The 57,671-nt window shown below is 35.6% G+C and carries 58 protein-coding genes and 2 pseudogenes (1 of these 60 running past the window's edge); 45 read left to right on the forward strand and 15 right to left on the reverse strand.

Annotated features, from left to right (window positions below):
* The 5 genes from ACSG5Z_RS09825 to srtB form a co-directional block, all read left to right on the forward strand.
* The coding region (locus ACSG5Z_RS09825; protein WP_435711370.1) for an NEAT domain-containing protein at window positions 1–1,405 on the forward strand (1,405 nt) is incomplete at its 5' end.
* A 75-nt stretch (window positions 1,406–1,480) separates the two neighbouring features.
* The gene (isdE, locus tag ACSG5Z_RS09830) at window positions 1,481–2,356 is read left to right on the forward strand and encodes a heme ABC transporter substrate-binding protein IsdE (RefSeq protein WP_170968380.1); all 876 of its coding nucleotides are present in this window, start codon (window positions 1,481–1,483) and stop codon (window positions 2,354–2,356) included.
* A 27-nt stretch (window positions 2,357–2,383) separates the two neighbouring features.
* Entirely contained in the window at window positions 2,384–3,367 is a 984-nt protein-coding gene (locus tag ACSG5Z_RS09835) for a FecCD family ABC transporter permease (RefSeq protein ID WP_435711373.1), read from the forward strand.
* Complete coding sequence (locus ACSG5Z_RS09840; RefSeq protein ID WP_087985360.1) at window positions 3,357–4,127, forward strand: ABC transporter ATP-binding protein; 771 nt, start codon at window positions 3,357–3,359, stop codon at window positions 4,125–4,127. The genes ACSG5Z_RS09835 and ACSG5Z_RS09840 overlap by 11 nt, the downstream gene beginning before the upstream one ends.
* A gap of 31 nt (window positions 4,128–4,158) precedes the next feature.
* Complete coding sequence (srtB, locus tag ACSG5Z_RS09845) at window positions 4,159–4,920, forward strand: class B sortase (RefSeq protein WP_087985359.1); 762 nt, start codon at window positions 4,159–4,161, stop codon at window positions 4,918–4,920.
* 68 nt (window positions 4,921–4,988) lie between these two features.
* Here the strand turns inward: srtB and isdG are convergent, their stop codons facing one another.
* The gene (gene isdG / locus ACSG5Z_RS09850) at window positions 4,989–5,312 is read right to left on the reverse strand and encodes a heme oxygenase (RefSeq protein ID WP_000587825.1); all 324 of its coding nucleotides are present in this window, start codon (window positions 5,310–5,312) and stop codon (window positions 4,989–4,991) included.
* Window positions 5,313–5,607: 295 nt separating this feature from the next.
* On the opposite strand from isdG, the gene ACSG5Z_RS09855 reads away from it, so the two are divergent.
* The gene (locus ACSG5Z_RS09855) at window positions 5,608–6,807 is read left to right on the forward strand and encodes a class I SAM-dependent rRNA methyltransferase (RefSeq protein ID WP_087985357.1); all 1,200 of its coding nucleotides are present in this window, start codon (window positions 5,608–5,610) and stop codon (window positions 6,805–6,807) included.
* 39 nt (window positions 6,808–6,846) lie between these two features.
* Here the strand turns inward: ACSG5Z_RS09855 and ACSG5Z_RS09860 are convergent, their stop codons facing one another.
* Together ACSG5Z_RS09860 and ACSG5Z_RS09865 are read right to left on the reverse strand one after the other, a co-directional pair.
* Window positions 6,847–7,041 (reverse strand): YwbE family protein, encoded by a 195-nt coding sequence (locus tag ACSG5Z_RS09860; RefSeq protein ID WP_001014310.1) that lies wholly within the window; start codon window positions 7,039–7,041, stop codon window positions 6,847–6,849.
* Complete coding sequence (locus ACSG5Z_RS09865; RefSeq protein WP_048544295.1) at window positions 7,042–7,215, reverse strand: hypothetical protein; 174 nt, start codon at window positions 7,213–7,215, stop codon at window positions 7,042–7,044.
* A gap of 169 nt (window positions 7,216–7,384) precedes the next feature.
* On the opposite strand from ACSG5Z_RS09865, the gene ACSG5Z_RS09870 reads away from it, so the two are divergent.
* The 6 genes from ACSG5Z_RS09870 (at window position 7,385) to ACSG5Z_RS09895 (ending at window position 12,583) form a co-directional block, all read left to right on the forward strand.
* Window positions 7,385–8,077, forward strand: coding sequence for a response regulator transcription factor (locus tag ACSG5Z_RS09870; RefSeq protein ID WP_087985356.1), 693 nt, complete (start codon window positions 7,385–7,387; stop codon window positions 8,075–8,077).
* 1 nt (window position 8,078) lies between these two features.
* Window positions 8,079–9,014: a HAMP domain-containing histidine kinase gene (locus ACSG5Z_RS09875; protein ID WP_088123476.1), complete on the forward strand. Its 936-nt coding sequence runs from the start codon at window positions 8,079–8,081 to the stop codon at window positions 9,012–9,014.
* Between the two features lie 125 nt (window positions 9,015–9,139).
* Window positions 9,140–10,063, forward strand: a complete 924-nt coding sequence (locus ACSG5Z_RS09880; protein ID WP_016086047.1) for an ABC transporter ATP-binding protein — start codon at window positions 9,140–9,142, stop codon at window positions 10,061–10,063.
* Between the two features lie 188 nt (window positions 10,064–10,251).
* Window positions 10,252–10,956 (forward strand): ABC transporter permease, encoded by a 705-nt coding sequence (locus tag ACSG5Z_RS09885; protein ID WP_087985352.1) that lies wholly within the window; start codon window positions 10,252–10,254, stop codon window positions 10,954–10,956.
* Between the two features lie 34 nt (window positions 10,957–10,990).
* Window positions 10,991–11,863, forward strand: a complete 873-nt coding sequence (locus tag ACSG5Z_RS09890) for a DUF4097 family beta strand repeat-containing protein (protein ID WP_435711378.1) — start codon at window positions 10,991–10,993, stop codon at window positions 11,861–11,863.
* A 24-nt stretch (window positions 11,864–11,887) separates the two neighbouring features.
* Window positions 11,888–12,583 (forward strand): ABC transporter permease, encoded by a 696-nt coding sequence (locus ACSG5Z_RS09895; protein WP_435711379.1) that lies wholly within the window; start codon window positions 11,888–11,890, stop codon window positions 12,581–12,583.
* A 62-nt stretch (window positions 12,584–12,645) separates the two neighbouring features.
* On the opposite strand, the gene ACSG5Z_RS09900 is transcribed toward ACSG5Z_RS09895, so the two are convergent.
* Entirely contained in the window at window positions 12,646–12,978 is a 333-nt protein-coding gene (locus ACSG5Z_RS09900; protein WP_435711381.1) for a YfjL-like protein, read from the reverse strand.
* Between the two features lie 138 nt (window positions 12,979–13,116).
* A complete protein-coding gene (locus tag ACSG5Z_RS09905) occupies window positions 13,117–13,620 on the reverse strand; it encodes a DinB family protein (protein ID WP_435711382.1) in 504 nt (167 codons plus the stop codon).
* 551 nt (window positions 13,621–14,171) lie between these two features.
* On the opposite strand from ACSG5Z_RS09905, the gene ACSG5Z_RS09910 reads away from it, so the two are divergent.
* The 8 genes from ACSG5Z_RS09910 (at window position 14,172) to uvrC (ending at window position 22,628) form a co-directional block, all read left to right on the forward strand.
* Window positions 14,172–14,948, forward strand: coding sequence for a BclA C-terminal domain-containing protein (locus ACSG5Z_RS09910; protein WP_435711384.1), 777 nt, complete (start codon window positions 14,172–14,174; stop codon window positions 14,946–14,948).
* Window positions 14,949–15,137: 189 nt separating this feature from the next.
* The gene (locus tag ACSG5Z_RS09915; RefSeq protein WP_137014403.1) at window positions 15,138–16,823 is read left to right on the forward strand and encodes a long-chain-fatty-acid--CoA ligase; all 1,686 of its coding nucleotides are present in this window, start codon (window positions 15,138–15,140) and stop codon (window positions 16,821–16,823) included.
* 106 nt (window positions 16,824–16,929) lie between these two features.
* On the forward strand, window positions 16,930–17,517 hold the full coding sequence (fadR, locus tag ACSG5Z_RS09920; protein WP_000742213.1) for a fatty acid metabolism transcriptional regulator FadR: 588 nt from the start codon (window positions 16,930–16,932) through the stop codon (window positions 17,515–17,517).
* Between the two features lie 11 nt (window positions 17,518–17,528).
* A complete protein-coding gene (locus tag ACSG5Z_RS09925) occupies window positions 17,529–18,305 on the forward strand; it encodes an enoyl-CoA hydratase (protein ID WP_000911294.1) in 777 nt (258 codons plus the stop codon).
* 78 nt (window positions 18,306–18,383) lie between these two features.
* Window positions 18,384–19,157, forward strand: coding sequence for an electron transfer flavoprotein subunit beta (etfB, locus tag ACSG5Z_RS09930; protein ID WP_001029035.1), 774 nt, complete (start codon window positions 18,384–18,386; stop codon window positions 19,155–19,157).
* Between the two features lie 36 nt (window positions 19,158–19,193).
* The gene (gene etfA / locus ACSG5Z_RS09935; protein WP_000101967.1) at window positions 19,194–20,171 is read left to right on the forward strand and encodes an electron transfer flavoprotein subunit alpha; all 978 of its coding nucleotides are present in this window, start codon (window positions 19,194–19,196) and stop codon (window positions 20,169–20,171) included.
* 210 nt (window positions 20,172–20,381) lie between these two features.
* Complete coding sequence (gene trxA, locus ACSG5Z_RS09940) at window positions 20,382–20,696, forward strand: thioredoxin (RefSeq protein ID WP_001018945.1); 315 nt, start codon at window positions 20,382–20,384, stop codon at window positions 20,694–20,696.
* A gap of 147 nt (window positions 20,697–20,843) precedes the next feature.
* Window positions 20,844–22,628: an excinuclease ABC subunit C gene (gene uvrC, locus ACSG5Z_RS09945; protein WP_435711388.1), complete on the forward strand. Its 1,785-nt coding sequence runs from the start codon at window positions 20,844–20,846 to the stop codon at window positions 22,626–22,628.
* A 114-nt stretch (window positions 22,629–22,742) separates the two neighbouring features.
* On the opposite strand, the gene ACSG5Z_RS09950 is transcribed toward uvrC, so the two are convergent.
* Window positions 22,743–23,192 (reverse strand): YslB family protein, encoded by a 450-nt coding sequence (locus ACSG5Z_RS09950; protein ID WP_000042225.1) that lies wholly within the window; start codon window positions 23,190–23,192, stop codon window positions 22,743–22,745.
* A 300-nt stretch (window positions 23,193–23,492) separates the two neighbouring features.
* On the opposite strand from ACSG5Z_RS09950, the gene sdhC reads away from it, so the two are divergent.
* The 4 genes from sdhC to ACSG5Z_RS09970 all read left to right on the forward strand — a co-directional run bounded on the left by sdhC (window position 23,493) and on the right by ACSG5Z_RS09970 (window position 27,220).
* Window positions 23,493–24,119 carry a succinate dehydrogenase cytochrome B558 gene (sdhC, locus tag ACSG5Z_RS09955; RefSeq protein WP_000678354.1) on the forward strand — a complete coding sequence of 209 codons (627 nt, stop codon included), beginning with the start codon at window positions 23,493–23,495 and terminating at the stop codon, window positions 24,117–24,119.
* A gap of 13 nt (window positions 24,120–24,132) precedes the next feature.
* Entirely contained in the window at window positions 24,133–25,926 is a 1,794-nt protein-coding gene (gene sdhA, locus ACSG5Z_RS09960) for a succinate dehydrogenase flavoprotein subunit (RefSeq protein ID WP_000676749.1), read from the forward strand.
* Window positions 25,919–26,680, forward strand: a complete 762-nt coding sequence (gene sdhB / locus ACSG5Z_RS09965) for a succinate dehydrogenase iron-sulfur subunit (RefSeq protein WP_001291830.1) — start codon at window positions 25,919–25,921, stop codon at window positions 26,678–26,680. Before sdhA ends, sdhB begins: the two co-directional genes overlap by 8 nt.
* A 93-nt stretch (window positions 26,681–26,773) precedes the next feature.
* Window positions 26,774–27,220: an acyl-CoA thioesterase gene (locus ACSG5Z_RS09970; protein WP_087985344.1), complete on the forward strand. Its 447-nt coding sequence runs from the start codon at window positions 26,774–26,776 to the stop codon at window positions 27,218–27,220.
* A gap of 36 nt (window positions 27,221–27,256) precedes the next feature.
* On the opposite strand, the gene ACSG5Z_RS09975 is transcribed toward ACSG5Z_RS09970, so the two are convergent.
* The gene (locus tag ACSG5Z_RS09975; protein ID WP_435711390.1) at window positions 27,257–28,036 is read right to left on the reverse strand and encodes a M15 family metallopeptidase; all 780 of its coding nucleotides are present in this window, start codon (window positions 28,034–28,036) and stop codon (window positions 27,257–27,259) included.
* A 265-nt stretch (window positions 28,037–28,301) separates the two neighbouring features.
* On the opposite strand from ACSG5Z_RS09975, the gene motA reads away from it, so the two are divergent.
* Window positions 28,302–29,096, forward strand: a complete 795-nt coding sequence (gene motA, locus ACSG5Z_RS09980; protein ID WP_060488187.1) for a flagellar motor stator protein MotA — start codon at window positions 28,302–28,304, stop codon at window positions 29,094–29,096.
* A pseudogene (motB, locus tag ACSG5Z_RS09985) lies at window positions 29,086–29,873 on the forward strand (flagellar motor protein MotB). Before motA ends, motB begins: the two are co-directional and overlap by 11 nt.
* Before the next feature lie 24 nt (window positions 29,874–29,897).
* On the opposite strand, the gene ACSG5Z_RS09990 reads toward motB, so the two are convergent.
* Window positions 29,898–30,725, reverse strand: coding sequence for a 5'-nucleotidase, lipoprotein e(P4) family (locus ACSG5Z_RS09990; RefSeq protein WP_000782761.1), 828 nt, complete (start codon window positions 30,723–30,725; stop codon window positions 29,898–29,900).
* A 343-nt stretch (window positions 30,726–31,068) separates the two neighbouring features.
* Here ACSG5Z_RS09990 and ACSG5Z_RS09995 point away from each other — a divergent pair, with 343 nt between their 5' ends.
* From ACSG5Z_RS09995 to ACSG5Z_RS10005, 3 genes are all read left to right on the forward strand, one after another.
* Window positions 31,069–31,953, forward strand: a complete 885-nt coding sequence (locus tag ACSG5Z_RS09995; RefSeq protein WP_137014411.1) for an ABC transporter ATP-binding protein — start codon at window positions 31,069–31,071, stop codon at window positions 31,951–31,953.
* Window positions 31,954–31,955: 2 nt separating this feature from the next.
* Window positions 31,956–33,179: an ABC transporter permease gene (locus tag ACSG5Z_RS10000; protein WP_001224961.1), complete on the forward strand. Its 1,224-nt coding sequence runs from the start codon at window positions 31,956–31,958 to the stop codon at window positions 33,177–33,179.
* Between the two features lie 118 nt (window positions 33,180–33,297).
* Window positions 33,298–33,729, forward strand: a complete 432-nt coding sequence (locus tag ACSG5Z_RS10005; protein ID WP_000512998.1) for an Rrf2 family transcriptional regulator — start codon at window positions 33,298–33,300, stop codon at window positions 33,727–33,729.
* Between the two features lie 60 nt (window positions 33,730–33,789).
* Here the strand turns inward: ACSG5Z_RS10005 and ACSG5Z_RS10010 are convergent, their stop codons facing one another.
* Window positions 33,790–34,455, reverse strand: a complete 666-nt coding sequence (locus tag ACSG5Z_RS10010) for an MIP/aquaporin family protein (protein WP_000913204.1) — start codon at window positions 34,453–34,455, stop codon at window positions 33,790–33,792.
* Window positions 34,456–34,597: 142 nt separating this feature from the next.
* Window positions 34,598–35,563, reverse strand: a complete 966-nt coding sequence (locus ACSG5Z_RS10015) for a DMT family transporter (RefSeq protein WP_048541288.1) — start codon at window positions 35,561–35,563, stop codon at window positions 34,598–34,600.
* Between the two features lie 100 nt (window positions 35,564–35,663).
* Here ACSG5Z_RS10015 and ACSG5Z_RS10020 point away from each other — a divergent pair, with 100 nt between their 5' ends.
* The 4 genes from ACSG5Z_RS10020 (at window position 35,664) to ACSG5Z_RS10035 (ending at window position 40,283) form a co-directional block, all read left to right on the forward strand.
* Entirely contained in the window at window positions 35,664–36,236 is a 573-nt protein-coding gene (locus tag ACSG5Z_RS10020) for a helix-turn-helix domain-containing protein (protein WP_000658052.1), read from the forward strand.
* 303 nt (window positions 36,237–36,539) lie between these two features.
* Window positions 36,540–37,706 (forward strand): tyrosine-type recombinase/integrase, encoded by a 1,167-nt coding sequence (locus ACSG5Z_RS10025; RefSeq protein WP_435711395.1) that lies wholly within the window; start codon window positions 36,540–36,542, stop codon window positions 37,704–37,706.
* A 56-nt stretch (window positions 37,707–37,762) separates the two neighbouring features.
* Window positions 37,763–39,895 (forward strand): tyrosine-type recombinase/integrase, encoded by a 2,133-nt coding sequence (locus ACSG5Z_RS10030; protein WP_435711397.1) that lies wholly within the window; start codon window positions 37,763–37,765, stop codon window positions 39,893–39,895.
* Complete coding sequence (locus tag ACSG5Z_RS10035) at window positions 39,888–40,283, forward strand: DUF6262 family protein (RefSeq protein WP_435711399.1); 396 nt, start codon at window positions 39,888–39,890, stop codon at window positions 40,281–40,283. The genes ACSG5Z_RS10030 and ACSG5Z_RS10035 overlap by 8 nt, the downstream gene beginning before the upstream one ends.
* A gap of 381 nt (window positions 40,284–40,664) precedes the next feature.
* Here the strand turns inward: ACSG5Z_RS10035 and ACSG5Z_RS10040 are convergent, their stop codons facing one another.
* Window positions 40,665–41,180, reverse strand: coding sequence for a TetR/AcrR family transcriptional regulator (locus ACSG5Z_RS10040; protein ID WP_435711401.1), 516 nt, complete (start codon window positions 41,178–41,180; stop codon window positions 40,665–40,667).
* A 395-nt stretch (window positions 41,181–41,575) separates the two neighbouring features.
* On the opposite strand from ACSG5Z_RS10040, the gene ACSG5Z_RS10045 reads away from it, so the two are divergent.
* Window positions 41,576–43,786 (forward strand): MMPL family transporter, encoded by a 2,211-nt coding sequence (locus tag ACSG5Z_RS10045; protein WP_435711403.1) that lies wholly within the window; start codon window positions 41,576–41,578, stop codon window positions 43,784–43,786.
* A 145-nt stretch (window positions 43,787–43,931) separates the two neighbouring features.
* Here ACSG5Z_RS10045 and ACSG5Z_RS10050 read toward each other — a convergent pair.
* A pseudogene (locus ACSG5Z_RS10050) lies at window positions 43,932–44,195 on the reverse strand (Tn3 family transposase); the annotation flags it as partial.
* Between the two features lie 428 nt (window positions 44,196–44,623).
* On the opposite strand from ACSG5Z_RS10050, the gene ACSG5Z_RS10055 reads away from it, so the two are divergent.
* The 3 genes from ACSG5Z_RS10055 (at window position 44,624) to ACSG5Z_RS10065 (ending at window position 47,389) form a co-directional block, all read left to right on the forward strand.
* A complete protein-coding gene (locus tag ACSG5Z_RS10055; RefSeq protein WP_435711405.1) occupies window positions 44,624–45,319 on the forward strand; it encodes an alpha/beta hydrolase in 696 nt (231 codons plus the stop codon).
* A 70-nt stretch (window positions 45,320–45,389) separates the two neighbouring features.
* Window positions 45,390–45,671 carry an alpha/beta hydrolase family protein gene (locus tag ACSG5Z_RS10060; RefSeq protein WP_240522423.1) on the forward strand — a complete coding sequence of 94 codons (282 nt, stop codon included), beginning with the start codon at window positions 45,390–45,392 and terminating at the stop codon, window positions 45,669–45,671.
* Between the two features lie 287 nt (window positions 45,672–45,958).
* Window positions 45,959–47,389 carry an IS4 family transposase gene (locus ACSG5Z_RS10065; protein ID WP_435711407.1) on the forward strand — a complete coding sequence of 477 codons (1,431 nt, stop codon included), beginning with the start codon at window positions 45,959–45,961 and terminating at the stop codon, window positions 47,387–47,389.
* A 342-nt stretch (window positions 47,390–47,731) separates the two neighbouring features.
* Here the strand turns inward: ACSG5Z_RS10065 and ACSG5Z_RS10070 are convergent, their stop codons facing one another.
* Together ACSG5Z_RS10070 and ACSG5Z_RS10075 are read right to left on the reverse strand one after the other, a co-directional pair.
* Complete coding sequence (locus tag ACSG5Z_RS10070; RefSeq protein ID WP_435711409.1) at window positions 47,732–48,724, reverse strand: DMT family transporter; 993 nt, start codon at window positions 48,722–48,724, stop codon at window positions 47,732–47,734.
* The gene (locus ACSG5Z_RS10075; RefSeq protein WP_084065815.1) at window positions 48,711–49,370 is read right to left on the reverse strand and encodes a GntR family transcriptional regulator; all 660 of its coding nucleotides are present in this window, start codon (window positions 49,368–49,370) and stop codon (window positions 48,711–48,713) included. Before ACSG5Z_RS10075 ends, ACSG5Z_RS10070 begins: the two co-directional genes overlap by 14 nt.
* Window positions 49,371–49,598: 228 nt before the next feature.
* Here ACSG5Z_RS10075 and ACSG5Z_RS10080 point away from each other — a divergent pair, with 228 nt between their 5' ends.
* Genes ACSG5Z_RS10080 through ACSG5Z_RS10095 form a run of 4 tightly spaced genes read left to right on the forward strand, consistent with a single transcriptional unit; the run spans window position 49,599 to window position 52,277 of the window.
* On the forward strand, window positions 49,599–49,979 hold the full coding sequence (locus ACSG5Z_RS10080) for a GntR family transcriptional regulator (protein ID WP_435711411.1): 381 nt from the start codon (window positions 49,599–49,601) through the stop codon (window positions 49,977–49,979).
* Window positions 49,976–50,674, forward strand: a complete 699-nt coding sequence (locus ACSG5Z_RS10085) for an ABC transporter ATP-binding protein (protein WP_435711413.1) — start codon at window positions 49,976–49,978, stop codon at window positions 50,672–50,674. The genes ACSG5Z_RS10080 and ACSG5Z_RS10085 overlap by 4 nt, the downstream gene beginning before the upstream one ends.
* Window positions 50,671–51,501: an ABC transporter permease gene (locus tag ACSG5Z_RS10090; protein ID WP_435711414.1), complete on the forward strand. Its 831-nt coding sequence runs from the start codon at window positions 50,671–50,673 to the stop codon at window positions 51,499–51,501. The genes ACSG5Z_RS10085 and ACSG5Z_RS10090 overlap by 4 nt, the downstream gene beginning before the upstream one ends.
* Before the next feature lie 41 nt (window positions 51,502–51,542).
* Window positions 51,543–52,277: a Bax inhibitor-1/YccA family protein gene (locus tag ACSG5Z_RS10095; protein WP_435711415.1), complete on the forward strand. Its 735-nt coding sequence runs from the start codon at window positions 51,543–51,545 to the stop codon at window positions 52,275–52,277.
* Between the two features lie 1,402 nt (window positions 52,278–53,679).
* On the opposite strand, the gene ACSG5Z_RS10100 is transcribed toward ACSG5Z_RS10095, so the two are convergent.
* Entirely contained in the window at window positions 53,680–53,865 is a 186-nt protein-coding gene (locus ACSG5Z_RS10100) for a PspC domain-containing protein (protein WP_000044337.1), read from the reverse strand.
* A gap of 335 nt (window positions 53,866–54,200) precedes the next feature.
* Here ACSG5Z_RS10100 and ACSG5Z_RS10105 point away from each other — a divergent pair, with 335 nt between their 5' ends.
* The 4 genes from ACSG5Z_RS10105 to ACSG5Z_RS10120 form a co-directional block, all read left to right on the forward strand.
* Complete coding sequence (locus ACSG5Z_RS10105) at window positions 54,201–55,442, forward strand: amidohydrolase family protein (protein WP_060488192.1); 1,242 nt, start codon at window positions 54,201–54,203, stop codon at window positions 55,440–55,442.
* Between the two features lie 98 nt (window positions 55,443–55,540).
* Entirely contained in the window at window positions 55,541–56,836 is a 1,296-nt protein-coding gene (locus ACSG5Z_RS10110; protein ID WP_435711416.1) for a purine/pyrimidine permease, read from the forward strand.
* 165 nt (window positions 56,837–57,001) lie between these two features.
* Window positions 57,002–57,226: a spore germination transcription factor GerE gene (gene gerE / locus ACSG5Z_RS10115; RefSeq protein WP_000659484.1), complete on the forward strand. Its 225-nt coding sequence runs from the start codon at window positions 57,002–57,004 to the stop codon at window positions 57,224–57,226.
* Between the two features lie 186 nt (window positions 57,227–57,412).
* Window positions 57,413–57,671 carry the 5' portion of a hypothetical protein gene (locus ACSG5Z_RS10120; RefSeq protein WP_087985339.1) on the forward strand. The gene runs 29 nt beyond the window's last position, so 259 of the gene's 288 nt are visible here — the first part of the coding sequence; the start codon lies at window positions 57,413–57,415; its stop codon lies beyond the right edge, outside the window.

Genomic DNA, 57,671 nt, shown 5'->3' on the forward strand with positions numbered 1-57,671 from the left:
CCGAAACGATAACCAAGGCGGAAACGATAACCAAGGCGGAAACGATAACCAAGGCGGAAACGATAACCAAGGCGGAAACGATAACCAAGGCGGAAACGATAACCAAGGCGGAAACGATAACCAAGGCGGAAACGATAACCAAGGCGGAAACAATAACCAAGGCGGAAACGGTAACCAAGGCGGAAACAACAACCAAGGTAACAACACAACCATTGATCCAAAAGCCCTTAAAGATGGTGAATACAGCATTGGCTTTAAAGTTCTAAAAGATCAAACAGAAGAAATTTCAATGATGAACACATATACAAAGAGTCCAGCTGTACTAAAAGTGAAAGATGGTAAGAAGTATATATCGTTTACATTAACGAATAGTGCATGGATTACAAAGTTTGAGTTTGAGAAGAATAGTTCTTTTGTTAATGCAAAAGTATTAAGTGAGAATAAAGAGCAAAATACAAAAGTAGTAGAGTTAGAAGTAGATGATTTATCTAAAAAATTAAACGCAAAAGTAAAAGTAGATATTGATGCGATGAATTATCACCATTTCTACGATGTTCAATTTGTATTTGATCAAGATAGTATTAAAGTTTTAGGTAACCAAGGCGAAAACGACAACCAAGGCGGAAACGACAACCAAGGCGGAAACGATAACCAAGGCGGAAACGATAACCAAGGCGGAAACGATAACCAAGGTGGAAACGATAACCAAGGTGGAAACAACAACCAAGGCGGAAATAATAAGCCAAAAGTAATAGTTGATCCAAGAAATTTAGTGGATGGTCAATATGATATTCCATTTAAAGTGTTAAAAGATAAAACAAATGAGCTTTCAAAGATGCATGACTATACTGTACACCCAGCAAAATTAATCGTTAAAGATGGTAAAAAGTACATTGAGATGACGTTGAAAAATAGTGCATGGATTACAAAATTCCAAACGGAAAATAACAGTCTTTTTGCTGATGCGAAAGTAGTAAGCGAAGATAAAAATGCAAATAGGAGAGTAGTGCAATTTGAAGTAAGTGATTTATTTGCAAAATTAAATGCAAAAGTAAAAGTTGATATCAATGACATGAACTACCATCATTTCTACGATGTCCAAATTCAATTTGATACAAATAATATTGGTGCGTTAGGCACGATTAAAGAGGATCCAAAAAAAGATCCGAAAAATAATCCGAACAATCCAGTGATTACACCGAAAGTAGATAATGTAAAAAAAGTAGATAATCCTGATTTTAACCGAAATGCAGATGATAAGAAGAAAAAAGAAGATCAAAAAAATGATTCGAAAAAAGAGAAAAACTCAAAAACGGCAGATACAGCACAACTAGGTTTATACATGGTGCTATTGCTTGGGTCACTTGCTTTACTAGTTCGTAAATATAGAGCAGGAAGATTGTAATTTTTGGAGTCTTGATGCATGTTCGCATGCATCAAGACTTGTTTCATATTGTTTGGAAAGGAGTGGTGATTGAGAGTGAAGAAAATTGCTAGTGTACTAATGGCTATCATTCTATTAGTGAGTATAGCTGGATGCTCGGCGCCCAAAAAAGAAGCAGCAAAACAGGTAAAGAGTGAGAGTAAAGAGAGAATTGTTGCAACGACAGTTGCTGTTACTGAAATTATGGATGCGTTAGAAGTAGATTTAGTTGGTATTCCAACAAGTACGAAAGATTTACCAAAGAGATATAAAGGTTTACCTGAAGTCGGTAATCCGATGAGTCCGGATATGGAAAAGGTAAAGTCATTAAAGCCGTCAGAAGTATTATCCGTGACAACACTTGAATATGAATTAAAGCCAGTTTTTGATGGTGTGGGCACGAAAGCAAATTTTTTAGATTTAACAAGCTTGAAAAATATGCAAAATTCCATTAGCGATTTAGGTAAGCAATATGGACGTGAAAAGCAGGCTGAAGCAGTTGTAACGAAGTTAGATAACAAGGTTGCAGAGATTAAAAAAGCAGTAAAGGGAAAGAAAGAACCGACAGTGCTTATTTTATTAGGTGTACCAGGGAGTTATTTAGTAGCAACAGAGCATTCTTATATTGGAGATCTAGTGAAACAACTAGGTGGCAAAAATATTGTGCAAGGTGAACAAGTAGAGTATTTAGCTTCTAATACAGAGTATTTAAAAAAAGCTGATCCAGATATTATTTTACGAGCAGCTCATGGTATGCCTGATGAAGTTGTGAAAATGTTTGATAAAGAATTTAAAACAAATGATATTTGGAAACATTTCGTTGCCGTTAAAAATAACCGTGTTTACGATTTAGAAGAGCGCTTATTTGGGACGACAGGTAATTTAGCAGCAATGGAAGCGTTAGATGAATTGAAAAAAATGATGTATCCGTGATGCATTTTAATATAAAGGAAGAGTGGAATGAATAAAAAAACTTGGAGTTTCCTCATTGTTACTGCATTGCTTATTGTTATGACATCATTGTCAGCGATGAAAGGGAGTTTAGAAATAGGTATTGTTGAGCTTGTGCAAGGGATATTTACAGGGGGAAATGAAGATGTTGAAGTGATTAAAGATTTACGTTTCCCACGTATTATTATTGCACTATTTACTGGAGCAGCTCTGGCCGTTTCAGGTGTGCTTTTTCAAGCTGTTATGAAAAATCCACTTGCTGATGCTGGGGTAATCGGGATATCTTCTGGAGCAAGTTTTATGACACTTGTTATTATTACGCTATTCCCGCAATTCTTTTTCTGGACACCAGTATTCGCCTTTTTAGGTGGTGCGTTTGCATGTTATCTCGTTTATGCATTTTCATGGAAGTCAGGGTTAAGTCCGCTTCGCATTATTTTAGTTGGTATAGCTATTAATGCAATGTTCACTGGATTAAATGAATCGTTCATTACGATTTGCGGATACTTCATTAAGACTATTAAGCAAACGACGACTTCTAACATAACGATGAAGACGTGGGACGATGTAGAAATAATGGTTACATATGGAACGATTGGTCTTATTCTTGCTCTGTTTGTAGGAGCTTGGTGTAACTTATTATCGCTACAAGATAAGACTGCGAAAAACTTAGGTTTGCACGTGACGAGAGTTCGTCTTATTATTTCTGCTATTGCAGTACTTTTAGCAGCAGTATCAACAGCAATTGCAGGTGTTATTGCTTTCGTAGGATTACTCGTTCCGCACATTTCAAGACAACTAGTCGGTTCGGATCATAAAGTATTAATTCCATTTTCTGCTCTTGCAGGAGCGTTATTAATTTTGACGGCGGATACGATTGGAAGGTTAATTGTGCCACCTAACGAAATTCCAGCAGCGACGATTATGGCAGTGATTGGTGGCCCATTCTTAATATTCTTGCTTAGAAAGAGTGATAAAGTTCATGGAAATTAAAAATGTAACCTTTTCGTATGATAATGTAACGGATCGATTAAAGTCGGTTAGTAGTGAAATAGAAATTGGTAAAATTACAACAATTATTGGTCCAAACGGTTGCGGGAAATCGACATTACTTGGTGTGATGTCAAGAAATCACGACCCTCGTAGCGGAGAGATAATACTCGATGGGAAGGCGATTAGTCAATATAAACCGAAAGAGTTTGCTAGAAAGTTAGCCGTTGTCCATCAACAAAATGAAGCACCGGCAGACATGACGGTAGAGAAATTAACAAGTTATGGTCGTATGCCTCATAAAAATATTTTTTCCTCGCAAACTGATGAAGATAGAGAAGCAATCGAAAGGGCTTTAGCATGTACGAATTTGCTAAGTAAACGTGATAAAGAGATTCACGCCTTATCTGGTGGAGAAAGACAACGTGTTTGGATTGCCATGACGTTAGCTCAGAAAACACCAATGCTCTTTTTAGATGAACCGACAACATATTTAGATATTTATTATCAACTTGAAATATTAGAGCTAGTAAAAGAGTTAAATGAAGTACATGGATTGACGATCGTTATGGTATTACATGATATCAATCAGGCGATTCGCTATAGTGATCATATTATTGTTATGAAAGACGGCGAAATTGTTACGAAAGGTAAGCCGAATGATGTTGTGACAGAAAGTATGATAAAGACGATATACGGTGTAGATGTCGTTGTAAAGCAAGATGAAGATACAGGGTTGTATATGGTCCCAATAGGTATTTAAATATGCGAACAATCCGTTTTGAGGTGATGATTTGAGTAGTAAAAAAGAACGGAAGAAGAATTCTTTTTTTCAACGAATACTTACAGTTGTTTTTTTAGGTACCTTTTTCTATTCAGTATATGAATTAGGTGATATTTTCATGGATTACTATGAAAATCGTAAAGTAATGGCCGAAGCACAAAATATTTATGAAAAGAGTCCGATGGAAGAGCAATCACAAGACGGGGAAGTACGTAAACAGTTCAAAGCTCTGCAGCAAATTAACCAAGAAATAGTTGGATGGATTACGATGGATGATACACAAATTAATTATCCAATCGTTCAGGCGAAAGACAATGATTACTATTTATTTCGTAATTATAAAGGTGAAGATATGAGAGCAGGCAGCATTTTTATGGACTATCGTAATGATGTGAAATCTCAAAATCGAAATACTATTTTATATGGTCACCGTATGAAAGATGGTTCTATGTTTGGAAGTTTAAAGAAAATGTTAGATGAAGAGTTCTTCATGTCGCATCGTAAATTATATTACGATACATTATTTGAAGGATATGATCTTGAAGTGTTCTCGGTGTATACAACAACAACTGATTTTTATTACATTGAAACGGATTTTAGCAATGATACGGAATACACATCGTTTTTGGAGAAAATTCAAGAAAAATCGCTGTACAAAACGGATACAAAATTGACAGCGAGTGATCAAATCGTAACATTTTCGACGTGTGACTATGCACTTGATCCGGAAGCAGGAAGGTTAGTCGTGCATGCGAAACTAGTAAAGAGATAGTAAAAAAAGTATAGAATATGAGAAGTGGTAACGCTTCTCATATTCTATACTTTAAAAAAGAAATATGTTTACTGTGCTGCAGCCATTGGCATACGTACAACTTCAACATTGTAGTAAGTGATTTTATTATCAAGAATATATTCTGGCATCCCACCTTGATGTGAATGAGCATCTTTAAATGCTGAGCTCTTCGTCCAACCTTGGAAATCTTCTTTTGCATTCCAGCGTGTGCTAATTGTTACTTCATCATAATCAACTGTATTTTGCGTTAAAAGAACTTCTAATCCTAAAAAGCCTGGCATCGTTTCGACTTGACCTACTTTATTAAAACGCTCAATTAATTTATGTCCATTTCCCTTTGTAATTTTAGCTGTATTTGTAACAATAATCATGTTTTATTCCTCCTATAAATGTAGCCTTTATTTTCGAGAACTCATATACATTAAATGATAATGAAAATCATTATCAATGTCAATGGTAAATGTGAAATAAATAAGTTTTTTGATTATTTCGGACAGTAAGATTTCCATTTCAAAATGTAGTAAATATGTGGCGGTTAAGTGAGAGAATGAGCGAGTTGTACTAGCAAAGCAATAATATGGTATAGTGAAACGAGGCTGTTTTTTCAGGCTCGTTTTTTAAATGCTTCCTATAGAGAAAGCATGCAAATGGAAAGGAAGTTATTATATGCGATCAGAAGTAACTGTAAAAATAAAACCGAAATTTATAAAAGAAATTAAAAGTGGATATCCGCTTATTTTAAAAGATGCGATTCAAAATTTAAATGATGTTCAGGAAGAAGGAACAATCATTAAAGTAGTAGATGAGAAGAACCATTTTGTCGGAAAAGGTTATTATGGAAAACAAAATAAAGGATACGGCTGGATTTTAACGAGAAAAGAGAGTGAACAAATTAATCAATCTTTCTTTGAAAGTAAAATAAAATCTGCCTTACATAAACGAAAGCAATTTTACAAATCAAGTGATACGACAGCATTCCGTGCCCTAAATGGTGAAGGTGATGGTCTTGGAGGCTTAATTATTGATTATTATGACGGCTATTATGTAGTAAGTTGGTATAGTGAAGGGATTTATACTTTCAGAGATGAGATTATAGCAGCTCTTCAAAAAGTAGCAAACTTTAAAGGTATTTATGAGAAAAAGCGTTTTGATACGAAAGGGAAATACATTGAAGGCGATGATTTCGTAGCAGGAGTACGCGGTGAGTTCCCGCTTATCGTAAAAGAGAACGGTGTGAACTTTGCTGTTTATTTAAATGACGGAGCGATGGTTGGTGTATTTTTAGATCAGCGTAACGTTCGAAAACAAATTCGTGATAAATATGCAAAGGGGAGAACAGTATTAAATATGTTCTCTTATACAGGTGCTTTCTCTGTATTTGCAGCGCTTGGCGGAGCGAGTAAAACGACGAGTGTCGACCTTGCAAATCGTAGTTTAAGTAAAACGATTGAGCAGTTTAGTGTAAATGAAGTTGATTATGAAGCGCAAGATATTATTGTAGAAGATGTATTTCTTTACTTCAAATATGCAGCTAAGAAAAAGATGAAATTTGATATGGTCGTACTTGATCCTCCAAGTTTTGCACGCTCAAAAAAATATACATTTAGTGCAGCGAAAGATTATAAAAACTTACTAAAAGAAACAATTGCGATTACAGAAAATAACGGGATTATCGTTGCTTCTACAAACTGTAGCGCATTTGATATGAAAAAGTTTAAAGGATTTATCGATACGGCATTTAAAGAAATGAATGGCAAATATAAAATATTAGAAGAACATTCTTTACCAGAAGATTTTCGTACCATTGATCAATTCAAAGAAGGAGACTATTTAAAAGTAGTTTTCATTGAGAAAATTAAAGGGTAATAAAGAAAAAGGAGCTCGAGTTTACTTGAGCTCCTTTTCTTATTGAACGATATTTTGTACTCTACCGACTTGCCCGTCCTGCAATCGTACTTTAATGCCATGTGGATGAGAAGGGGAGTTTGTTAAAATATCTTTTACAATTCCACGTGTTAATTTACCGGTGCGTTGATCTTGTTTTAATACAATATCAACTTCAAGACCGGGTGCGATATTAGAACGTTTTTGTCCGTTCATTTATACACCTGTACGTCTACGTTGGTTGTTTGTTTTCTTCGTTTGTTGGTTTTGTAATTTTTTCGTTGCTTGGCTTTGATTTGTATTATTTGCACCATTTCCATTTCCTTGCTTTTTCTTTGCAAGTTGTTCACGCATTAAATCAGCTAAGCTTACTTTTTTGTTTTCTGACATGATAAGTCTCCTTTATATAAAGTTAATTATGAACAATAGTAGTGAATTTTATCATATCATTGTTAAGGAAGGAAGGGAAGTTGGTTTGAAAATTCATATAATTCTTTCCAGTATTCATTCGTTACGATACAATTGAAATGTTAATGTTTGTAAAAAAGGGGATAGACATATGTCACATCATATTTTATTAGTTGAAGATGATATTTCAATTCAAGAGATGGTGGAAAAGTATTTAATAAAGGAAGGGTTTCAAGTTACAATCGCGTCTGACGGAGAAGAAGGGGTGCAAGCATTTTTTAAATCATCCTTTGATTTAGTTATCCTCGACATTATGATGCCAAAGCTAGATGGCTTAGAGGTTGTGCGAATCATTCGGGAAAAAAGTGCCGTTCCGATTTTAATGATGTCGGCAAAAGATACAGATGTTGATAAAGCTGTTGGATTAGGACTTGGAGCAGATGATTACATTTGTAAGCCGTTTTCTATGATTGAATTGGCTGCACGTGTAAAAGCGGGTATTCGGAGGTCTACGAAATATTCGGCTACAGAAACAACAGAAAAGATGATTCAAATTGGTGATTTGACAATTGACCCAATTAATTTTACGGTTGAAAAAAACGGAAAGTCGCTCAAACTTACTTTAAAAGAATTTGAGATTTTAAAGCTATTCGTAAAGAATCAAAATCGTGTATTTACGAAAGCGCAAATATATACGTTAGTTTGGAACGAAGAGTATTACGGTGATGATAATGTTATAAATGTTCATATGAGAAGATTGCGCGAGAAAATTGAAAGTGATCCATCTAATCCAGAGTATATTAAAACGTTATGGGGCATCGGCTATAAGTTGGAAGTGATGTAATATGGTCAATTTGTTAATAGGTATTATTTTTACATTGTTATGTGTCATTTACATACAGTATAAAATGAGAAAAAACAGTAGCAAAAATTTACGATACACATATGAAAAGCTAGAAAGCATTGTAAATGAACAAACAGGCGAGAAGTTACTCGTTATGACAGATGATCTACAATTACAAAAATTATTAGTGGCAATTAATCAATTACTAGCTGCAAAACAGAAAACGAATGCAGATCATGCAAAAGTAGAAATTTCGATGAGAAAAATGCTTTCAAATATTTCACATGATTTAAAGACGCCACTAACAGTTATTCTTGGATATACAGAAATGTTAAATAAGGATAAAACGATGAATAAAGAAGAACAGCAAATATTACTTGAAAAGGTGCATGTGAAAACACTAGAAGTAATGGAATTGATTCATAAGTTTTTTGATTTAGCAAAACTAGAATCTGGTGATAAGGCAATCGAGATGACAAAAGTAAATATGAATGAAGTTTGCCGTGAGAAAATTTTATCTTTTTATGATTTAGTGACGTCAAAAGGTTTTCACGTTCATATTGATATACCGGAAAGAAATATATATGCACTTGGAAATGAGGAAGTATTAGGTAGAGTATTGAATAATTTAATATCAAATGCGATTACATATGGAGACGATGGAAAGACGCTCGGTATGACGTTAAGAGATGATGAAACGAGTGTGTATATAGATATATGGGATACAGGAAAAGGAATTGATGAATCTCATATTGATAAAGTGTTTGAGCGTATGTACACACTTGAAGATTCGAGAAATAGATTGTACCAAGGAAGTGGTCTAGGGTTAACGATTACGAAACGGCTTGTGGAAGCGATGGACGGAAAAATACATCTTTCTAGTAAGCCGTATGAAAAAACGATTTTTACAGTTGTATTAAAAAAGATGCTGTTTTAGCTTGTAGAGAATTAGATTCTACAAGCTTTTTTTCAACGTAAGGAATTTGTAAGGAACGGGTAAGAAAAAAGAGATTTCCATTGTCTATTATAGAAATATAAAGTAGTGCGAAAGGAGAAAATGACATGACATATATATTAAAAACGAATCAGTTAACGAAAGTGTTTAAAGGGAAAGAAGTTATTTCTAGCGTTAACATGCATGTGAAAAAAGGAGAGATTTATGGTTTCTTAGGACCGAATGGTGCAGGTAAAACAACGATTATGAAGATGATCACAAATCTAATAAAGCCGACGAGCGGTGATATTGAAATTTTTGGTGAGAAGTTAACGGATACATCTTATGAATTGTTAAAGCGCATGGGGACAATTATTGAATATCCAATCTTTTATGATAAATTAACGGCGAAAGAAAACTTAGAATTACATTGTGAATATATGGGGTATTACGATAAAAACGCAATTGATCATGCTTTACATTTAGTAAAACTGCACGGTATAGATGATAAAAAAGTAAAAGATTTTTCATTAGGGATGAAGCAACGACTTGGTATTGCAAGGGCGATCATGACAAAGCCAGAATTACTCATTTTAGATGAGCCAATTAACGGTTTAGATCCAATTGGTATTAAAGAATTAAGAGACTTATTTAAAATGCTTTGCAAAGAATACGGTATTACGTTATTAGTCTCTAGTCATATTTTAGGCGAGATGGAACTAATGGCAGATACAATTGGTGTAATTCAAAATGGAAAACTAATAAAAGAAGTTTCGATGAAGAGTATTAACGGAAAACAAACAGAGTACATTGAAATTACTGTTCCTGATGTGAAGCGTGCAGCTTATATTTTAGAAGATAAACTTGGTATAAAAAATTACAAAATAATGAGTGGAAATATGATTCGCGTGTATGAATTGAAGGCGACGCAGCAAGCCATTTCAAAAGCACTTATTATGAACGATGTAGAAATTGAAAGTATTAATAAGAAACATAGTTCCTTAGAAGAATATTTCTTAAATGTAATGGATGGAGAGGGTATTCATGCTTAACGGATTGTTAGTGAATCTAGTAAGCGGATTGATCGTACTGTTCATAAGTGGGATTTTATATTATAGGAAACCAGAGCGGAAATGGTTGTTGATTCTACTAATGATAGGAGTGTTAAGCGTAGTTACGGCTGGAATTAGAATGTTACCAGTGTAGAGACAGTTATATAAAGAATGGAGGCGTGGTTTATATGTTTAAATTAATGAAGCTCGAATGGAAGAAACATCAATTATCTAGTTACTTTAAAAGTGTAGCAATTTGTATTATAGCAATTTTCGCTGTAGTAAGCCTTATGGCATGGGGAATGAAAGCTGAGGAAGACATGCTCTTCTCTGACTTTACACAGAACATGGCTTTAGTAAATATTTTTATTAGAATAACATTCATTATTTTTAGTTCAGTCATTTTATCACGTTTAGTAATTGATGAGTATAAGAACAAAACGATCCAACTATCATTTATGTATCCACTGCAAAGGAAAATGTTAATGAGAGCGAAATTAACAATTGTTTTTTGTTTTTGTTTTGTGAGCACGATTATCGCTACTTTTATTATTAGTTTGCTCGTATATTTTGTGAGTCCAATGATGGGACTGATTGAAACGCCAGCTACGATAGGTGAAATAATAGCTATCGTTCCAGCTACTATTATAAGTGCATTTATGATATCTGGTATAAGTTTAATTCCCTTATTTTTTGGGATGAGAAAGAAATCAACACCGACAACGATTACTTCGGCAGTAATAATTGGTATGTTGATTAGTGGTAACGTTGGGGCTGAAAGCAATCAAGTAAGTATGTTTGATTTTATAGCTATCCCAATAGTGCTCTGTTTATTAGGGATTTTTATTAGTTATCTATCGTTTCGTAAAATCGACAAGATCGATGTGGCGTGAAGCAAGCCTAAAACAAAAACGAACTGGGGTATGAATGGTGAAAAAAATAATAGTAATTGCAATATTATTTTTGACAATTGCTAGTGTGGTTTTTGGCTTTAAGGTATTTCAGGGGAAAGATTTTAAGAAAGAAAAGTCTTTTGAGATAAATCATATAAAAGAAATAGAAGTGGAAAATGAAAACTGGGATATTGAGTTGAAAAGTACAGATGCTAACAAAATAGTAATTTCCGCTCAAGGTCAACGAGTAGATAAAGAGATAGATCCCGTCGAAATAGAACAAGCAGGGAATAAAGTTATAGTTAAGCAAAAACAAAAGGCGACTAGATTCTTTAATGGTTTTACGTTTAGGAAGAAAAATAGTATATCGATAGCTATTCCGAAGAAAGAAATAGATAAAATTGTATTAAATAATAAATCGGGTGATGTAAAAATAAGCGATATAGTAGTAAAAAGTATCGTGACAAAAGGCAAGTCTGGAGATGAAATGGTTGTAGAACTATCGGCAGATAAGGGTGAATTCACATCCGAAAGTGGAGATTTAATGTTAAAAGATAGTTCGTTACAAGAAGTAAATATAACTTCTACTACTGGCGATAATTATGTGAAAAATATAAAAAACGAAAATATGAACATCACTTCAATATCTGGGGAAGTATTACTGAAAGATATGAAAGAAGGAAAATCATTATTTGTAGAAACAAAATCAGGAGATATTGGCGTACGGTATAAAGGTGTTCCGACATCTTTAAAACTTACGGCTAAAAGTAATTCGTCTGACGTAATGGTGAATGTAAAAGGACTTAAGAAAGATAAAAATACAGAAAAGGTAAAAGTAGGAACCATTGGTGATGCAAAAAACAAAGTGGAAATTTTAAGTGAAACAGGGGTAATTTATATCGATTAAAATGTAAATGAAAGGAGGACTATTATGCTACGTCTTATGAAGCTAGAACTGAAGAAATTTAAGATTGGATGGTATGTGAGGGGAGCAATTATTGCAAATATCGCTATACTGGCATTACTGATCTTTACGAGCATCGTTTCTCAAATAGAAGGAGATCCAGAAATGAGAGATCCACAGATGGTGTTGTTAATGGCTAGTACATTAGTAAGAGCAACATTTATTATTTTTGGTAGTGTGTTAATCGCAAGGTTAATAATTAGTGAATATAAAAATAAAACAATACTACTTATGTTTTCTTATCCTATTGATCGGAGGAAAATGATGAGTAGTAAGTTGGCCATTACAGCAACATTAACATTTCTAACAGTTATTTTATCTAACATTTTAGTAGTAGGAATTTTCTTTGGGATAGATAGTTATTTTTCAATTCTTCCTAATCCATTTACAGTAGATCAATTGATGCAAGAAGGAATAAAACTGGTTCCTTTAGCTATTGCAACTGCGGGAATGAGTTTAATCCCATTATATTTTGGAATGCGTAAACGTTCAGTGCCAACTACAATTGTTTCATCTCTTATCGTTGTATCAATTGCAATGAATAGCAACCCAACGTTTACTACAGCAACTTTTCTTCCCCTTCAACTAGCACTTGCAGCAATTGGAGTTGTGATTGCATATTACGGAATTAAAAATATAGAGAAGGAAGATATAACTGTATGACAAGAATAAGAAAAAAGAGTTGGCGTTACACCAACTCTTTTTTGTATATGTATGCTTCGTTACTACTCTGTAAATTTGGAGTGTTTGCTTAAATACGCTTGCACTCCTGGAGAAATATTAAAGTTATTAGGACTTTTATATTCGATAGTAAAATCTCCGTCTCTACTTGTCTCAAAGGAGATGGCATAGCTATTCATTTTAGCATCGTAAGAAGTATTTTTGACTTCCGCATCTAGATCAAAGTATTTTGTAATATATTCTTTTGATTCCGTAACTGCTGTTTGTTTTCCCCAAGGGGTACCATAACTTGTGCAATAAAGAGACACACTGATAACTCCGATAATAGAAGTTAGTAAAATAGTTCCCATAACTATTTTTTTATTTTTTGTATTCAATTTGGTTGCCCCTCCTCATAATATGTATTCATTTTAACGTATTTTTTCCATAAAACAACCATTTAGCAAAAAATAGTTTCACATGAAACAAGTTACAGAAAAAGACAAGATGTGTAAACACCTTGTCTTTTTTTGTGGTTACATTTTAGGAGCTTCCATTCCAGCCGCGGCCCATTCTTCTTTTGCAGGACCATATACGCCAGGGACGGTTAAACCAGCTTGGCGCATTAAAACAGTCATTTGTCCGCGATGGTGATTTTGATGATTAATGAGTGTCATTAAAAATATAGAATTCGGCATAGGACGACCAAAGAAGTCATTAATAGTAGCTAAGTCTTTATCAGTCCATTCGCCTTGAAGAGCTTCAACAAAAGCTACATTCACTTTACGGTATTGATCAGCAATTGTTGTTGCAGAAGTTGGTACAGGATAATCCTTCGATTCTCCTTCAAACTTAAGCCCTGTGCCAGATAGCATAACTGGAATTGCAGTCACGATATGCCAAGCAACTCTGCTTAATGTCCAGTGTCCAGGTGCAATTTCTTGTGATAAAGACTCATCTGTTAATGTATCGAGCATCTTTTGAGTAGACTCAGCCTCGTATGTCCATGATTGCAAGAAGCCTTCAATAGTTTGGTACATATTTATCCCTCCTAGTTAGTTCATAGGTTACATTCGTGAAAAAAAGATAGTTTCCTTTTGACCTTATAAGAATGAATAAAAAAGGAGACTTCCAAGAAGCTCCTTTTTAACTTTCTTCCAACTTTTTCTCACCAACCATAAGAAATAAGGTGCTCCAAGTACAGCAACCTTCAAATTTGCGTAACGATAAAGAGTTGAATAATTGTTGAGCCGAGAGCTGAAATACCGATTTCTATTAAAGCAAGGGCTGTTGAGCTAAATCCTAATTTCCATGAAAAAAAGGGAAATTTCAACTGCAAGTAGTCCACTGATGAATACACTAATTGGATTGAAGTTTATATGTATATGCAGAATGAAAAAAAGAATTTCATTTGAGCAAGAAGGCAAAAGTACAAGCAAAAAGAGAGCGAATCGCATGTAATAATTACTAGAATGTATGGAATAAATCTGTGTTTATCCCCACTAGGTAAAGTATTTCTTTGTTATTTAGATAGGTGTTTTCTAACTCGGTGATTGTACTTAAAAGATCGAATGTAAAGGAAGTGATCAACATGTCTTCATGGAGCAATAATATAAATGGATATTGTGGGTGTAATAATCAAAATGGTGTACATGTTGATTCATGCTGTTTTAGTTGTGATGGGACAGTTCCTAAGCTTGGCCCAACAGGTCCAACGGGAGTAACAGGTCCAACAGGTGAGACAGGTCCAACGGGAGCGACGGGAATAACAGGAACAACGGGTCCAACGGGAGCGACGGGAATAACAGGGGCAACAGGTCCAACGGGAGCGACGGGAATAACAGGAACAACGGGTCCGACGGGAGCAACAGGAATAACAGGGGCAACAGGTCCAACAGGAGTAACAGGTCCAACGGGAGTAACAGGTCCAACAGGAGCGACGGGAATAACAGGTACAAGTATCACGGCGACGTATGCATTTGCAAATAATACGTCAGGAACAGCTATATCGGTACTTCTTGGTGGAACGAATGTCCCGCTTCCAAATAATCAAAACATCGGTCCAGGTATTACTGTTTCTGGAGGGAATACAGTATTTACGGTTGCAAATGCTGGGAATTATTATATTTCATACACGATTAATATAACGGCTTCATTATTAGTCAGTTCACGGATTACAATTAATGGAGCACCACTTGCTGGGACAATTAATTCTCCTGCGGTAGCAACTACATCATTTAGTGCAACAATCATTACAACTCTTGCAGCAGGAGATGCTATTAGTTTGCAACTATTTGGTTTGTTAGCTGTTGCAACATTATCAACAACTACACCAGGAGCTGTGTTAACGATAATAAGATTAAGCTAAATAATAACTCTCTTATTTTTTTATAGATTAGGAGAGTTTGTACATATAATAAGAAGTTAATGGAGTGAAGCATAGTTATGTAAAAGTCAGAATATTATGATTGTAACGTTATGGCGACTATAATATAATGAAACCAACCATCATGAATGAACATTCATTTATTTTTATGTATTTGAAGGGGGAATGAAGGTGGAAAAACCATGGTTGAAAAGTTATCCAGAAGAAATTCCAAGTATGATTTCTTATGATATTCAGCCGCTTCATAGATATGTGGAACAGGTGGCTTCTCGTTATCCAGAAAAGAAAGCGCTTCACTTTTTAGGGAAGGATATTACATTTTCAGACTTCCACGATAAGGTGAAGAGGTTTGCAAATTATCTTCAAAAGCTCGGTGTGGAAAAGGGTGATCGAGTTGCTATTATGTTGCCGAACTGTCCGCAATCTGTAATTGGTTATTATGGTACATTACTTGCGGGAGGTATCGTAGTACAAACAAATCCACTATATACAGAAAGAGAATTAGAATACCAGCTTCATGACTCGGGAGCAAAAGTAATTCTTTGTCTCGATTTAGTGTTTCCAAGAGTAACGAATATTCAATCTGCTACAAAAATTGAACATATTATCGTAACTCGGATTGCGGACTTTTTACCCTTCCCTAAAAATTTACTTTATCCATTTGTACAAAAAAAGCAGGCAAATCTTGTTGTAAATGTGTCGGAAAGCGAAACGATTCATCTATGGAAATCAGTAGAAAGAGAAAGTAATGTTAATGTTGAAGTGCCTTGTGATCCTGAAAATGATCTAGCCCTTTTACAGTACACAGGAGGAACAACTGGATTTCCGAAAGGCGTTATGTTGACGCATAAAAATCTTGTTTCGAACACTTTAATGGGAGCTCATTGGCTATATAATTGTAAAGAAGGGGAAGAAGTAATTCTTGGTGTCCTTCCGTTCTTTCATGTGTATGGGATGACAGCTGTAATGAATTTAAGTATTATGCAAGGATATAAAATGGTGCTGATTCCGAAGTTTGATATGAAAATGGTTTTTGAAGCGATAAAAAAACATAAAGTCACACTATTTCCAGGGGCACCGACCATTTATATTGCTCTATTAAATAGTCCCCTCTTAAAAGAATATGATATTTCTTCTATTCAAGCTTGTATTAGTGGATCTGCCCCGCTTCCTGTAGAAGTACAGGAAGAGTTTGAGAGAGTTACAGGTGGGAAATTGGTAGAAGGTTATGGATTAACGGAGTCGTCGCCAGTTACACATGGGAATTTTTTGTGGGAAAAACGCGTGCCAGGAAGTATTGGTGTGCCGTGGCCAGATACAGAGGCAAACATTATGTCACTTGAAACTGGAGAGGCTTTACCTCCGGGTGAAATTGGTGAAATTGTTGTAAAGGGTCCTCAAATTATGAAAGGGTATTGGAATAAGCCAGAAGAAACAGCAGCTGTATTACAAGACGGATGGCTTCATACAGGTGATGTTGGTTACATGGATGAAGATGGATTTTTCTATGTGAAAGATCGTAAGAAAGATATGATTGTTGCGAGTGGATTTAATGTGTATCCTCGTGAAGTAGAAGAAGTATTATATGAGCATGAAAAAGTGCAAGAAGTAGTGACGATTGGAGTTCCCGATCCGTACCGGGGAGAGACAGTTAAAGCATTTGTTGTGTTAAAAGAAGGTGCGGAGTGTTCTGAGGAAGAATTAAACCAGTTTGCGCGTAAATATTTAGCGGCTTATAAAGTACCGAAAGTATATGAGTTTAGAGATGAACTGCCGAAAACGACAGTCGGAAAAATTTTACGCCGTGTCCTAATAGATGAAGAGAAAAGAAAAAATGAGGATGAGCAAACGGGCTAAGGCCCTTTCTTTTTGAAAAAATAGGATTGACACTTTTCTAAATAGTCAGTATTATAAGAATATGAATGACTATTCATTCAGTCATCTTCTTGAAGGGGACAGTAAAGTGAAGAAAAATAGACCGAAATACAATCAAATTATTGATGCGGCAGTCATTGTGATTGCGGAGAATGGGTACCACCAAGCGCAAGTTTCTAAAATAGCAAAGCAAGCTGGGGTAGCTGATGGCACGATTTATTTATATTTTAAAAATAAAGAAGATATATTAATATCCTTATTCCAAGAGAAGATGGGAGATTTTGTCGAAACAATTCGTCAAAAAACAGCAGGAATTGAAAGCGCTGTATCGAAGTTATTCATGTTGGTAGAAACGCACTTCTTGCTGTTATCACAAAATGATCCTCTTGCTATCGTTACGCAATTAGAGCTAAGACAGTCCAATCAAGACTTACGCCTAAAAATAAATGAAGTATTAAAAGGCTACTTACAAGTTATGGATGAGATTTTAGAGACAGGTATAAAGCAAGGTGAATTCCAAGCGGATTTAAATGTTCGCGTGGCAAGACAAATGATCTTTGGAACAGTAGATGAAGTTGTGACCAATTGGGTAATGAGCGATCATAAGTATGATCTGGTCGCACTTTCAAAAACGGTACATGGGCTACTTATTGCAGCTTGTGGTTATCGTCAATAATGGGAGGGATCATGTTGAAATTCCTATCTGTAAGAGTTGAAGATCATATCGCTGTGGCGACGTTAAATCATGCGCCGGCAAACGCGATGTCTTCACAAGTTATGCATGACGTTACTGAATTAATTGATCAAGTGGAGAAGGATGATAACATTCGTGTTGTTGTTATTCACGGTGAAGGGCGCTTCTTCTCGGCGGGAGCAGATATTAAAGAATTTACATCTGTTACTGAAGCGAAGCAAGCGACAGAATTAGCGCAGCTTGGACAAGTTACGTTTGAGCGTGTTGAAAAATGTTCAAAACCAGTTATCGCGGCAATTCATGGAGCGGCACTTGGCGGCGGCCTTGAGTTTGCTATGTCTTGCCACATGCGCTTTGCAACTGAAAGTGCAAAACTTGGTTTACCTGAATTAACACTTGGATTAATTCCTGGATTTGCAGGTACACAGCGATTACCACGTTATGTTGGGAAAGCGAAAGCTTGTGAAATGATGTTAACAAGTACACCGATTACTGGTGCAGAAGCATTAAAATGGGGACTTGTTAACGGAGTTTTTGCTGAAGAAACATTTTTAGATGATACGCTTAAAGTTGCAAAACAGATTGCTGGAAAAAGCCCAGCGACGACTCGTGCTGTACTAGAGTTATTGCAAACGACGAAATCGTCTCATTATTATGAAGGTGTACAACGCGAAGCTCAAATCTTTGGTGAAGTATTTACGGGTGAAGATGGAAGAGAAGGTGTAGCAGCGTTTTTAGAAAAACGTAAGCCTTCATTTAGTGGCAGGTAGTTCAATTATTTTTTTAATATAAATTAACAGAAAATTAAAATTGATAGAATCTTTCTGAAAAACAAGGGGGTAAATGGAATGAACATCTACGTACTCATGAAACGAACATTTGATACAGAAGAAAAAATCGTAATTAAAAACGGTGCAATTTACGATGGCGAAGCGGAATTCATCATCAACCCTTACGACGAATATGCGATTGAAGAAGCAATTCAAGTAAGAGACGCACAAGGTGGCGAAGTTACTGTTGTAACAGTCGGTGGCGAAGATAGTGAGAAAGAACTTCGTACGGCATTAGCGATGGGCTGCGATAAAGCTGTATTAATTAATATTGAAGATGATGTGGAAAATGGTGACCAGTTCACGACAGCAAAAGTACTTGCTGAATATTTAAAAGATAAAGATGTAGATTTAATTTTAGGCGGGAACGTTGCAATTGATGGTGCATCTGGACAAGTTGGTCCACGCGTAGCAGAAGCGTTAAATATTCCGTACGTAACGACAATTACAAAACTTGAAATTGACGGTACAAACGTGAAGATTGAGCGTGATGTTGAAGGTGATACGGAAGTGATTGAAACTTCATTACCAGTTTTAGTAACAGCACAACAAGGTTTAAATGAACCTCGTTATCCATCGCTTCCAGGTATTATGAAAGCGAAGAAAAAGCCACTAGAAGAAGTAGAATTAGATGATTTAGATTTAGAAGAAGATGATGTGGAAGCAAAGACAAAAACAATTGAAATCTATTTGCCTCCTAAGAAAGATGCAGGAAAAGTGTTACAAGGCGAGCTGCAAGATCAAGTAAAAGAACTTGTATCGTTGCTCCATACAGAAGCGAAAGTAATCTAATAAAATACGAAATTATATATGCAGGAGGGAAAATCTATGGCTCGTAAAGTATTAGTAATGGGTGAGGTTCGTGATGGATCGCTACGTAACGTTTCGTTTGAAGCGGTAGCAGCAGCAAAAACAATTGCAGAAGGCGGTGAAGTAGTAGGTCTTCTAGTTGGAGACAGCGTTGCCTCTTTTGCAAATGAATTGATTCATTACGGTGCAGATCGCGTTGTGACAGTTGAAAATGATAAATTAAAATCATATACATCTGATGGTTATGCACAAGCATTTTCAGCTGTATATGCTGAAGAAAAGCCAGAAGGTATTGTATTTGGACATACAGCACTGGGTAAAGATTTATCACCAAAATTAGCAGCGAAGCTTGAAGCTGGTCTAGTTTCTGACGTAACTGCTTTAGATGTTGAAGGTGGAAATGTTATCTTTACTCGTCCAATTTACTCTGGTAAAGCGTTTGAGAAGAAGATTGTAACAGACGGTATCTTATTTGCGACAGTGCGTCCAAATAACATTGCGACGCTTGAAAAAGATGAGTCTCGCAGTGGTGACGTGTCTTCTATTACAGTAGATGTGAAAGATTTACGTACAATTATTCAAGATGTCGTCCGTAAGACGGCAGAAGGTGTTGACCTTTCTGAAGCGAAAGTTATTATCGCTGGTGGACGCGGTGTGAAGAGTGAAGAAGGATTCAAGCCATTAAAAGAGTTAGCTGACGTATTAGGCGGCGCTGTTGGAGCATCTCGTGGTGCTTGTGACGCTGAGTATTGCGATTACTCATTACAAATTGGTCAAACTGGTAAAGTTGTTACGCCAGACTTATACATTGCATGCGGTATTTCTGGTGCGATTCAGCATTTAGCTGGTATGTCTAACTCAAAAATAATCGTTGCGATTAATAAAGACCCAGAAGCAAGTATCTTCAAAGTAGCTGACTATGGTATTGTTGGCGATCTATTTGAAGTCTTACCTCTTTTAACAGAAGAGTTTAAAAAGTTAAAAGTACATTCATGATTTGAGTACCCTTGAGTTCCAAGTGAAGTACCCCTATATATAGAAAAGGTGAGAGATCCCCTGTCTCTCATCTTTTTAGTATTTAATCTGTATTTTTATATAGTATAAAGGAACACTTTTTTGTTACAATACATAACGATACATATTATTCGCCACGTATATAAGTTAATGATATACTCTTGGTAGAATATACTTGAAGGAGGAAATAAAATGGCAATTGTAAATGCAAATGACCAAAGCTTCGCAGCTGAAACTAGCGAAGGTGTTGTATTATTAGATTTCTGGGCACCTTGGTGTGGACCTTGTAAAATGATCGCTCCTGTATTAGAGGAAATTGATGCAGAATTAGGCGGAAAAGTAAAAGTAGTAAAAGTAGACGTGGATGAAAACCAAGAAACTGCTCGTCAATTCGAAGTAATGAGCATTCCAGCTCTTTTCGTATTAAAAGACGGTAAAGTAGTTGATCAAGCGTTAGGTTACAAACCGAAAGAAGCGTTAGTAGAATTAGTTTCTAAACACTTCTAAAATAAAGGGCTACCATTTGGTAGCCTTTTTTATTTTCTTTTTTTACACCTTTCCGTTACAATAAAAGAACGTATGTTGGGTGTTTTGGCATAGTATGTTTTCATGTGAAAATAAAGATGCTAAGCATGTAGAAATGGAGGGTAACGAGTGCACGAACATTTAAAAGAAAAATTGGCTATTTTACCAGATCAACCTGGTTGTTATTTAATGAAAGATAAGCAAGGAACGGTTATATATGTCGGAAAGGCAAAAGTGCTTAAAAATCGTGTGCGCTCGTACTTTACTGGTTCGCATGATGGAAAAACACTGCGGCTTGTAGGAGAAATTGTAGATTTTGAATATATTGTAACCTCCTCAAATCTAGAGGCTCTCATTTTAGAGTTAAACTTAATAAAAAAACATGATCCAAAATATAATATTCAATTAAAAGATGATAAAACATATCCTTTTATTAAAATTACAGCTGAGAAACAGCCGCGATTACTTATTACGCGAAATGTAAAAAAGGATAAGGGAAAGTATTTTGGTCCTTATCCGAATGCACAATCAGCTCATGAAACGAAAAAACTGCTAGATCGTATGTATCCGCTTCGTAAGTGCTCAAATATGCCAGATAAAGTTTGTTTATATTATCATATGGGTCAATGTTTAGCACCTTGTGTGAAAGAAGTGACGGAAGAACAAAACAAAGAAATTGTAGATGAAATTATTAAGTTTCTAAATGGTGGGCATAAAGAAGTTCGTTCAGAATTAGAAACAAAGATGTATGAAGCTTCAGAGAAACTAGAATTTGAACGCGCAAAAGAGTTGCGGGATCAAATTGCGCATATTGATGCGATTATGGAAAAACAAAAGATGATTATGAGTGACTTAGTGGATCGTGATGTGTTTGGGTATGCAGTTGATAAAGGATGGATGTGTGTTCAAGTTTTCTTCGTTCGAAAAGGAAAGCTAATTGAACGTGATGTTTCTATGTTTCCAATCTACGATGAACCAGAAGAGGGATTTTTAACGTTTATCGGTCAATTTTATGAGAACAGCAGTCATTTTAAGCCGAAGGAAATTGTCGTTCCAGGAAGTATAGACTCAGAGTTAGTAGAGCGCTTTTTAGAAGTTGAAGCGACACAGCCGAAACGTGGTAAGAAAAAAGATCTTGTAGAATTAGCAAATAAAAATGCGAAGATTGCTCTTGAAGAGAAATTCTACTTAATTGAACGTGATGAAGAGCGAACGATTAAGGCGGTAGATCATTTAGGGAAGCGGCTCGGGATTGAAACACCTTATCGTATTGAGGCGTTTGATAACTCAAATATTCAAGGGACAAATCCTGTTTCTGCAATGATTGCTTTTATCGATGGGAAACCAGCTAAAAAAGAATATAGGAAATATAAAATTAAAACGGTTCAAGGACCAGATGATTATGAGTCTATGAGAGAAGTTGTGAGACGCCGTTATACAAGGGCACTGAAAGAGAGTTTGCCTTTACCAGATTTAATCATTATTGATGGCGGAAAAGGGCATCTGGCAGCTGTAAGTGATGTTCTAGAAAACGAACTCGGTTTATATATTCCGATGGCAGGGCTTGTAAAAGATGACAAACATAAAACCTCCCATTTAATTATTGGAGATCCACCTGAACCTGTGATGCTTGAGCGAAATAGCCAAGAATTTTATTTATTGCAGCGCATTCAAGATGAAGTGCATCGATTTGCAATTACATTCCATCGTCAATTACACGGGAAATCTGTCATTCAATCAGCACTGGATGATATTCCTGGAATTGGAGATAAACGAAAAAAGATATTGTTGAAACATTTTGGGTCGCTAAAAAAGATGAAAGAAGCTTCTGTAACGGAATTTGTCGAAGCGGGTATGCCGAAAAATGTCGCAGAGACGATTTATACTTATTTAGCGGATAAGAAGACGTTGTAGTTTACAACGTCTTCTATTTCCTGGTATAATTTCTGAAGATTTAAAATAAACCCAACTGAATGAAAATGCAAAAAAGTCAACTAAACTTATATGTCTAGTTGACTGTAGGTAATGCTACACTTCAATGAGATCTTTTATATCCCATTTCACAAGAAATGTAATAGAGTCTGAACGTTTTTTCTTTTCTTCATAGGACTCTGCAACGACGTTTCGTTGCTTTTGAATTTGTTCAGCGATGAATCCAGCTTCTAATTGATAAGAAGAATGTCTGTTTTGTTTTTGACGTTCAGCGATGAGTGTGCCTTTAAGTTGGAACTGCATTTCACGACGCTTATGTTCAATAATGCTTAAAGTGCCCCAGCCAGCTTTTTCAAAGAACTGAATGACTTCTTCAATTGTTTCTAGTGGATATTTTCTTGCAAGGTTTCTACCAGACCAGTATAAAATACCATCTAAATCGTTACCGATTAAATCAGGTAGTAATTCTTCACGTAGCAATTCATAAGCGAAGGCGTTCAATGAAACATCTTCTAAAGATGTTGTATCGATTGTATTTTTACTCACAATATTCCCCTCTTTCTATAGGGATTATTATATAACATTTCTCATTTATAAAAACAGATTTTTCTTTGGGAAAATCTGAATATATAAGAAGGGAAAAAGAATTGGCAAATTATATGCAAATTATGTATACGTTTTCTTGACGCTTCGACAAAAATAGGAGTAAAATGAACTTGGTATCAAATTATGCTGAAATATTTCGAATAATTTTTTCAGTTTTTCTTATGCCAATAGTGAAAAAACATTATTGTTGTAAACTAATCTGAAAACAGCAGTCAAACATTCAAGGGGGGTAATGGGGACATGAAAGGCCGCGAGTATACGTTTCGTAAGTGGCACTCATTAATGGGGGTCATCCCGGTTGGTGTCTTTTTGACGCAACATTTAATTGTAAACAACTTTGCAACAAGAGGAGCAGAGGCTTTTAACAAAGCTGCAGGCTTTATGGAGCTCCTTCCATTCCGGTATGCGCTAGAGATTTTCATCATCTTTTTACCGATACTGTACCATGCTATATATGGCTTATATATTGCATTTACAGCTAAGAACAATGCGGTTTCTTACGGTTATTTCCGTAACTGGATGTTCGTCTTCCAAAGAATTTCAGGTATCGTTACACTGATTTTCATTTCTTGGCACGTCTGGGAAACTCGTATTCAAGCAATGCTAGGTAAAGAGGTAAACTATGATATGATGGCAGATATTTTAAACAATCCAGCTATGTTTGCATTCTACTTAGTTGGTGTTGTTTCAACAATTTTCCACTTTGCAAATGGACTATGGACATTCTGCATCAGCTGGGGAATTACAGTATCTCCACGTTCACAAAGAATCTCTACTTATGTAACATTAGCTATATTCTTAGGTCTATCTTATGTAGGTGTGAGTGCATTATTAGCGTTCATCGATCCACAGCTAGCAAACCAGTAAGGAGTGGGAGAGCATGAAAGGGAAACTTATAGTAGTCGGCGGTGGCTTGGCTGGCTTAATGGCAACGATTAAAGCGGCGGAAGCAGGAGTAAATGTTGAACTGTTTTCTTTAGTACCAGTAAAACGTTCGCATTCTGTATGTGCCCAAGGTGGAATTAACGGTGCCGTAAATACGAAAGGTGAAGGGGATTCTCCATGGATCCACTTTGACGATACAATTTATGGTGGGGACTTCTTAGCGAACCAACCACCAGTTAAAGCAATGTGTGAAGCAGCACCTGGTATCATTCATTTAATGGACCGTATGGGTGTTATGTTCAACCGTACGGAAGAAGGACTTCTTGATTTCCGTCGTTTTGGTGGAACACAACATCACCGTACAGCATTTGCTGGTGCAACAACTGGACAGCAATTACTATACGCATTAGATGAGCAAGTACGTCGTCACGAAGTAGCAGGACTTGTAACGAAATATGAAGGTTGGGATTTCTTACGAGCTGTTGTTGATGACGAAGGTGTGTGCCGAGGAATCGTTGCACAAGACTTACAAACAATGGAGATTAAAAGTTTCCAAGCTGATGCCGTGATTATGGCAACAGGGGGCCCTGGTATCATCTTTGGAAAATCAACTAACTCTATTATTAATACAGGTACAGCAGCTTCTGCTGTATATCAACAAGGTGCATATTATGCAAACGGCGAGTTCATTCAAATTCATCCAACGGCAATTCCTGGAGACGATAAATTACGTCTTATGAGTGAATCTGCACGTGGTGAAGGTGGCCGAGTTTGGACATATAAAGATGGTAAACCATGGTACTTCCTAGAAGAAAAATATCCGGCTTACGGAAACCTTGTACCTCGTGATATTGCAACGCGTGAAATCTTTGACGTTTGCGTAGAGCAAAAACTAGGTATTAACGGTGAAAACATGGTGTACTTAGATCTTTCTCATAAAGATCCGAAAGAACTAGATATTAAACTTGGTGGAATTATTGAAATCTATGAGAAGTTTACAGGTGATGATCCTCGTAAACTACCAATGAAAATCTTCCCAGCAGTTCACTATTCAATGGGCGGACTATGGGTTGATTATAAGCAGATGACAAGTATTCCAGGTTTATTTGCAGCAGGTGAGTGTGATTATTCTATGCACGGTGGTAACCGCCTTGGTGCGAACTCACTATTATCAGCAATTTACGGTGGTATGGTAGCAGGACCGAACGCGATTGAGTATATGAAAGGTCTTTCTAAATCGTCTGATGCTGTTTCATCTACTGTATATGAGCAAAATGAATTAATCGAAACAGAGAAATTTAACAATATTTTAACGCTTGATGGTAACGAAAATGCATATGTTCTTCATAAAGAGCTTGGAGAATGGATGACAGATAACGTTACAGTAGTTCGTGAAAATAAAAAGCTACTAGAAACTGATGCGAAAATTGAAGAGTTAATGGCGCGTTACAAACGCATTAACATTAACGATACAGCGAGATGGAGTAACCAAGGTGCTTCATTTACACGCCAACTTGCAAATATGTTTGAGTTAGCACGTGTTATTACAATTGGCGCATATAACCGTAATGAGAGCCGCGGGGCGCATTACAAGCCTGAATTCCCAAATCGTGATGATGCAAACTTCTTAAAAACTACGATGGCGAAATTTGAAGGAGAAGGAAATGCACCAGCATTCCATTACGAAGAAGTGGATGTTTCATTAATTAAACCACGTAAACGTGACTATTCTTCAAAACATGATGTAGCTGCTAAGGGTGAAGAGAAGGGGGATAAGCAACATGTCTGAGAAAACAATCCGCCTCATCATTACGAGACAAGATGGACCAGATGCACAAGAGTTTGACCAAGAGTTTGAAATCCCATATCGTCCAAATATGAACATTATTTCGGCACTGATGGAAATTCGTCGTAATCCTGTTGATTCAAAAGGAAACCAAACGACTCCGATTGCATGGGATATGAACTGTTTAGAGGAAGTATGTGGCGCATGTTCGATGGTGATTAACGGAAAACCACGTCAATCATGTACAGCTCTTATTGATCAGTTAGAACAACCAATTCGCTTAAAACCGATGAAGACATTCCCAGTTGTACGTGACTTACAAGTTGACCGTAGTCGCATGTTTAACGCTCTAAAACGCGTTAAAGCTTGGATTCCAATTGATGGTACGTATGACTTAGGACCAGGACCAAGAATGCCTGAGAAGAAACGTCAATGGGCTTATGAGCTTTCAAAATGTATGACATGTGGTGTTTGCTTAGAATCATGTCCAAACGTAAATAGTAAATCTGACTTTATTGGACCAGCACCGTTATCACAAGCTCGTTTATTCAACTCACATCCGACGGGTGAAATGCATAAAGCAGATCGCTTACGTGCAATTATGGGAGATGGAGGACTTGCAAACTGTGGTAACTCTCAAAACTGTGTGCAATCATGTCCAAAGGGTATTCCATTAACAACTTCAATTGCGGCATTAAACCGTGATACAACAATTCAATCGTTTAAAGATTTCTTTGGTAGCGACAATAACTATTAATAAATATTGCCTCTTCATGTTGAAGAGGCAATATTTATAACTTTATTTTTCTGTTTATTCTGTTTATTTTGAGGGCGAAAAGGAGAGGAAACAATGAAGAGGATTTCTTATATTGAAGACTTTGAGCGATGGGAAAGTGGTTTTTCATTTTACAATCCTGTAAAAGTTCGTTTTGGTGAAGTAGATATGTTTGGGCATGTAAATAATGTCGTTGCCTTTACCTATTTTGAAGAAGCACGTATCGCATTGTTTAAAGAACTTGGATTTATGCAAGAATGGACGCATGGATCTTCAGAAACGATGATCGTTGTTGCAGATTTACAATGTAATTTTATTAAGCAAATATATTTTGATGAACAGTTGAAGGTGTATGTAAAAGCGGGATCGGTTGGGAATTCTTCTTTAGATTTGCATTACATGGTGAAGAATGCAGAAGGAGAGGCTTGTTTAGTCGGCCGTGGAATGATGGTTCAAGCATCGAAAAAAACGGGAAAAGGCGAACCATGGCCTGAAGAATGGAAGAAAAAATTACTACAATGATAGAGTGAAAGAAAAATAAGAGAGCAATTTGCTCTCTTATTTTTTGTCTTTCATTGCTTCTTCTAATGTTAAATGATGTTTATATATGTATGTAGCGTATGGATTACCAACGTAGCGTAAATGCCACGGTTCATATGAATATTCTGTCGTTTCTGTTTTATCTTCTAAATAACGAATTACAAAGCCAAATTCATGGGCATGTTTTGCAACCCATTTTCCTTCGGCTGTCTCTCCAAAAATAGGCTCTAATTGGAATTTAGCAGATTTTGAACTAATATCCATTGCTAAACCAGTTTGATGTTCACTCGTACCAGGAATGGCACTTACTGAATCAGCTTCAACTTTTCCTTGACGTCTAACGTATGTATCATGTAATGATTTTTGGCGTTTGTATGAACGATAACCAGATACAGCTGTAAGTTCAAGTCCTTCTTTCTTTGCCGCTTCAAACATATTTTCAAGCGCATCTGCAGCATCTTTACGCAGCAATGTTTTTTCTTTATCTTTTGGACTAGTAAATGGTACGTTTGGTCTTGTTAAGTCTTCAGGTATGTATCCGTCTGGTAGTTTTCGATGTTTATTAACTAAGACAAGATTAGACTCTGGATTTGTTACAACGGAAAAATCATTTTCTAGCTTCTTTGCAGTATGATCAGCTTTTGGAAAAGCAGGAATCTCTTCTTTTTGGTGATTACTATGCTGTTGACTTTCGACAGCTTTCGCCTCATTTTGTAGTGGTGGTTTAGAACTAAAGTAAGCGAAAGAAGTGATACCGATTACAATAGTAGTGGCAGAAATAATGATTATCTTTTTCATGATACCTTGTAATCACAGTCCTTTCTTAATAAAATATGTATCGTTTTTTATTATAAGTCTAGTTTACTGAAAAAGAAATATAAGAGTCGTAACGTAATAGAAATGCAAAGAAAATGTCAGAAAATGTGTGAAATTGTAGTATTTTTTCATTTAATTCATTTCTTATCTTTCATGAAATGAATTTTTTATGTAATATATATACATAAGAAGATGTAGCGATTATCGAGAATAAAGAACTTCTTGTATAGACTAGGAGTGAATGGGAATGGATTTTGCAACAATTATTGGACTTATTTTAGGATTTGTAGCGGTAGTAGTAGGGATGGTCGTCAAGGGCGCTGACATAAATGCCTTATTGAATCCTGCCGCAGCATTAATTATTTTTATCGGTACATTTGCTGCAGTATGTATAGCATTTCCGATGAATCAACTAAAAAGGGTTCCAAAATTATTTAAAGTTCTTTTTGGTTCAAATAAAAAGGATTTAAGTTATGAACAGTTGCTAGAATTATTTGTTCATTGGACATCAGAAAGTAGAAAATACGGTATTTTGTCTTTAGAGCAACAATTGGACAAAATTCAAGATGAATTTCTTTTGCGTGGTATGAAATTTGTGATTGATGGCGTATCCGCAGAAGATCTAGAACAGATTTTAGAAGCTGAATTAGAAGCAATTGAAGAAAGGCATGCAAAAGGAGCGGCAATTTTTTCTCAAGCTGGTACATATGCACCGACATTAGGGGTTTTAGGTGCTGTTATTGGTCTTGTTGCTGCACTTGGCAATTTAACTGATATTGAAAAGTTAGGTCACGCTATTTCGGGTGCTTTTATTGCAACGATTTTTGGTATTTTTTCAGGTTATGTATTATGGCATCCATTTGCAAATAAACTAAAGCAAAAATCTGCAGCTGAATTAGAGAAAAAACGTTTAATTATTGATTGTTTATTAATGTTACAAGAGGGTACATATCCGTTTATTATGAAGAACCGCATTTTAGGTGCACTTTCTGCAACTGAACGTAAAAAGCTAGAAAAAGGAGCAGAAAAAAATGCGGAGTAAAAAAAATAGAAGAGGTAAAAAGAAAAAACACGAAGAACATATCGATGAAACTTGGTTAATCCCTTATTCTGATATGTTAACGTTGTTATTTGCATTGTTCATCGTTTTATTTGCGATGAGTAGTATAGATGCTGCGAAGTTCAAACAGATGGCAGTAGCATTTCGAAGCGAATTAGCAGGTGGAACAGGAAATAAAGAGTTTTTAAGTGATCAGAAGCCAAATGATGAAAAGGAATTATCAGCAAGTAGCCTTGAGGCAGAACAAGCAAAAAAACAAGAAGAAGCTAGAGAAAAAGAAAAAAAGAAATGGATGAATTGAAAGCATTACAAAAAAAGATTGATCAATATATTAATGAGAAACAATTATCCTCTTCTTTTCAAACTAAATTAACTGAAAAGGGATTAATGGTGACAATATTAGAGAATGTGCTGTTTGATTCGGGGAAAGCAGATGTGAAGTTAGAATCACTAGGGATTGCAAAAGAGATGTCTAGCTTACTTGTTTCAGCGTCACCTCGTGAGATTACAGTATCTGGTCATACGGATAATGTCCCTATTGCCAATGCGCAGTTTGCATCGAACTGGGAATTAAGTACGCAGCGTGCAGTTAATTTTATGCAAGTATTACTCCAAAATAAAGAATTACAACCAGAAAAATTTAGTGCGATTGGTTACGGAGAATACCGTTCAATTGCTCCAAACGATACACAAGAAGGAAAGGCAAAGAATAGGCGTGTGGAAGTGTTTATCTTGCCTTTAATAGAGAAGGGAAAATAAAGAGGATGGCGAATGCCATCCTCTTTATTTTGCATCAAATGATTTTAAGTTGTCGCGACGGATTTTATCTTTTTCAGCATCTGATTTTTTGAAATCATAATCATATAAAGCGCCTTCCCAATCGCCATACATCGGATTCGGGAAAATAATAAATTTCTCACCAAATTGTTCTTTTGAATCTGCAACTGTTTGATTGCGATCTTTTACAGATTTCCCATCAAAACCAGTGAAATCAGATAAGTTATCACCGAAGAATAAGACGATATCATGTGTTTGCGAAACGAGTTCACGGCGTTTTTCTTTTCCTTTTTCTTTCGGATCTTGTAGTAATATATGTTCTTTCGTTGCTTGAGGAGCACCTACACGCTCAAGATTTTTAATTGTTGCATCTAGTTGGTTCGTTTTACGATTTGAGATGTAATAAATATCTACACCTTTAGATTCTGTATATTTTAAGAAATCAATTGCGCCTGGAAGGGCTTCAGCTTCAGCCTTATTAATCCAGTCATCCCATTTATACGGATAGCCTTTTCCTGTTTTTACGCTCATTGCTTGATGAGGGCTGTTGTCTAAAACCGTTTCATCTAAATCAAGTACGATAGCAGGTTTTTTCTCTGTCCCTTTTGCAAGAGCTGCATCAAGCTTCAATTGACCGATATTGTACCCTTGGTAGTAAAGTGCTTTCGTTTCACCGGCTGTTTGATACCATAAATCAGCCATTAATTGCTGTTCTGTTAATTTTACTTTTTCTTCTTTTGCCACTGTTTTCTCTGGTGTTCCTGAACATGCTACAAGCGATGTAGATAGAACCGCTACAGATAATAAAGTGGTAATACCCCTCTTCATCTTCATATGTATCCTCCTTGATGTTAGAAAATCATCTTATATTATATATTAAAATATAAAAATTTTTTTATGAACATTTGCATATTGTCTTTTGTATATATAGTAGTATGTCCTATATTAGAAAGATGAGAAAAATAATGGAAATTATTTTGACAACTTTTATTGTCGAAATGACAATTATAATTGACGAATGACATGATATTATTTACAATTTTAACTAAATAGAACAAATGATGGATTAAGGAGATGTTACATACTAAGAGGATGAAGTGTAGTGCTATATTTTATCCTGAATAAACATAGTCTTTGAGAGAGAGTATGAATGATATTAAAGGGGAGGCTTTATACTTTGAGTTTACAAATTCAGAACTTAACGAAACTATTTGGGGAATCAAAAGCAGTGAACGGTTTGCAAATTTCGTTACCAAAAGGTGAAGTGCTAGGATTACTTGGACGAAATGGTGCAGGAAAAACAACGACAATCAAAATGCTTCTCGGATTATTAACGCCTAATGAAGGATCTATTACATGGGATGGAAAATCATTTGGGACTAGTGGGGTAACGATTGGGTATTTACCAGAAGAAAGAGGTTTATATACAAAAAGTAGAGTAATAGACCAGTTGCGATATTTTGGTAGATTAGAAGGAATGTCGAAAAAAGAAGTAGATCTTGCTATTGATCACTGGTTAGAGAGATTAGCAATACCGGAATATAAATTTAAAACGGCAGGAGAGCTTTCAAAAGGAAATCAGCAAAAAATCCAATTAATTGCTGCTCTTCTTCATAATCCTGAACTTCTCATTTTAGATGAACCATTTAGTGGACTGGATCCAGTTAATGCTGGAATGTTAGCTAGCATTATTGAAGAACAAGTACAGAGCGGAAAGACCATTATTTTATCTAGTCATCGTATGGAACAAGTAGAGGCTTTTTGCCAACATGTATGTATTTTGAAAAAAGGCGAAGCAGTCGTAAAAGGCCAGTTAAGTGATATTAAAAAAGAATACGGTTTCCGCAATTTAACGATTGAAGATACAGAAGAGAATGCGAAGGGATTAGAAGCTATTCATGTATCGTATGAAAAACAACAAGGTCTTCTTTATGTGCAAGTACAAGATGATGCAGAAGCTCTAAAGATTTTACAACAGTTGCAAGAACAAGGTGTTACCTTACGACAATTTAAAATGTTAGAGCCGACGTTAAACGAAATCTTTGTAGAGAGGGCGAAATAACGATGCGTAAATTTTCTCACGTATTTTCATTTTATTTCAGGGAAGCATTTTTATCTAAAAAATCATTAATCATGAGCGCGATTTTATTTTTAATTGTTTTTGGGATTTTTGCGTTCAATCATTTTACTTCAAGTAATGATAAAAATAAGGATAAAGATAAAATTGCAGTTGTGACAGAGAGTTCTACATATAAAATACAAAAAGAAGAGTTAACTAAGTTATTACCATCAGCTAAATTAACAATTGGTTCAAAAGAAGATTTCAATAAACTGCATAAACAAGTAGAAGAAGGCGAGTTAGACGGTTTGTTTCGTGTAACTGAAAAGAATGGAGTACCAGAAGTCACGTATATGTTTAATGGGTTCGCTAGTGAAACAAATTCTACAATTATAGCTAGTTATTTAAAGGGAAAATATATGGCGGTAACAGTTGCTAAACATAATGTTTCACCAGAAATTGCACAACAATTGCAAACCGAAATTTCTGTGAAACAAGAAGCAATAAAAGATCGTTCTGCCTCTGCCGGAATTGCATATTTCTTCATATTCGCTTTATATATGTTTATTGTTGCGTTCGGAAGCACAATTGCGATGAATATTGCTTCTGAAAAAGCTTCTCGCGTTATGGAAGTTATGATTCCGAAAGTAAAACCTCTTACGATGATGTATGCAAAAATTTTAGCGGTTGTTTCAACGGCGTTATTACAACTTGTCATATTGGCATGTGGTTATTTAGTTCCTTATTTACTAGGGTGGGTAGATTTAGAAAATGGTTCATTATTTGGCGTAATTGATGTTACAAAGTTAGATGCAAAAATAATCGGTATGTTCCTAATTTATTTTGTTACAGGATATTTCCTGTATGCGATGATGTATGCAGCTGCTGGTGCGGTTGTTTCTAAGACGGAGGATTTGCAAGGTGTAATGCTACCGATTTCAATTTTAATAATTGCAGCATTCTTTATAAGTCTTAAATCGTTAGGTGACCCAAATAGTACTATCGTTGTTATAAGCTCTTATGTTCCGTTCTTTACCCCGATGGTTACATTCTCACGCTTCGTAGCTGGTGAAACTGGTATGTTAGAAATTATGATAACATTGGCGGGGCTTTTAGCGACAATCGGTATTTTAAGTGCTGTTACAAGCCGCATTTACGTAAATGGCGTAATGAATTACTCAGATAAAGTGAAATTTAAAGATTTAGCGAAGTTTATAAAGCGTCAATAATGAGAGAAAAGTATGATTTCCTATTGGAATCATGCTTTTTCTTTATGTATAAATTAAAAATAGTATATAATAATAAGAGTCGTCTTTTAATAGAATGAATACAAAGGAGGGTGTGCAGATGGGGATTAGTAGTCGTTTTACAGTAGGTGTTCATATGTTAACGTTACTTGCGATAGATCGAAACTCTCGCTGTACCTCTGAATGGATTGCTGGTAGTGTGAATACAAATCCAGTTGTGATTCGTCGCATTACAGGAATGTTGAAGAGAGCAGGACTTGTTGATGTACAAGCTGGTAAAGGTGGTACGACACTTGCTCGTGATTTAGAAGAAATTACATTACTTGATGTATATAAAGCAGTGGAAGTTGTAGAAGAAGGACAACTATTTTCCTTCCATGAAAATCCCAACATTGAATGTCCAGTAGGAGCTAATATTCAATCAGTATTAGAAATTATTTTAATGCAAGCGCAAGAAGCGATGGAAAACGTACTTGCAAATGTAACGGTAGATCAATTAGTTACAAACTTAAAGTCTAAAATGAAAGAGTAAAAAAAGCGAGCAACCTCATAATGAGGGCTCGCCTTTTTTTATTCAGAAATATTGAAAATTCTATTTTTCAGTATTTAAAATGAATTTACCAACAATAGCTGCTACGATGCCACCAAGAATTGGTGCTACGATGAATACCCATAGTTGAGAAAGTGCTTCTCCGCCAGCGAATAGAGCTGGTGCGATACTACGAGCTGGGTTAACAGAAGTTCCAGTTAACGGAATTCCTAATAAGTGAACTAAAACTAATGTGAAACCAATTACTAATCCTGCTAGAGAAGAACTTCCTTTTTTACCTGTTACAGCAACGATAACTAAAATGAATACGAAAGTTAAAATAAATTCAACTAGAAATGCTCCAGATAAACCAAGAGTTCCAAAACCATTTTGTCCTAAATTATCTAAAGGTGTTTTAGCAGAGCGTAAAATCGTTACTAACGTTGCAGTTCCTAATAAACCACCTAAAATTTGAGCTAATACATAATAACAAAGTTCCATAGCGTTCATTCTTTTGTTGATGAACATAGCTACTGATACTGCTGGGTTAATGTGACATCCAGAAATTGTTCCGATGCTATATGCCATAGCCACAATAGATAGACCGAAAGCCATAGCGATTCCTAATGTTCCAATTCCTTCAATTCCGCCGCCAATGACAGCTACTCCAGTTCCGAATAATACAAGTACAAATGTACCAATAAATTCAGCGATTGCTTTTTTTAACATAATTTACCTCCTAATATTGCGCATGAAACGTATTATAACATAGGTTTTAGTATAAACAGCTAATGAAATACTATTCTGATAAGGCGAAATAGGGGGACAATAAAAAAGAGTATAGTTCTTTGTTAGAGAACTATACTCTTTTTTATGCAGTTTTTTTCTGCTTAACGACTGGAGCAGAACGGTTTAAAACGCTATTTGCAACCATTCCTAACATAATAATAATCATTCCTAGTAGGGAAAGACCACCAGGAAATGAACCATTCAAGAAAACAATTTCGCCAAGCACGGTAAAGACCATCGTTCCAGCTTGCGTTGCTTCAACAGCTCCAAGTAGAGAGAGGTTATCTTTGGCTAAGTCAGTAGCAAAGAAAAATGTCATCGTCGCAATCACGCCAGAACATAAGGCTAACAAAAATCCTTGCAACATTTGGCTGGATGTTGGAATACCGGTAGTAGAAAATCCATATATACCAAGTAAAATTGTTATAGGTAGACTTCCTATTGCCATTCCTAATACACGTTGGAACGTATCAAGACGTCCGCCAACAAGTTCCATCATTTTTCGGTTGCCGAATGGATATAAGAAGGCTGCTACTACGACAGGTAAAAAACCTGAAATGAACTGAGTCATTGTAATATGACCTGCTGCAGTCGCTTGCATACAAATTACACCAAGTAAAATAAATAATGCGACATATAAACTACGAAGTGGAATTTTTCCGCGTACAAGTTTTGTGCCTGATTTCGTTTCTAATTTAACGAAGAATAATGGTGATAAAAGTAAACCTGCTAATATAGTAACTTGCCAAGTTCCAGCAACGAGCCAAGCTGGAGAAAAGACAGCTGCGAAACTTAATAAAGAATAGAAACCAATACCAGCAACGGAACCCCATCCGATCCACGCTAATGGATGTTTCTTTAATTCTTCCCATAAACCCCTTAAGTTTTTGCGAAATAAAACGATAAGGAATAAAATAGGGAGAGCAAATAAAAAACGGAAGGAAGCTGTCCAGGCCCAGCTCGTTCCAGATACATTCATCGCTCGATTAATAATAAAGGTTGCGGAAAAAAAGGCTGATGATAAAAGGCCTAATAAAATTGCGCGCATGAAGTATAGCACTCCTTTCGGAATTTGATGATTATGTATAGTATAATATACTTAAAAATGATAAAAGTAAACTATTTTATACTTTAAGGTGGTTTTATAGATGAAAGAACATGAAGATATGCAAACGAAAGAAGTCATTCAGCAAGTAGGTCAGCTGTTAAGACAAATTCGAAATGAACAAAAATTAAGTTTAGAAGAATTAGCCCAAAAAACAGGGGTTAGTAAATTAACATTAGGAAAGATTGAAAGAGGCGAAACGAATCCGACGTTAGCTGTCATTTGGAAAATAACGAAAGGGTTATCGATTCCTTTATCGAGATTGATGGTTGTTGGAGAACCTGTAGCTGTGGCGCGCTGCGGAGAAGGATTTGCAGTAGATGTAGGACAAGCATGGCATTTAGAAACGATGTTCCGCTATACGAAAGAAACGGGGATGGAAATGCACCGTGCTTGTTTAAGGTCGAATAGTATATATGAACCAGAAGCTCATCATGAAGGTGCTATTGAGCTTGTAACAGTAATGAAAGGGAAAGTATCGATTCAAGTAGAAAGCGATGTATACGAATTAAATGAGTTTGACTCTATTCAATTTGAAGCGAATAAAAAACATAGTTATAGAAATGAAGAAGATGAAGTAGCAGTATTACATTTAACGATGAAATATTCTTCATAAAAAAATCACCTATAGAATTCTTATATAAGGGTCTAGGAATAGAGGATAATTAGTCTATTATATAGGCTTGTTATCCTTTTTTTGTACATATTATTCAAAAATATAAGGGTTGATTAATAAGTATAAATTATATATTATGAATATTATAAAAATTACATTCGTTTGTATATAGGAGGATGTAGCCTCGGTCCGAGGTAGGACTCCGCAGAAACGAAGTTTCGAGGACCTTATTGAAACAAACATACCAATTAACACTACGAGTTAAGCACCTTCTATAACATATCAACAGGAGATGATTGATAAATGGAGATAGAAGTTCTAAAAGTACCAATGGATAACAATAGGATTATCTATATTTTGTTGGATACTAACAGAAAACCAATTGAAGTGGTAGCAAAATATATGAAATATCTCTATAACAGTAAAAGAAAACCTAATACTTTAAAGGGTTATTGTCAGGCTTTAAAAGCCTACTTCACCTATTTAAGACAATTAGGGATTGACTATAATCAGGTCTCTTTTGAAGTTCTATCGAACTTTGTGGGGTGGCTTTCAAACCCTTACGAGAGTACAAAAGTGATTCCTCAGAAAAAAACTTCAGCAAAGCGAGCCGAGTCAACAGTGAACACTTATGTTACTGTTGTAACGAATTTCTATGATTATTTATATCGAATTGATTTAATAGATTCAAATATTGGTGATAAATTAATGAAAAATGTATTCTCTGGTGCTGGTGGTAAAGGATATAAAAGTTTTTTAGAACACGTTAATGGAAATCAACCATACTCCAAAAATATTCTTAAATTAAAAGAACCCAAAAAGAAAGTAGAGATTTTCACAAAAGAACAAATTGAAATCGTCTATAATTCTACTACGAATATTAGAGATAGATTCTTAATACGCCTACTATACGAAACAGGTATACGTATTGGGGAGGCTCTCTCCTTATTTTTAGAAGATTTGAAATTTGATAATAAATATAGAAAACATCAGATTCATTTGACAGAGAGAGGCGTATTACCTAACGGCGGTTATTTAAAAACAGGTGAAAGAAAAATTGATGTATCGCAGGAACTGATGGATCTATATGATGATTATTTGTATGAAGTGATTGATGATTTGGATTTGGATCATAACTTTATTTTTGTGAAACTGTCTGGCAACAACCTCGGTTTACCAATGGAATACCATAATGTTCGTGATGTATGTGAAGAACTTGAGAAAAAAACTGGGTTTCATATAACACCACATATGTTTAGGCATACCCACGGAACTCTTTATTATCTTGCGACTAAAAATATTAAAATTTTGCAAGAACGTTTGGGACACTCCCAAATACAAACAACCATTAAATACTACCTCCATCCTTCTGAGGATGATATCCGAAAGGATTGGGAAAAAGCAGCTCCATCTTTTAATCTAGGTTCGATAAAGATTAAAAAGAATGGAAAGGAGGACTCTATTTTATAGGGGGTTCCTTTCCATTTTGGATGTTCAACAAGATTAATAGATAAGGAGTCAGGATATTGAATAAATACACAGCAAACAATGTTTTACCACAGAATGAGTATTGGGACGTAATCACCTCTACCCTTTCCTCTTACGAGGCAAAAGAAATATTGGACGATGGGAATGTCAAAACGTATAAGGTTGAGGATAATTACTTTCTGGTCAATGATGTTTGGGAACTTCATACCGTTGGTCAAATCCCTAACTTTGCAGAGCAGTATGAGAAGAATAAAGGAACAAGTATAAAAATAAAATTTCCTACCGATAATCCATCGATATCCTTGGAACTTAAATTTGTATTTTATCACAAGATTTTCAATGATAGATGGAGTCTTTCTTCCGCATTTATTGGTTATAAGACTAACCTGAATCGATTGAGTGAATATTTAAACGAAAAACATAGTAGGCTCCCTTCCCTTCTGGATTTGGACATCGACAAAGAGGAAAAGCAGTGGATATGGTGGTTATCAAATAAGAAATTAGTAACAACTCAAATAATTGGAAAAACTGATGGTGCATATGAAGGCAAGTCATCGATAGCAGCATTCTTGCGAACCATTTATGATTACTTATCAAAACAAACAGATATACGTGAAGAATGGGAAAAAGATAGATGGGATGTCAGGGTTCTAAACGAGAAATTTGGTATTGAATATAATCGTTCAAGAACTGACTATTTTATAAATTTTAACTCGATACAAAATATAGAATTTAAGCGGTATTTCAAAAAATATATAAAAGGTAGAATGCTTGGTGGTCGAAATTTATCGTGGGGAACAGTAGCACTATACTCAACTTATATTCAAACTTTTTTGAATTTCATTAGTGCCATAGAGCCTAAATGGAATGATTTAAACCGCCTTACACGAGAGCATATCGAGAAATATTTAGAGTTTCTTAATCATTATGCAAAAAATAATATAAAACAGAAAAAAACTAATCCCAAAAGCTACGTATTAAACAATTTTTGTATAGTTCAAACTTTTTTAAAAGATATTCAGCGTTATGAATATAGTATCGCACCAGAAAAACCAGTAACAAAGCTGTTCTATCCTGGGGATGTCCCTAACCTACCTAAGAAATCGAAAGACAATATTGAATATGTACCAGACTTTGTATTGGAGCAACTTTTCAAGCATATTAATGATCTTCATCCAGATGTTCAACCAGTTGTTTGGGTGATGTATGAAACAGGATTGCGTATCAGCGATGTTTTAGGATTAACTCAAGATTGTCTATGGGTTTTAAATGGTAAAAGTTCCGTTAAGGCGGACATTAAAAAGACTTATGTAATAGATCATAAAATACCCATTAAAGATAGACTGGCAAATCTACTTGCCGTATTAATTCATCAATCAAAAGAACGCAGCAACAATGGCAACAATCCAGACAAATTCATCTTTGTTCGATACAAAGGTTCCCGTAAGGGAAATCCATATGGTCAGGGCTGGGTTCGGAACAAAATGAACGAATTGGCGTACAAAAAGAAAATTGTTGATGAGAAGGGGAATATTTTTCATTTTAAAAATCACGCATTTAGACATACTTTCGCTGTGAAGATGTTAAATGGTGGTGCTGATATATTAACTGTTCAAGAGCTTCTGGCTCACGCTTCCCCTGAAATGACAATGCATTACGCTAAGTTATTAGATGATAAAAAACGTGAAGAATGGGAAAAAGCACGGCAAAGTGGCATCTTCAGTTTTAATCTTGACGGTAAAATTCATCAGGTGACAGAGAACGCGGAAATTCCAGAAGACATTATGGATGCTTTATGGCGGGATGAAAAGCTAAATGCATTAGACAACCCTTATGGCACTTGTCGTGCCAGAGTAAATGGAAATTGTCCACTCGCAGCTGAACCTCCTTGTCTTACAGCCAATAATGGGAAACCTTGCTTCGATCTAGCCATCGGTATGACCAGTTTTGATGTAAAGAAATATGAGCTTCATATAGAATCAACAACCAAAATAATTGAAGCAGCAAAAGAATATGGACGAGAAGATATGATTGAAGCGAATGAAAAGAACTTGGAGAGATACCAAGAAATATATAATACCATTAAGAGTGGAAGCGTCATTTTTGGTAATTTAGAGCGTATGGAGAGAAAACTAGAACGTATGAGAAAGAAAGGAGTTAAGAATGGCTAGCATCAACCGAGAAGAGCAAATAAAGAAATTACACGAGGAACGCAAACGTAAGACTAAAGAAAAGGTAGAAAACGCCATTAAACGGCTAGCAAGAGATTCGAAGCCTATTAACTTCAACAGTGTGGCAAAAGAAGCTGGTGTGACGAAAGCGACCTTATATAACCATTCTGACATTCGAGAACGTATTGAATTCTTACGAGACCAACAAGAAAAAGCATATAGTAATTCAAGAGTTAAGCGAGACGGAGCAAATCAAAATGCGATGATTGCTTCTCTTAAAAGGAGAATTAAAAAACTTGAAGCAAGGATTAAAGAGCTAGAAGATGAAAACAAAGAATTACGCAAAGTAGAAAGCAATGAGCTAGCAGGTTACATTAAAAGCTTATAATAGGGGTACCGCCCCATATCCATCAACTTAAGAATTTTATAACACCCAAAGCAAAAAAATGTACAATTTCACATGAATTTGTACATTTTCTTGTTTTGGGGGCACTTCAAAATGTTAGCTTGATGGGCATGGGGTAGCGCCACATGCCCATCAAGCTAAAAAAAACGAGTTACCCCAAAACAATAAAAAGCGAGCAAAATGTACACATTTTTCGTTCTGAGGGTATTATGAGATCTTAAGTTGATGGATGTGTGGCGAGACTATATGAAAGAAGGTTTTGCTCTTTTAACCAAAAACGGTCGTTTATGGTTAGATGAACTACTTACAGCTTTTTATGTAGTGCCTATTTTTTAAGATGTAATAAAAGGTAGAACAGTTGTATCATGAATTTGCCAAATTCCTTGTATCTGTTGTCCCATATGGAAGAATCTCGTATATTTTTGCAGCAAGTGCCTGAGGAGACTCCCTTGACCCTCTTTTAATCCAATCGGTAACAATATTGAAGATACCGCCTGCTAAAAACAGGATTTGCATTCTGCCCATGTCATGATTGCGCGTAATGTCCGCTTGAAAGACCTTTTCCATTGTATAATTCAAATACTCAAGCATCATACTAGATATATTTAAATCAATTAACTTTCCTGACGGCTTCTGTGCAGACACAAACCCCTCTATAATATATTCAATAATTAGCTGCATACTTTCATATGGATCCAAACTATCAACCTCTTTTAAGAATTGTTGAACAATTTCATCCACAGATGCTTGCACCACGTCGTAAACGTTTCGGTAGTATTTGTAGAATGTGACTCTGGCAACTCCAGCCTTTTTGCAAATAGCCGTTACCGTTATATCTTGTAGTTTATGTTCATGTAACAGTGCGCTCAATGCATCCATAATGTATCTCTGAGAGTGTATACTGTCTTCTCTTGATTTTCTCAAAGCTAACACATCCCTTCATTCTGTTCGTTTTAAGTGCAAATCAGCACATAGTGCTTGAAAGATGAAAATTCACTGCTATACTTACACATGTAAGCACAATTGTTAGTGTAGTGATAACGTCATTGTATAAAAGGACATTATTGCTGTCAATGTGTGCCATTTCCGTTGTTTCCTATTGGAAGTTTACCGCCATTTTACAAGTTATAAATAGGGAGGGAGATTCAGATACAATTTATAATTAACATTTTAAAATCTTATTATACAAATTATATAAAAATAAGTGTTTGTGCGTTTGTTGATTACAACGTAAGAAAAAGTAAAATTTTCGACAAGAATAGGATGAGATTCAATTGGCAAAATATCTGTATAAGTTAGGCTATTGGGCAGTAAATCATAGAAAAAAGGTTGTATTCAGTGCACTCGCAATTCTTATTGCATTAGTGCTTTTTGCAGTCAACATGGGTTCCTCTTTCAAGGACGAGCTGAGTATTCCGAATACACCAGCAGATAAAGCAGGAAAAGTAATTGAAAAAGAGTTTAAAGCGATGCAACCAGCAGGTGCCCAAGTAAAAGTGGCATTTAAAGCACCAAAAAACGAAACCTTGGAGTCAGCGGAAGTACAACAGAAAATTGCAGGAGTTCTTGAAGAGATAAAAAAAGACTCAGCTGTTGATTCTGTGGCAGCACCGATGCAACTGCAGAACCTCAGTGAAGATAAGACAATTGGATATGCAGTTGTTACGTACAAAGTAAAAGCAGAAAAGGTTACAGAAGCTTCTAAAGATAAGATTTTAGATAGTATTGAAACAATAAGGGATGCCGGCATTCAAACGGAGTTATCAGGAGGCGATGTTACGTTTTCTGACTCAGAGACTTCAGGTATGACTGAAATTGTCGGAGTTCTTGTTGCCTTCGTAGTCCTGGCATTTACCTTTGTGTCTTTTCTAGTAGCTGGACTGCCGATTCTCACTGCGATAATCGGATTAGCAATTGGAATGCTAGGAATCATGATTGGAACCAATTATGTGGAAATCCAATCAGTTTCCTTATCATTAGCTGCCATGCTGGGACTCGCAGTAGGCATAGACTATGCACTCTTCATTATCAATCGTTTTAGACAGCAGCTTGCACAAGGAGATTCTGTTCCAGAATCTGTTGCCATCGCAACGGGAACAGCGGGAAGTGCCGTAATCTTCGCAGGATTAACTGTTATTATAGGTCTTTTGGGATTGTCTGTTACAAAGATTCCATTCCTGACAGCGATGGGCGTATCCGCTGCCTTTACTGTGCTTGCAGCTGTGTTGGTTTCCGTCATCATATTACCAGCCATTTTGGGACTTGTCGGCCATAAGATTGCCCCATCTAAACAAAATCGATTCTTGCAAAAGATGACTGGGGCAGGTAAGAAACATGCTGGTTCAAATAAATGGGGAGAATTTGTCATAAGACGTCCTCTGATTGTTACGATTTTCGCAATCGGACTACTTGCAGTGATTTCGATTCCGTTTTTCCATATGAATCTTGGCCTGCCTTCTGATGGAACAACAAAGTCCACAGAAACGACAGAAAGAAGAGCATATGATTTATTGACGGAAGCGTATGGGGAAGGATTTCATGCTTCTTTAATGGTAGTAGCAAAATCAGAAGAAGCAACAGCTGAAACGCAAAATGCTATGAACACCATCGCAAAAGAATTGGGTAGCCTACCTGAAGTGAAAAGTGTGACACCAGCTATCCCAGGGCCTTCTGGAAAGATTTATATGATTTCTATTACACCAAAAACTGGACCTGACGATACAAAGACAAAGGACTTGGTAAAAGCAATCAGGGACAAATCGAACCAAACCGAGAAAAAAAATGAAATTGAACTAATGGTAACGGGCACAGCAGCGATGAATATTGATATTGTGCAAAAGCTGAGTGACGCCTTGCCAGTTTTCGCTGCCCTTATTGTGGGACTTGCGTATGTACTCTTAGTTCTAGTGTTTAGATCTCTGCTCATTCCATTAAAAGCCGTATTAGGGTTTCTACTTTCTCTTGGTGCTACGTTGGGAGCCGTGGTATTTTTCGTGCAGGATGGCCATTTCCAAAATATATTTGGGTTCCCGGCTGCCGGTCCAATTTTAGCCTTCTTGCCTGTCATTCTGATTGGCATCTTGTTCGGACTCGCCATGGACTATGAGGTGTTCCTAGTGAGCAAGATGCGGGAAGTATATACGCATACAGGTGATCCGAAGAGAGCTATTGTAGAAGGAATGCGGGAGAGCGGGAGAGTCGTAGTCGCAGCGGGATTAATTATGATGTCTGTATTTATTGGATTCATGCTGGCGCCTGATACCATCATTAAATCCATAGGTATGGCTCTTACATTCGGTGTTTTCTTTGACGCATTCATCGTGAGAATGACAATCGTACCTGCAGTCATGATTCTCATGGGTAAGTCAGCCTGGTACTTGCCAAAATGGCTGGATAAAATTTTGCCTAACATTGATGTTGAAGGAGAAAGCATTATACATCGCGTAGAAAACAAAAGTGAGAAAATATATAAACAGAACAGTTAAAGTTAATTCATAGTTGTATTCATTTAAAAAACGCTTTCCTATAAGGAGGTCAGCCGAGATACGGGTAAATACGGGTTATAGACTGGAATTTATTTCCGGCGATTGACCTGTTTATCTTTTATACAGGTATATTCTCTTCTATTGGTTACGGAATGTTTTGTAAATCAATCACATAATCGCCAAAACGTTTTAGATGCTTCGTCATATATGGGCTTAACATCACCAGATTTTCTCGTGAGAATCGATATCCCTCTCTTTTGAGTTGTCATAAAATCATAGTTATAGCAACAACATTTTGAAAAATGACTGCATAGGCAACGAATTCATTATATCTAATATGTTTTTCTTGTTCTACTGGATCATTTTCAGTAATAATTACATTCCCACCAAAGAATATCAAGCTTTGAAAATTTAACGTGCAATTTTTCCGTTTTTCTGTCTGTACTCCAAGTAGGAAAAGGGTCTGCTTAAGTTTGAGCAGACCCTTTTTTATAATACTAGGTGTAAGTTCTTATACATTAAGTACGAACGGATGCTTTTCTCCAGTTATAGAATGGTCTTTAATGATTATAAGTATTATTATAATCATTACTACAGTATATATGTTGATCACTACACATCTTTGTATATCAACCTTAATATTTTTCCTTTTTCGAATAAACTAGCTAATAGAAACTCCTCTGTTATTCAATTAAAGGGCGCTTTAATTAAATAAGTTTTTGAATTACGGTTCAGTTTAGAAGCGATATAATTAAATAAACGATACCGTCCATGAAATTTATATTAAAAATAACCGGTTATACTCAGACCGAGGACATGGATGCAGGAGGTTAACCGATGACACAAGTACAAATACCCAACCAACGAATAGAAAAAAAGCGCAACTTCAAATTAGTCAAGTTTACAGGGATTGCTGTTTTGTTGCTTGCTCTAATCATGGCTACCTTCACCATTTGGACACCTCAGCTGAGCATTTGGGCGCTCCAAATGCTCGGCAGCAAGAATAATCCTGAAAATTTTGGCTCCCACCCATCCGATTTGCCCGTTCTTATGAAACAAACTCGGGTTCTCTCTGACATCTCATATCCATCCAAGTACCAAGAAAATAAATTGGACCTTTACCTTCCTCAAACTGATTCGAAGCCACTGCCTGTGATCATCTTTATCCACGGTGGAGGCTTTATTAGTGGAGACAAGTATATGCCTGCCGATTATTCAAGGGCGCTAGCCTCGAAAGGCTTTGCTGTAGTATCCATGAATTACGAGTTAGCGCCAGGGGCCACTTTGTTTGATCAGACGAAGCAAGTCGGCGAGGTATTGTCTTATTTGCAGCAGTTAGCTCAAAAATACCCCTTGGACCCATCGCAGGTGATCTTGGCCGGTTCCTCAGCGGGGGCTTTCTTGGCCGGGGAGTTTGCCCTGATCCAAACCAATTCTGAATATGCAAATCTCGTGGGAGTTCCGCAATCCGTATCGACGAATACAATCAAGGGCTTATTACTATATAGCGCCCCCTACGATATTACAGCATAGTGATCTAAAGCCCGTGCAACAATTCATAATCAAACGTATGGGCTGGGGCATTTTGGGTGATAAGAACTGGATGGACAATCCGAAGTTTGATGTCTTAAATCTGTCAAAGTATATCACTAAAGACTTCCCTCCTGCATTTGTAACCGACGGCAACACGAATTCATTTGAAACACAAGCCAGGACTTTCGTCGCTACACTTCAAGAAAAAGACGTCCCAGTTACTTCTTTATTTTTCGATCCCAACGAGATAAAAGCGGGTCACGGCTATCAGTTTGATATGGCCTCTCCGGCCAGTATACTTAGTCTGAAGCAGACAAATGAGTTTCTGAAGGGAATCACTTCCTCTAACTAATCTTTGAGGTATTTGCCCGATCAATCTGTTTTATAAAAATTACATTCTTATATTAAAAGAGCAACTCCATTTTGAAAAAAGATTGATCAAAATGGAGTTGCTTTTTGTTGCTAAACAAAAATTAAAAGGAGTCTTTTAATCAAACTTTATTCTAAAACTACAACCTTCAAATAAAATAATTATCTTTGAGGTAACACCACATTGCCGTCGAGCTAAAAAATGTATCCATAATATGAAAAAACACGCTATTCTTTTTGTAGAATCATAGGAAAGGATGGCGTTTTTATATGTCTATTTCTGTGTCTGACGAATTACAACTATTTGCTCAAGAGCTTCAAAGATTTTTATCTCCAAATATCTTACGAGAATTTGCTAGGGATGTCGGTTTCGTACAACGAACCAGTAAATACCAAGCAAAAGATTTAGTCGCTTTATGTGTATGGATGAGCCAAAATGTTGCTACTACTTCTTTAACTCAATTATCTAGCTGTTTAGAAGCATCAACAGAAGTACTCATCAGTCCAGAGGGACTGAATCAACGATTTAATAAAGCGGCCGTCCAATTTTTACAACACCTATTAGCTGAACTACTAAACCAAAAATTGACCTCATCTATGCCAATTTCTTCTCCATATACTTCTATTTTCAAGCGTATTCGTATTTTAGATTCAACTGCATTTCAACTTCCAGATCCCTTTTCGTTCGTTTATCCAGGTGCAGGAGGATGCAGCCATACAGCGGGAGTAAAGATACAGCTTGAGTATGATTTATTAAGTGGACAGTTCCTTCATATTCATACAGGTCCAGGTAAACAACATGATCGAACCTACGGTTCCCTGTGTGTCCCAACTGTAATAGCGAATGATTTATGTATCCGAGATTTAGGTTATTTTCATTTGAAAGATCTTCAACATATACAAGAGAAAAAGGCTTATTATATTTCACGTATCAAATCGAATACACGTATTTATCAAAAAAATCCTAACCCTAATTATTTTCAAGATGGCAGAATCAAGAAAGGTACAGAGTATATCCAGATAGATATGGAGGTTTTAATGAACTCTCTTCAACCAGGACAAACATGTGAAATATCCAACGCTTACGTAGGAATGACTGATAAAGTCCCAACTCGTGTGATTGTTCATCGACTAACAAAAGAACAACAGCAAAAACGATTACAAGATCAAACCGTAAGAGAAAAAAAGAAAGGAATGAAGTATTCCGCTCGTAGTAAACGACTTAGTGGTATCAATGTATATATTACAAATACTCCTACAGATATTGTCCCAATGGGACAAGTACATGATTGGTATTCTTTACGTTGGCAAATCGAGATTTTATTTAAAACGTGGAAATCATTCTTTCATATTCATCATTGTAAAAAGATAAAACGAGAACGTTTGGAATGCCATTTGTATGGGCAATTGATTGCCATTCTACTCTGTTCTTCTACCATGTTTCAAATGCGTCAATTACTTCTTATGAAAAAGAAACGAGAACTGAGTGAATACAAAGCGATTTATATGATTAAAGATTACTTTCTTCTTCTTTTCCAAGCTATACAGAAAGACACCCAAGAGCTATCAAAGATTCTCATTCGCCTGTTCAACCTCCTACAGCAAAACGGGAGAAAATCTCATCGATATGAGAAGAAAACAGTCTTTGATATATTAGGTGTCGTTTACAATTGTACCATGTCTGATAATCAAGTGGCTTAAATTTAAAAAATGAAACCCATTAGGGTTTATTTCGTATGCAAATCTTTAAATTCCCTACACCTAGCCTTTAGAAAAAAGAAACAACCTCTACTATAATTGACGTTGTATTTTGTTAGCTTGATAGCGATGGGGTAGCGCCACAAAACGCAAATTTCGTACGCTAAGTAAAATTTTATAAAGAAAAAGCCGATTTCCCTATATATTAAGGGCATCGGCTTTTGTTCATATTCTTTTACTTAATCAATTTCTGACATGAAACTTATAATAATACATTTTAAAAAAAGTAATAAAATTACCTATACTAACTAGAAAAAGGTTCATACTGTACATTTTAAATATCAATTAAGCACTAATATTTTGGTTATACGCTGTTTCACCTTTATGGGAAACATAACTATGTGCTATCATTCCTAGCATTATTACAAACATGCCACACCAAGATAAAATAGAAGGGAATGAAGAATGTAATAAAATTAGTTCTCCGATAACAGCAAAAAGAACCTCCATGGATTGTGTTGCTTCAACAGTTGCAAGTTTCTGCATATCTCCTTTAACCATATCAGTCGCTTTAAAAAATAAGATAGTTGCAATTACACCCGAACAAATAGCAACTAAAATAGATTGCATAGTTTGTTCTTTACTAGGAACTCCTGCTGTAAAAAGACCGTACAAGGATAGTAAAAACCAAAATGGTAAGCTAGCTAATGTCATTCCAAGGACACGTTGATAAGCATCTAGACGATCTCCACAAACCTCCATCATCTTACGATTCCCGAGCGGGTAAGCAAAAGAAGCCACAATAACAGGAATAATACCTAATAAAATATCTTTGATAGCAAGTGATTTTGCTTGTTCCATTTGCATAAGGAAAATACCAAGAAGAATAATCAATGACATACCCATACCCTTCATTGGGATTTTACCTCTTTTCTTAAGAATTCCATCTGGGGTTTGAACGGTTTGCATAAAAAGAGGAGCTAGCAAAGATCCTGATATAATAGTAATTTGCCATGTCCCAGCAATTATCCATCCTGGGGCATGTGCAGCGGCAAAGCATAATGGAGCGTAAAATAGACCAAATCCTACAAAGCTCCATAAAAACCATGTTCTTAAATCTTCTCTCATAACTTGTAATAATACTTTTAATTTTTTCCTACTTATAACAAGAAATAAAAGGAATGGAAGCATGAAAATAAACCTTAGTGAGGCACTCCATATCCAGTTACCACCTGATAATTCCATTGCTCGATTCAGTATAAATGTGAAGGCAAAAAAGAAAGCAGCACATATACCTAAAAAAATAGGGCGCAAATTCCTCACCTCAATCTGTCTCATAAGTCAGTAATTTCTCAAGACTTAACCAGTTTTGTTCTACAAGATGTGCTGTTGTTTCTTTATCTTTATTTCTGCACGCCTCTATAATTTGCTGATGTTGTTCTACTGACTTTAGACCATTTATAGAAGTGAACTGAGAAATCTCGAGACGTTGAATCTTAGATATACTTCGTTCTAACGCACGAATGATTTCAGGATTTCCTGCCACATCTAGAAAAACATTGTGGAATAACTCGTCAGCTTCAATTGCTTTTATAATATCTTTTTTCTCAATAGATAATAGTAAAGCTTTATTACTGAACTCTAATTCTTGAATATCTGATTCTTTTAATAATGGTACTGCTAAACGAGCAGCTAACGAGTGTAAAGCAGCTACCACAGTAAATGCGTGTTTCGCCTCCTCAGGATTTAATGGTGCAACACGAGTAACTGAACCAGGAATAGATTCAACAAGTCCTTCATCCTCAAGACGTTTCAACGCCTCTCTAACTGGAGTACGGCTAATTCCGAATTCTTCTGCTAACTCTTTGTCATTTAAGCGTTGCTCAGGTTGCAGCTCTAATGTAACGATTGCTTTTTTCAAAGTTAGATAAACTTCATCTCTAAATGACATACGTTTAATGGGTTTAATAATATCTTTTTTCATAAAACCAATATATCGGATATTGGTTTTATGGTCAACTATAATTTTTCAATAAAATATACTCGATTAAAAAGTTTTAAAAACGGCCGTTTATGGCACTTTGTTGGTTACGCTAATTTACTAGATATATTATCTTTTATTTATTATATATAGTTCGAAAAAATTACCATTTACACACAATCAGTATTAGTGTATTATTCGTCTAGTACACTAATACTGAGGAGGGAAGAAATGGAAATTGAATTTTCTCCTAATATCCCGATTTACATTCAGGTAATGGAATACATAAAAAAGGAAATTATAACAGGTAGTTTAGCACCGGGTGACAAAATCCCAGCTGTACGTGAATTAGCCAGTGAATTACAAGTGAATCCAAATACGATTCAACGCACATTTCAAGAGCTAGAACGAGAAGGTATTGCTGTGACAAGAAGAGGAACAGGGAGATTTGTAACGAGTGAAGAGGAAAAGATTACTGAACTACGCAAAGAAATGGCAACAGAGTTGCTTGATAATTTTATAAATGGAATGGACAATTTAGGATTTACGAAAGAAGAAATTCTTCCAATCCTCCATTCTTCATTAGAAAAGAAAAGGAAGGAAAGCGAATGATAGAGTTATTAAAAATTGAAAATCTGTGGAAAAGATATAACTTAAAAACAGTGCTTCAAGATTTAAGTGCAACAATTTCTGAAGGGAAAATTATTGGTCTTGTTGGTGATAATGGTAGCGGAAAAACGACATTATTAAAAATGATTGCTGGTTTGTGTTATCCTTCTAAAGGAACTATCACAATTGAAGGTCAGAAGGTAGGAATAGAAACAAAGAAAATGGTTTCATTTATGCCTGATAGTCCTGTTTTTGACGAGTGGATGACGATAAAAGATGCTGTAGTTTTCTATCGGGATTTTTATAGTGATTTTGATTTACATCAAGCAATGGACTTAATAACTGAGTTTAAAATGCCCTTAGAAGAGCATATAGTTGCTTTATCAAAAGGTGAAGTGGAAAAATTACAACTTATCTTAACTTTCTCCAGGATAGCAAAGCTATATATATTAGATGAGCCATTGGGTGGAATTGATCTTGTTTCTAGAAAACATGTACTAGATTTAATTCTTAAATTTTACCGCGAAGATTGTACCATTCTCATTTCTACTCATTTAATAGAAGAGGTCGAAAATATATTTGATGAGGTAATCTTTTTAAAAGACGGAAATATTGTATTACATGAAAACGTAGAAGAAATTCGTTTTCATCAAGGGAAAGCAGTACATGAGTTGTTTAGGGAGGTTTTTGAGAAATGAATCAACTTTTTCTCTATTTATATAAGTGCAATAGGAAAAAAATGGCTGTCTTTTATTCAGGTTTTATTATTATTTCTTTACTTCTTTTATTTAGTACGATAGGACTCTCAAGGGTACTACCTCCGTTTATAAAGGATTTAATATTACTCATATTCCTGATAATAATTGGTATAGCTGCATTTTTACTTCTCTTAATAGCGCTGCCTTCTTTCAATAAAATATTAATAAATTCTATGATTCGTTATACAGCCATCCCAACCTCAAAATATATATATACGAATTTATTATTTTTCACATTAATGTTTATTATTTTATTAGGTATAGGCTTAATTTTTTCATATTATTTTTCACAAAGTCTTTATGATGGAAAAGTAATTGGTTATGATCCCAGTCTTTATGGTGGGGAAATAACCGGAGAATTTCGAAAAGAATATCACAAGTTGTATAGTTACGGAATCTTCCAACACATATTTGCTTTTCTTTTATGGGGAATCGATTTCATGAGTATCCTTATTTCTTGTTATTTTATCATGGCAATTATAAGGCTGTTTCCAGTGAGGTCATGGATGAGTAAAATAATTTTATTCATCATTTTCGTTGCTATTTTTTCAACAATACAAACAATAATAATGAATGTGTTAAGTAAATTAGAGACATATGCAGTTACTATTAAGAGTTCTGGATTAATGGATAAGAATAATTTTTTTGATACATCATTTTACCCTATTGAAGATTTCACTATTTTTGGTCTATGTTTTACTTGCTTGTTAATAATTGTACTCGTAGCGATTACTGGCCGCATCATCGATAAGAAACTAGAGATATAAAAAATTTACTTTAAACGCAAAACAAATTTTAGGAGGAAATAATGAAAACATCTAATCCAATATTAAAAAAAGACAAATTTCATAAAGAGAAGACAAATGCTTCTACGATGACTATTGGCGGAACGATAGTAAAAACATTCATTTTGCTTATCTTACTTCTTGCAGCGTCTGTCTATTCCTACGTACAGATGACACAAGGGGCAATGAAAATACCCGTGTTAGTTGGAATTATAATAGTTACTCTAATTATCGCTTTTGTAGTTATATTCATTCCGCGCATATCCCCAATTTGCGCACCGATTTACGCAGTATTACAAGGGGTTTTATTAGGAAGTATTTCAGCATATTATACAATGCGCTTTGGTGATTCTATCGCTTTAATTGCCGTATTACTAACAATTTCGATTTTATTTGCCATGTTATTGTTATACGCAACTCGAATAGTAAAAGTAACTAAAAAGTTTCGTGCGGTTGTAACGGTTGCAACACTTGGAATTTTTATTATGTATTTTATCGTTTTCTTACTGGGCATCTTAGGGGTGACTGTTCCATACATTCACCAAGGTGGGACAATTAGTATCATCATAAGTGCAATTGTAATTGTTATTGCTGCATTAGATTTATTACTAGATTTTGATTCAATTGAAAATGGTACTCATAATGGAGCACCAAAGTATATGGAATGGTACAGCGCAGTAGGGCTTATGATGACATTAGTATGGTTATACCTGGAGATCCTTCGTCTGGTTTCTTACATTATGAAAAACAAAGACTAGAAAACATCCTGCATGGTTCAAACATGCAGGATGTTTTTGTATCTCGTAGTATCAATTAAATCACATTAGTCAGTGGAGAATGTATGAAGATGCTTTACAATGATTTCAACTCATACCTATAACCTTTCAGCCACCCTTTTCTATAATCTTCTTTCGGCCACTACAAACAAATTTTTACTATCTCTGAATATAGTATTCCTTCATGGATATAATACGAATAACTTAGCATCCTTCAAATTTAGCTAAAGCAACAATACACACTCGATTAAACATCACTAAAAAAGCATTCCCACATTTGCGGAATGCTTTTTTAGTGTATCAACCCTGTTCCTCATTATTAAGTATATATTTTATTTTATAAAATAATGATAAAATTACACTTTTTTGTCGTTACAGGTAACATAAATTTCAGAATCAATCACATACTAAGAACGCTTCACGAATTTATAATTAAATTCCTAGCTTTTAAAGAAATCATAGTTAGGAATTTAATTCAAGTTCCTTACTCCTAACCCCAAAAAGTTAATAAAATAAAGAACCGGTACCGATTCTTTATTTTATTAGTTAATCTTTTTTATATATATAAATATTAAGTTTAATAACAGGCTTATTTTTCATTAACAACAGCTTTTTTCATAACATAAGCAACCATACAATCAACTAATTAAACAAAAACCTAGAATGTTTTTGTTTACTAATATCCTGATAAAAGGGGGGGGTTACTATGTATTGTTTTTTTTCGTAGGAATAGAAATTGTAAATTTGGATTTTGTAGAGATCCTTGTTTTACATGTATTTAACCTTTTACATAATAATTTTTATAGCATCGAAATAAAAACTCAGAATGTTTCATTTCATTATTAGATATGAGATGAAACAAAAAATTAAAAATACATCAGTGAAAAATAATAATGATATACCGCTACTGAATAATAGGATAAGAAATGATTTTCCCTTAACGTAGGAAAATCGGGTTTTTATCTTCCATAAAATGTCTTAGTATAGGTTTTATATCATTTGGTTGGCGGGACCCACTTTAACTAAAACAATTTGATCCAGATAATTTGAATAATTTGGGTGAGCCACTTTATATTGCTTCATAATATACCCCAAAATATTTTGTTCAACGTTTTTTTACGCAACAAGCGAAAATGAAAGCTTAGATGAATGAAGAAATTTTATAAACATAAAAAATTAGATTTTAAATCGGATTAGAAATAAAAGTAAGTCTATGACCTGTTTTTACACATATCTCGGTTGTACCCCAATAAATAGACCAAACATATTTTATATATATAATATGTTTGGTTTATTTATTTACATGCATTTCAAGGGTGTTACCCTAAGATAAAATTGCTATAGGTGATTTTTTATATTTCGATTAAGTATATGCAGGATGCCACTAGTACGAACGTGGCATAAGTAATAAACAAATGAAATAAACTAAAAAACCAGTCCCAAAACATAAAACAGCAATGACCCAAAGTATGCGAATGAGGGTAGAGCTAATATCAAAATATTCTCCTAAACCGCCACATATACCAAATAGCATTTTATCAGTTTCGGATTTACATAACCTTTTTGACATCTTCCAATCCACTCCTTTTTATCTCGCTTTAACGAGCAGTAAGACCTCCACCTAAAAATTTAGCGAAAGCAAAGAAGTTAGGTGGGGATTAACTGCCCGTAAAAGCCCGATTGGTTTAACTAATGATCAGTGGGGGGATGAACAACCCCCCCACTGATCAAAGTTTCACTTTATAGCAAGCTATATACTTCTATTCTATATGGGAATTTATGAGAAGACTATGCGGTTGTATTACATTTTTTTTTAGGGAACAGCTGTATTAATTGTCTTAATTTTCAGTTGATATTAAAATTATAGTAAGAGGTAACTTTTAATAAAGGGTGGGGGAAATAGAGATGACAGTATATTGGCTGACTAATGTAATGCTTGAATCGGGGTATACATATGAAGAGGGGAGAATTTCCCAAACAGAAACAGAGTTATGTAGTTTACTCATTGAAGATGGACGAATTAAAAAAATGATAGCAGGGGCTGTTCAAGAGGAAGGAGTATTAATTCTTGATGCTAATCGTTTATTGATTTTGCCAGCTTTCGAAGAGATGCATATTCATATTGATAAGACATATTATAGTGGTCCTTGGAAAGCTTGTATGCCAGCAGAGAATATTTTTACGCGTTTTAATGAAGAAGAAAAAATTCTGCCGAAGCAATTAGCAACTGCTCAAGATAGGGCGGAAAATATGTTAGCGTTATTGCTTCGAAATGGTGCAACGAATATAAGAACGCATTGTAATGTTGATCCGATTATTGGACTTGGTAATTTGGAGGCGACGTTAGCGGCGTTGGAAACATATAAAAATCAGGTTTCTGGTAGAATTGTTGCTTTTCCACAACATGGATTATTGCGTAGTAATTCTGTACAACTTGTGAAAGATGCGATGCGTATGGGTGCGCATCTAGTCGGTGGAGTGGATCCAGCTACAGTGGATAATGATATTGAAAAATCATTACATACCATTATGGATATTGCAGTAGAATTTAATGCGGATGTTGATATTCATCTGCATGATGCGAATAATCTTGGGACGTTTACGATGAAGCGATTGGCAAGTTTAACAGAAGAAGCGGGATGGCAAGGTCGCGTAACAATTAGCCATGCACTTGGACTTGGTGGTGTTACGGATAAAGAAGTTGAAGAAGTGGCGGAAAGACTAGCTGCTTTAAATATTGATATTACTTCAACGGTGCCAATTGGGAAACAAGTAATCCCAATTCCGTTATTAGATAAAAAAGGTGTGAAAGTTTCATTAGGAAATGATAGTATTACTGATCATTGGTCACCGTTTGGCACAGGTGATATGCTACAAAAGGCAAATCGATTAGCGGAACGTTTTGGCTGGAGTGACGAAAGGTCTTTAGGAAAAGCCCTTCGCTTTATTACGGGAGGAAAAGAAACGTTAAACAATGAAGGGAAGCGAGCATGGCCGAATGTAGGAGATGAAGCGAGTTTTGTTTTGACGAATGCAACATGTACTGCTGAAGCGGTAGCGCGTCAAACAGAGAAACGTTTAGTCGTGCATAAAGGGAATATTGTTGTTGGAAGTTTAAATGAGGTGGAATTAAATAATCTTGTGTAAAAGAATCGTGTAAATGTTTTGAGGAGGGTTCTAATTGTGGGTGTAGAACCCTTCTTTGTTATGCTTGCAATATATTTCTTACAGGGAAGCTAGAAAGGATGAAAAATTTGGACAATCAACATAACCAAAATCATATTATGGGAACTTTGCAATGGTTTATATTTTTATTAGCGAATTCAATCGCACTACCGATTGTCGTTGGCGGATTATTTCATCTTACAACGGAAGAAATATTTTATTTAATGCAGCGTACGTTTTTTGTAGTTGGTATATCTTCTTTTTTACAAGGGTGGCTTGGACATAGACTACCAATTGCGGATGGACCAGCTGGATCGTGGGTTGGAGTATTTACCGTACTTGCTTATGCAACGGCCGGGCAAGATCAATTACATAGTACGTTGCAAATTTTAGAATTAGGAATGATAATTTCCGGTGTTATTTTAATAGGATTAGGAGTCACTGGTTTTATCGGACGTATTTTATTTTTATTCACGCCGCTTGTGACAGGGACGTTTTTACTTTTATTATGTTTACAATTAAGCGGTGTATTTCTAAAAGGAATGCTAGGAATTACTGCTACTGTTTCTCAAATCGATGGATTTACAGCGATAATTGCGTTTAGCATATTTCTTTTCGTTATTATACTATCTAACTTCGGAAAAGGTTTTGTCAAAAGTTATGCGGTTTTAATAGGATTAATTAGTGGGTGGATTCTTTTTCTCATTGCAGGAAAAATGACGATTCCATCTCAAGTAACTCATTTTGTGCAACTTCCGCAAATATTTGCTTGGGGACTTCCAAAGTGGAATACAGGTATGGCTGTATCCAGTTTCGTTATGGTATGTATTTTAGTTTCAAATACAGTGGCAGCTATTATAGCAATTAATCAAGCTACCATTCAAAAGGGGACTATTGAACAAAAACAGTTGAAGGGTGGTACGTGGGTCGGAGGGATTTCGCATATCATTTCTTCTGTATTTTCAACTGTAGGTGTCGTGCCGTTACCAGCAACGGCAGGATTTATACGTTTAACGAAACAAAAATATATACGATCGTTCTTACTAGCATGTTTGTTACTAGTCGTAATGTCGTTGTTTCCAAATATTATTCGTTACTTAGCATCGTTACCACCTGCTGTCGCATCTGCGGTTTTAATGGCTTCGTTCGTACAGTTAATTGGAATTGGTTTTCATAATATAAAACAAGTGCCAATGAGCGAACGGAATGTAACGGTTTTAGGAGTTGCTATATTATTTGGAAGCGGTGTTATGTTTTTACCGTCTGGAGCACTCCAATCACTGCCGTCTGTTATGCAATATATATTCGGAAATGGTTTGTTCGTAGGTACAGTTGTCAGCATATTACTAGAACAAATATGGCGTACTGAAAAGTGAGTGGATACAAAGAGTGTCTGCACTGTATAAAAGTCTAAAATAACATGTGAAATAAAGCCTATTTTCATTCACCACCCGCACATTTCGTTCATACAATATCTTGACTAAATAAACACCCAACTTACACATACACGGCTCTGGCTTAAGCAAGGAGGTTTATACCAGTTGAAGGAAAAAGCGTATCAATCTAAACCGTTACTCACAAAGAGAGAGAGAGAAGTATTTGAATTACTGGTTCAAGATAAAACAACGAAGGAAATTGCAGGTGAACTTTTTATCAGTGAAAAAACAGTACGCAACCACATCTCAAACGCAATGCAAAAGCTAGGAGTTAAAGGACGTTCACAAGCAGTTGTTGAGCTTCTTCGCATGGGAGAGCTCGAACTATAAAAAGAAAGCCGACTTTTATATGAAGAGTCGGCTATTTTTCTGTTTATATTTTGAACTTAAAAAGGTATTTCAGACTTTGAGAAGGAAGATATGTTTAAGAAAGAAACGTAAAAAATAACTACTTTAGAACATGATGAGGCATTCAGGGTAGGTATCTTTGTCATTCACAAATAAGAAGGTGCAAATATGAAGTTGTATTTTAAGGATATGGAGATAGGTGAAATTAAAGATGTTTTTGGAGACATGCCATGGATGTATGGAACAATTCGTCTATATGAAAATAGTAAACCGTTCCAAAAATATTTTCGTGAGATGGTAGACGAAGATAGTGGATTTGATTTTGAAAGCATAGATCCTGAATTTTTATATGAAGGAAATTGGTCTGTTTTTGATGAGGATAATCAGCGGTATTTAGGGATTGATATACCTGCTATTCATATGGAGG

Origin of the sequence: Bacillus pretiosus, from assembly GCF_051294775.1 — a bacterium.
Taxonomy (GTDB): domain Bacteria; phylum Bacillota; class Bacilli; order Bacillales; family Bacillaceae_G; genus Bacillus_A; species Bacillus_A wiedmannii.

Coding starts and splice junctions, on each gene's coding strand:
- ACSG5Z_RS09905 (WP_435711382.1), bottom strand. CDS start 13,620: ATGTACCAAACTATTGAAGGCTTCTTGCAATCATGGACATACGAGGCT.
- motA (WP_060488187.1), top strand. CDS start 28,302: ATGGATTTTGCAACAATTATTGGACTTATTTTAGGATTTGTAGCGGTA.
- ACSG5Z_RS09855 (WP_087985357.1), top strand. CDS start 5,608: ATGCGATCAGAAGTAACTGTAAAAATAAAACCGAAATTTATAAAAGAA.
- ACSG5Z_RS10090 (WP_435711414.1), top strand. CDS start 50,671: ATGAATCAACTTTTTCTCTATTTATATAAGTGCAATAGGAAAAAAATG.
- ACSG5Z_RS10000 (WP_001224961.1), top strand. CDS start 31,956: ATGCGTAAATTTTCTCACGTATTTTCATTTTATTTCAGGGAAGCATTT.
- etfB (WP_001029035.1), top strand. CDS start 18,384: ATGAACATCTACGTACTCATGAAACGAACATTTGATACAGAAGAAAAA.
- ACSG5Z_RS10065 (WP_435711407.1), top strand. CDS start 45,959: ATGTCTATTTCTGTGTCTGACGAATTACAACTATTTGCTCAAGAGCTT.
- ACSG5Z_RS09975 (WP_435711390.1), bottom strand. CDS start 28,036: ATGAAAAAGATAATCATTATTTCTGCCACTACTATTGTAATCGGTATC.
- ACSG5Z_RS10075 (WP_084065815.1), bottom strand. CDS start 49,370: ATGAAAAAAGATATTATTAAACCCATTAAACGTATGTCATTTAGAGAT.
- ACSG5Z_RS10005 (WP_000512998.1), top strand. CDS start 33,298: ATGGGGATTAGTAGTCGTTTTACAGTAGGTGTTCATATGTTAACGTTA.
- sdhA (WP_000676749.1), top strand. CDS start 24,133: ATGAAAGGGAAACTTATAGTAGTCGGCGGTGGCTTGGCTGGCTTAATG.
- ACSG5Z_RS10095 (WP_435711415.1), top strand. CDS start 51,543: ATGAAAACATCTAATCCAATATTAAAAAAAGACAAATTTCATAAAGAG.
- ACSG5Z_RS09865 (WP_048544295.1), bottom strand. CDS start 7,215: ATGTCAGAAAACAAAAAAGTAAGCTTAGCTGATTTAATGCGTGAACAA.
- ACSG5Z_RS10055 (WP_435711405.1), top strand. CDS start 44,624: ATGACACAAGTACAAATACCCAACCAACGAATAGAAAAAAAGCGCAAC.
- ACSG5Z_RS10010 (WP_000913204.1), bottom strand. CDS start 34,455: ATGTTAAAAAAAGCAATCGCTGAATTTATTGGTACATTTGTACTTGTA.
- ACSG5Z_RS09890 (WP_435711378.1), top strand. CDS start 10,991: ATGGTGAAAAAAATAATAGTAATTGCAATATTATTTTTGACAATTGCT.
- ACSG5Z_RS10110 (WP_435711416.1), top strand. CDS start 55,541: ATGAAAAATTTGGACAATCAACATAACCAAAATCATATTATGGGAACT.
- ACSG5Z_RS10100 (WP_000044337.1), bottom strand. CDS start 53,865: ATGTCAAAAAGGTTATGTAAATCCGAAACTGATAAAATGCTATTTGGT.
- ACSG5Z_RS09885 (WP_087985352.1), top strand. CDS start 10,252: ATGTTTAAATTAATGAAGCTCGAATGGAAGAAACATCAATTATCTAGT.
- etfA (WP_000101967.1), top strand. CDS start 19,194: ATGGCTCGTAAAGTATTAGTAATGGGTGAGGTTCGTGATGGATCGCTA.
- ACSG5Z_RS09840 (WP_087985360.1), top strand. CDS start 3,357: ATGGAAATTAAAAATGTAACCTTTTCGTATGATAATGTAACGGATCGA.
- ACSG5Z_RS09895 (WP_435711379.1), top strand. CDS start 11,888: ATGCTACGTCTTATGAAGCTAGAACTGAAGAAATTTAAGATTGGATGG.
- ACSG5Z_RS10015 (WP_048541288.1), bottom strand. CDS start 35,563: ATGCGCGCAATTTTATTAGGCCTTTTATCATCAGCCTTTTTTTCCGCA.
- ACSG5Z_RS10085 (WP_435711413.1), top strand. CDS start 49,976: ATGATAGAGTTATTAAAAATTGAAAATCTGTGGAAAAGATATAACTTA.
- ACSG5Z_RS09835 (WP_435711373.1), top strand. CDS start 2,384: ATGAATAAAAAAACTTGGAGTTTCCTCATTGTTACTGCATTGCTTATT.
- ACSG5Z_RS09880 (WP_016086047.1), top strand. CDS start 9,140: ATGACATATATATTAAAAACGAATCAGTTAACGAAAGTGTTTAAAGGG.
- ACSG5Z_RS10080 (WP_435711411.1), top strand. CDS start 49,599: ATGGAAATTGAATTTTCTCCTAATATCCCGATTTACATTCAGGTAATG.
- ACSG5Z_RS10040 (WP_435711401.1), bottom strand. CDS start 41,180: ATGGATGCATTGAGCGCACTGTTACATGAACATAAACTACAAGATATA.
- isdG (WP_000587825.1), bottom strand. CDS start 5,312: ATGATTATTGTTACAAATACAGCTAAAATTACAAAGGGAAATGGACAT.
- ACSG5Z_RS09970 (WP_087985344.1), top strand. CDS start 26,774: ATGAAGAGGATTTCTTATATTGAAGACTTTGAGCGATGGGAAAGTGGT.
- ACSG5Z_RS10025 (WP_435711395.1), top strand. CDS start 36,540: ATGGAGATAGAAGTTCTAAAAGTACCAATGGATAACAATAGGATTATC.
- ACSG5Z_RS10105 (WP_060488192.1), top strand. CDS start 54,201: ATGACAGTATATTGGCTGACTAATGTAATGCTTGAATCGGGGTATACA.
- ACSG5Z_RS10060 (WP_240522423.1), top strand. CDS start 45,390: ATGGACAATCCGAAGTTTGATGTCTTAAATCTGTCAAAGTATATCACT.
- ACSG5Z_RS10070 (WP_435711409.1), bottom strand. CDS start 48,724: ATGAGACAGATTGAGGTGAGGAATTTGCGCCCTATTTTTTTAGGTATA.
- trxA (WP_001018945.1), top strand. CDS start 20,382: ATGGCAATTGTAAATGCAAATGACCAAAGCTTCGCAGCTGAAACTAGC.
- ACSG5Z_RS10020 (WP_000658052.1), top strand. CDS start 35,664: ATGAAAGAACATGAAGATATGCAAACGAAAGAAGTCATTCAGCAAGTA.
- sdhB (WP_001291830.1), top strand. CDS start 25,919: ATGTCTGAGAAAACAATCCGCCTCATCATTACGAGACAAGATGGACCA.
- ACSG5Z_RS09860 (WP_001014310.1), bottom strand. CDS start 7,041: ATGAACGGACAAAAACGTTCTAATATCGCACCCGGTCTTGAAGTTGAT.
- ACSG5Z_RS09910 (WP_435711384.1), top strand. CDS start 14,172: ATGTCTTCATGGAGCAATAATATAAATGGATATTGTGGGTGTAATAAT.
- ACSG5Z_RS09870 (WP_087985356.1), top strand. CDS start 7,385: ATGTCACATCATATTTTATTAGTTGAAGATGATATTTCAATTCAAGAG.
- ACSG5Z_RS09925 (WP_000911294.1), top strand. CDS start 17,529: ATGTTGAAATTCCTATCTGTAAGAGTTGAAGATCATATCGCTGTGGCG.
- sdhC (WP_000678354.1), top strand. CDS start 23,493: ATGAAAGGCCGCGAGTATACGTTTCGTAAGTGGCACTCATTAATGGGG.
- ACSG5Z_RS09875 (WP_088123476.1), top strand. CDS start 8,079: ATGGTCAATTTGTTAATAGGTATTATTTTTACATTGTTATGTGTCATT.
- ACSG5Z_RS10035 (WP_435711399.1), top strand. CDS start 39,888: ATGGCTAGCATCAACCGAGAAGAGCAAATAAAGAAATTACACGAGGAA.
- ACSG5Z_RS09990 (WP_000782761.1), bottom strand. CDS start 30,725: ATGAAGATGAAGAGGGGTATTACCACTTTATTATCTGTAGCGGTTCTA.